Raw genomic sequence first — 55,689 nt, forward strand, 5'->3', positions numbered from 1 at the left:
CCTGATGACCCGGTTGAATTGACCGGGGAGGCCGGAGTTGATGACCTCCTTGAGGGCGGCAGTGGCAATGACACTTTGACGGGCAATAGGGATGACGCCGACGTGTTGATAGGCGGCAGTGGAAATGATCTGTTCAATCTCGAAGAAGGTAACACCGCCTCCGGAGGCGAGGGCGAAGACCTTTTTCGCGTTGATGCGGGTTATAGCTGGAGAGAAGGTGATGCACCAATTCAACTGACGGATTTCAATCCGAACGAGGACCAGCTTGTCTTGGAATTCGGCCAAGCAGATGTTGATTTTCAGCCGCTTGAAAGTGAAGCCGGGCTGGGGATTTATTCTGAAGATGGCCACCTGATGCTAGCGCTTCCTGGTGTAACGGAGCTGCCAGAAGGAGCAGTCACCTTTGCGACTGAACTACAGGCCGACTTCAGCGAAGACCGTGATATTGAATTTTCTGTTGCTCTGACCAGCGGCGCGAGTATTGCGGTTGGGGACCCGGTTGAGGGAGAGCCTTACAGTTTTGTTGTCGCAGACAGTGGCGACAACACTATTTCTGTGAACGCAGATGCCTCAATTGTTCAGGCAGGGGCCGGAGACGACTTCATCGAAGTGGTCGGCGATGGCGAAACGCTATTGCCCGAAGTGAGAACTTATGGATCCAGAGATCTCTACGAGTTTTTGGATTGGGGGGTGCCACCAGTTGAAACGCTGCACCACAGTCTATTTGGTGGAGAGGGGGAGGATACAATTAGTATTCAAGATGCTACTGCCTTTATCCGTACCTCGGACGATTCTGACGGGGATCTGGTGCAGCTCAGCGGAGAGGTTACAGCGCTGGTCGAGGCAGGAGCCAATGATACTGTGATTGGATCCGATGACGCGCGGGTGACACAGGTTCTGCTACATGGAGATGGCGCGCTGTTCGAAGGTGGCGAAGCCAGTGAGATAGCCGCAGCGCTTGGCGATAGCACGCTGAGCGGTGGTGGCGGCTTCGATGTATTGCTCGGCAGCAATGGCGCTCAGAACCTGTCTGGCGGTCAGGGAAATGATTATCTCAACCCCAATGACAACCGGGCGCATTCTCATCACTGCTCCTCGGTCTATGAAAACATGGATGACCAGTCAGATACGTTGGACGGCGGAGCCGGAGATGATATTCTGTTCCTGTCCAACGGTGATGTAGCCACGGGTGGCAGCGGCAGCGATTCTTTCAGGGCGTTTTTGGATGTTGAGCACGAGCTTGGCGGAGCCACACTGAGTGATTTCGACCCCGACAATGAAACCATCCGCATATACTTGAGCGGCGGAGATTTCTTGGATGAGCTCTCGATCTTTTCTGGTGAATCCTATGACTTGCGCGGGCGAGTCGAGAGTGTGGAAACTCCGGACGGAAATACCCGAATCCTGGTCGACGGATCCGAAATCATGGAACTGACGGGCCAGACGGATCTGAATATAGGCTTTGAGTATACCTCCGAAGATGAAGAGACAGTCTGGTATGATCTGGCGGGGAACGAGATCAGCTGGTCTGATCTGGATGTCCAGATCAGAGTACACGAGAATTACACTGGATGACGGCCGCTTAGGCATGAAACATGAGCAACCGCCTATCTGAGGATCACGTGGACCGTACAAACACCCGGCTGGGGTGCAGCTCACCTGCTTTGTAGGTCCCAACCGCAACCGCCTGACCATCCAACGAGGCCCAGGCCTCTTCGCCGTATTCGATGTCGGATGCCAGTACCATGCCCGGGTTGCCATTGCGCAGCTTGGCGGCGCCTTCGGGGGTGCATTTCAGTTCGGGCAGGTCGTCCAGACCAATTTCCAAAGGCTGGATGAAGTCATCCAATTCCGGTGTGCGGGCGAGTTCTTCGACACGGCCAAGGGTCAATCCGTTTTCAACTTCAAACGGCCCCGACCAGACACGGCGCAATTCGCGTACATGGCCGTGGCATCCCAATGATGCGCCCAGATCGCGGGCGATGGATCGCACATAGCCACCCTTGCCGCAGGTCATTTCCAGCGTCACGTGGTCGGCGTCGGGGCGGTCCACCAACAGCAGCTCCTCGACCCACAGGGGACGTGCGGCCAATTCAACATCTTCACCATCACGGGCCAGTTTATAGGCGCGTTGACCGTCGATCTTCACCGCTGAAAACTTAGGCGGCACCTGCATGATGTCGCCCAAAAACTGCGGCAGGGCGGCGATGATTTCATCATCGCTGGGGCGGACGTCGCTGGTGGCGATGACTTCGCCCTCGGTGTCATCGGTATTGGTGGCCTGACCCAACCGAACGGTGAACCGGTACGCCTTAAGCGCGTCGGTGATATAGGGAACGGTCTTGGTGGCTTCACCCAGGGCCACGGCCAGAACGCCGGTTGCCTCGGGATCAAGGGTGCCCGCATGGCCGGCTTTCTTGGCCTCAAGCGCCCAGCGGACCTTGTTCACGACCGAGGTCGAGGTGATGCCGGCGGGTTTGTCCACCACCAACCAACCAGAAATATCGCGGCCTTTGCGTTTGCGTGCCATGTCGTTCCCCGAATTACAGTGAGGCGCGCGGGGTAGCTGATGGGGGGAGGCCTGTCAATTCTAGTTCGGAACAACAGAGCCTAGCTCTGATCTGAGGTACAACTGTTCAGCCGATGTAGGGTGTGTGCTTGCACGCACCAAATGGCTCCAATTACAGGAGGAATCCAGCAATTATTAGGTGTAAGGCTAGTCCTCAATTTGAGGGAATACCTCAAGCGCCCGATAGTGCGCATCCTCCAGAATGTCCTGTCTCTTAAGAAAAGCAATCCACCGAGGGGCTATCCCGAGTAGGAAAAGAAATACGAAAGTACCCACCAATGACAAAAAAAGAACTAAGAAGAATACCCAAGCCCAACCTTCCTGGGCAACTGCCTCAAGAAATCCAAATGCAGCCAATAAGAATCCTGCGACAGTTAGGTTTGCGCACTGAAACCCAATTCGCATGTTTCGGCGATTCTGTTTTCTAGTCATCGGTTACCTCTACAACTCCCACCACTGGACCCATCATGAATCCATTATCGCTACGTCCTACCGTAGGCGCGTGCAAGCGGGAGATATTACCGTCGAAATACAGCGCGCTGGGCAGTTTTAGCCCGTCGCGAAATAGGCTTCCAAACTGATGGAACGTCACGGCATTGCGTGAGATGGCAAAGACCACACGTTTGCCATCGGATGAGGTGCCGACTCCGTTGCGGATGTAATACGAGGTCGAATCGACCAGAAACCGTGGGTGCAGCTCTCCATCAATCACCAGCATCGGGCCGGATTGGGTGGCATGGATGCAGTTTACACCCGAATCGCGAAATGTCAGGCTTTCATAGACATCAGCACGGCCCTTGCGCATGCAAAACACGCCATTGGGCAGCAAGCCAAAGTTTCCGGGGCCAGCGTTGGGGATCAGCCGCATCTGCTGTTGTTGGTTTTCGATGTACAGGCCAACGGGCGAGCGGTCAGCATGGTACATGCCGGCATTAGTGGCAAAGGCGAGTTGTTTTCCCTCATCCCCTAGTGCGCTTTCGATTGAGGAGAAATTGCCGTAAACCGTACCGCGCTCATCACGCAGGAAAAGGCGCAGCTGTTCTTTGGAGGCGTCCACCTCGCAGATTGTGTAACGGTTGCCGTCATAGGCAATGTCGCTGCACTCAACCGCCGTAACAGGGGCAGCACATAGCGCTGCCAGAACAACCAGCAGCGCCCTGATCAAGTGTCGATGTCGCGGCGAACCACGTCCTGGTTCAGCAGTCGCTCGGTTTCGTCCATCCGGTCAAAGGTTTCGTCCAGACGGAACCGGAACTCGGGTGAATGTTTCAGATCGGTCTTTTTGGACACCAAACGCCGAATCTCTCCGATGTTTTTGGCGAGCAGTTTCAGCACGTCTTCTTTGCCTTTGCCGCCCAGTGGCAGCACATAGCAGGTGGCGATGCGGAGATCGGGAGAGGTGCGAACCTCGCCGACGGTGATAGAGAGACGGTTCAGCTCGGCATCATGTAGATCACCACGCGCCAACACTTCCGACAGGGCACGTCGGATGAGTTCGCCAACACGCAGTTGTCGTTGAGAAGGAGCACCATCATTGAATTTGTTCTTAGCCATGCTCCCGATTTAAGCACAAAGTGAGACTTTGCCAAGCGGTGCCGGAGCGGTTAGGACAAAACCAGCTTGTGAGAAGAGGGTTAGGCAGATGGTGGATAAGCCAGGGATCGTGATTACCGGTGGATCAGGGCGGATGGGGCAGATGCTGATCCGTACCGTGCTAGAGAGCGACAAGGCACGACTGGTGGGCGTGGTTGAGCGCGCGGGTCATGCTTGGATTGGTCAGGACATTGGCGAGGCGATGGGCGGTGCTGCGGTAGGCGTCACAGTGACCGACGATGCGCTTGAGGCATTTTCCAAAGCCCAAGCCGTAATTGATTTCACCGCACCCGAGGCGACACTGGAGTTTGCGGCGCTGGCCGCCCAGGCACGGGCGGTGCATGTCATTGGGACCACGGGTATGAGTGATGAGCAGATTGCCAAGCTGGAGCCAGCAGCGCGCCACGCAGTGGTGGTTCGGGCTGGCAATATGAGCCTGGGTGTGAACCTTCTGGTGCAGCTGACCAAAAAGGTCGCCGCCGCGCTGGACGAAGATTTTGATATCGAAGTGATCGAGGCCCACCACCACAACAAAGTGGATGCGCCTTCGGGTACCGCGTTGATGCTGGGTGAGGCCGCGGCCGAGGGTCGTGGCGTGAAGCTGTCAGATGTGTCTGACAGTGGTCGTGACGGGATCACCGGCGCGCGTAAACGTGGTGACATTGGCTTCAGCGCCATTCGCGGCGGTGACATTGTGGGTGAACATGACGTGTTGTTTGCGGCTGCGGGCGAGCGCATTGTGCTGCGGCACATGGCGACGGATCGTGCGATCTTTGCTCGCGGTGCGCTCAAGGCGGCATTGTGGGGGCAGGATAAGTCACCCGGTCAGTATGATATGCTGGATGTTCTTGGCCTGTAGCCAGAATGTAAAGAGCGGCCCAAGGGCCGCTCGCAATGCTGAAATGACGATTTCGATTAAGCCGTTTGACAGCAACGTTTGGCGTTAGGCGTCTTGCGGTTCGATCATATCGACGCGGGTGGCGTGGCGGCCGCCTTCGAAGTCTGCGCTTAGGAAGGCATCGACGATGGCCAGCGCCAGACCTTTGCCAACCACACGTGCGCCAAGCGACAGCATGTTTGCATCGTTGTGCTGGCGGATCATTGCAGCCGAGAAGGTGTCGGCGCAGACGCCACAGCGGATGCCCGGAACTTTGTTTGCCGCCATCATGATGCCCTGTCCGGTGCCACAGACCAGAATGCCCAGCTGGCAATCACCCGAGGCAACCAGATCAGCGGCGGCTTTGCCATGAACCGGGTAGTCGGTGCTTTCTGGCGTTTTGGGGCCGATGTCGACCACTTCCCAGCCCTGCGACGCAACATGGTCGGCAATGGTTTGGCGAAGTGGAATATCGGCGTGATCGCTGGAGATCGCGATGCGTTTGCTGGCAGTCATGAGACGTAATCCCGTTTATCTAGGAGCGTTGGCGCGTGGCCGGGTTGGGTCACGCGACCTTTACTTCGTCGATCGCGGATTTTCAAATGATAGTATCGACGCCCGAGACCAAACGGGGCGCGTTGATCAACAACGCCCCGTTCTGTTTTACTGAGTGCTGCTTTCCAGCCCGACAGGTCGGCCAACCACGGTGAAGTGCAGCCCGTCGGGGTCCATGAACTTGGCCGCAAAGCTATTTACATCGTCGAGTGTAACCGCGTTCACCTTGTCATTGCGGGTGGCGATATAATCGATCGGCAGGCCCTGAATCTGCATGCCAACCATGATCGAGGCAATCGGGCCGTTGCCGTCGAACCGAAGCGGATAGGCGCCGGTCAGATAGGTCTTGGCGTCCTGCAGTTCTTTCTCGGTCACGCCTTCGGTGGCCATGCGGTGCCATTCATCCCGGATAACTTGCACGGCTTCGGCCATCTTGTCATTGGCCGAGGCAACCGAGCCCATGTAGGTCGCTGCCAGATCGCGGGGCACCAGATAGGAATAGACCCCGTAAGTCAGCCCACGTTTTTCACGGACTTCGGCCATCAGACGGCTGTCGAAGGAGCCTCCGCCGAGGATCTGGTTCATCACATAGGCTGCAAAAAACTCAGGGTCATCGCGGTCGATGCCGACTTGACCAAACAGCGCCACCGACTGGGGGGTGTCAAAGTCGACCACGGTGACACCACCGGGAATGGTGACTTCGGCAGGGCCGGGAATGGGCGCGCCAGTCTCGGGCAAGTCACCCAGCAAAGTATCCAACAGGGTGCCCAGTTGCTCGGCAGTTATGTCGCCTACCGCCCCAACATAGAGCCTATCGCGGGCAAAAGCCGCCCTGTGGGCGTCGATCATGTCTTGCCGGGTCAAGGCTGTGACGCTGTCGATAGTGCCCTTACCATCGGTGCCATAGGGGTGATCGCCATAGGTCATGGCGGCAAAGGCCTTGCCCGCAAGTTCATTGGGGTCTTTGGTGTCAGAGCGCAGTCCCGACAGAACTTGCCCCCGAACCCGGTCCACAGCAACCTGATCAAAGCGGGGCTGGTGGATGGTGTCACGCAGAAGCGCGATGGCGTCATCGCGGTTTTCACTTAGAAAACGGGCTGAGATCGAGGTGGTGTCTTTGCCGGTGTCATAGGAAAATGAAGCGGCTAGCGCTTCGAGCGCCTTGGCATAGTCTTGTGCCTCTAGATCAGCGGCGCCTTCTTCAAGCAGGCCAGCCATCAGGTAGATGGCTCCGCGTTTGCCCGGTGCATCCAGCGAAGTGCCGCCGCGAAAGCGCATTTCTAGCGCTGTAAACGGGATCGAGTGGTCCTCGACCAGCCAGGCAGTGATGCCACCGGGCGAGACAACTTCCTTGATTTTGACCTCGGCCCACGTGGGCAGAGCCATTACACAGGCAACCGCAGCCGCTGCTATCAGTTTGAAAGGTTTCATTGGGCGACCTCCTCGTCCCGCATCAGCCAGCCTGTCACTGACACCTCGGGGCGTAATACCTGTTTGGCTGCTGCCATGATTTGTTCTGCGGTGACGGCCTGCAGGATATCTGGCCAAGCCTGCACGTCTTCGATTGTCAGTCCGGATGTCAAAGCGCGGCCATAGCGGTTGGCGATGCCGTCGACGTTGTCACGAGCATAGATTTCCGAGGCACGCAGTTGCAGTTTGATCCGGTCAAGCTGATCCATATCCACGCCGTCTTCAAGAAACGCGGCATAGGTTTGATCCATCGCATCTTCGGCCTCTTGCAGGGTGACACCCTCGCTGGGTACGATCAGCAAAGAGAAGGTGGTGTCATCCAGCGACATGCCGGAGTAGAACGCGCCTGTATAAACGGCGGTTTGTTGCTCGAATTGCAGGGCATTGGCCATGTACGACGTGGTGCCGCCGCCCAAAAGTTCAGCAAGCAAAAACAGGGCTGCTGCGGTTTCCTGATCCCCACTGTCACGTTCTGGCGCAAGGTATGAACGCTGCACATAGGGCTGGGCAACGCGCGGGTCCTTGAAGGTCATGCGCCGTGCTGCGGTTTGCGGAGGCTCTTCGGTACGCAGGCGTTCAGGAAGATCGGGATTGGCAGGGATAACGCCATAGTATTGTTTGGCCAAGCGGTTGACCTCGGCCGGGTCAACGTCGCCCGAGACCACCAGAATAGCATTATTGGGCGCGTAGTATGTGCCATAGAAGGACAGTGCGTCCTCCATGTCGAGAGTTTCCATCTCGTGACGCCAGCCGATGATTGGAACCCCGTAGCGGTGGTTGTGATATTGCACGGCTTGGGATTGTTCGCGGAACAGGGCGCGCGGATTATTGTCGGTGCGCTGGTTGCGCTCTTCCAGAATGACTTCGCGCTCGGTGACGATGTTTTCTTCGGTCAGGCGGATGTTGACCATGCGGTCGCTTTCCATGCTCATCATCAGTTCCAGCCGATCCGAGGCCACACGCTGGAAATAGGCGGTGTAATCATGGCTGGTAAAGGCGTTATCGCGCCCGCCGTTGGCTGCAACCGTTGCCGAAAGCTCGCCTGCTTCCAGCTTATCGGTCGCCTTGAACAATAGGTGCTCTAGATAATGCGCGACCCCGGATTGCCCCTTGGGCTCATCTGCCGAGCCCGCACGATACCAGACCATATGCTGAACAACCGGCGCTCGGTGGTCCTCGACCACAACAACTTGCATGCCATTTTCAAGTGTAAAGCTGGTGACCAGTTCTTCATTCGCTGCGTCAGCTGTCGACCAACTTGCCGATAGTATCGCAGCGGCCCACGCGATCTGTCTGATCATGCGGTATCCTCCTTGTTAAAATTGGTCTGGCAAATGGTAACATAGCGCGCAAACTGCGCGATCTAGATCCAAGGCCGTTCTATTTGATATTTCAATGCCTTACTGGCTGCGGTCAAGTTGAGTTGCAACCACTTGTCGAAAACGTGAGGTATTATTGGCCCGGAGGGGCTGACGGGGTGCTGACACCCGCGTTTCGGAACAAGTTGATGATCTTGAACGGCTCGAGAGCTTGTTTTTTGTAGGCTTCTTCGTAGCGGTCTACGTTGAACAATTTAAGCCGAGCTGTCCGGTTTTCGCGCTTGCGAAACGCTGCGTCTTCAGCGGCAAGTGTGGCCCGCACGTTGGGTTCTACACCGTAACGGCTGGACGCAGTCACCAGGGCGCCGTCGCTATTCGGGATCTCGTTGCCTGGGGTAAGTGCTGCGCCGTTTCCACCCAAAGCGACCACAGCGTCGGCCAGCGGATTTTGGTCGGTCAGGTTGACGCCACCTGGTGTTGGCGTCGGTAGTGCTGCGTAATTCTCAGGCTCTGATAGAGGTTTGGCCGGCATTACCATGAATTCATCAGGTCCTGTGCTGGGTTGCTGCAACTCGCGCAGGCCTTTTGAACCGCAGCCTGCAAGGGCCACAGCTGTGGTCAGAACAAATATACCCAATGGGATCCGCATGGCCCCGTACTCCTGCCTGTTTGACGCGCTTTTATAGTATTTATACCAGAAGGTCACGTGGCCTTTTTATCATGACCTTCAAAGAAGATCAGACCCGCCGCCCCAGCAAAGATGAAGATGTCGGCGACATTAAACGAAAATGGATTATTGATGCCGCAGCAAGACATATTCAGGAAATCCAGAACATAGCCATACAGCAGCCGGTCAGCGACATTGCCCAGGGCGCCGCCGATCACCAGACCAGCCGAAAGCTGCATCCAGCGGCTGGGATGCCAGCCACGGATCCAGACCGCCACCGCGATACAGATCACCAGGGATATCCCGATAAGGACCCACCGCATGACGTCCGAGCCGTCTCCGAACAGGCCAAAGTTGATGCCCTGATTTTCTGCGTAGCGAAAGTTCAGCAGGGGTGGGAACACGTCGATGCTGCGAACCCGCCAAAGCTGCATCCAGTGGATCACCAGATATTTGCTTGCCTGGTCCAGCAAAAAGGACGCTAAAGCGGCCCATATCATCCAACGTGTGCCCATACCCTTGATCCTCTTAGTGACGGAAGTGGCGCATGCCAGTGAACACCATAGCGATGCCAGCGTCATTGGCCGCCTTGATCACTTCGTCGTCACGCATCGACCCACCCGGCTGGATGACGCAAGTTGCGCCTGCCGCAGCAGCTTCAAGCAGGCCATCGGCAAACGGGAAGAACGCATCAGACGCCACAGCCGAGCCTTTGGCCAAGCTTGCGTCCAGTCCCAGTTCATCGGCCATGCGCTGCGCTTTGGAGGCGGCAACGTTGGCGCTGTCCAAACGGCTCATCTGACCGGCACCAACACCCACGGTGGCGCTGCCTTTGACATAAACAATGGCGTTGGATTTCACATGCTTGGCGACCTTCCAGGCAAACAGCAGATCCTGCATCTGCTCATCGGTTGGTGCCTTTTCGGTCACAACCTTCAGGTCGTCCATGTCGACATAGCCAACATCCTTGTCCTGAACCAGCATGCCGCCGCCGACCTGCTTGTAAGCCACGATGGCGGCACGAGTGTCAGGCAGGCCATCGGTCAGCAACAGGCGCAGGTTTTTCTTGGCGGCAAAGATTTCCTTGGCTTCGTCCGACGCGCCAGGTGCAATCACCACTTCGGTAAAGATCTCAACGATCTTGGTAGCGGTTTCAGCGTCCAGCGGCTGGTTCAGCGCCACAATGCCACCAAAGGCCGAAGTGCGGTCACAATCGAACGCTTTCTGATAGGCTTCAACCAAGGTTGCGCCACGGGCAACGCCACAGGGGTTGGCGTGCTTGATAATAGCGACTGCTGCGGTTTCAGCCGGATCAAATTCAGCCACCAGCTCATAGGCTGAGTCGGTGTCGTTGATGTTGTTGTAGGACAGCTCTTTGCCTTGTAACTGCACTGCGGTGGCAACACCGGGACGGTTGGACCCATCAGTGTAGAACGCTGCCTGCTGGTGGCTGTTTTCGCCATAGCGCAGGGTCTGTTTTAGCTCACCGGCAAAGGCACGGCGGCGTGGGGCCTGCTCGTTGATCGCGCCTGCCATCCAGTTTGACACGGCAGTGTCATAGGCAGCGGTACGGGCATAGGCGATTTGGGACAGACGCTGACGGAAGGCGTAAGATGTCTGGCCATCGTTAGCGTCGAGCTCTCCCAGCAGTGCGTCGTAATCTTCGACATCTGTCACCACGTTCACAAACAGGTGGTTCTTGGATGCCGCGCGGATCATCGCCGGGCCGCCTATGTCGATATTCTCGATCATCTCGTCATAATCGGCACCACGTGCCAAAGCGGCCTCGAATGGATACAGGTTTACAACCAGCAGATCGATTGCGCCAATACCATGCTCATTCATGGCAGCAACGTGGGTGTCGTTGTCGCGCAGGGCCAGCAGACCGCCGTGAACGTTGGGGTGCAGGGTCTTCACCCGACCGTCCATCATTTCAGGGAAGCCAGTGACGTCGGACACATCTTTGACGTTCAGACCCGCGTCGCGGAGTGCTTTGGCAGAGCCGCCGGTGGACAGCAGTTCGACGCCGCGTTCCGCCAGCGATTTGCCCAGCTCAATCAGGCCGGTCTTGTCGGATACAGAAAGCAGCGCGCGGCGTACGGGGTGAAGGTCGGTCATGGCAAGGCAGTCCTTTGCAGGCTCAGTCAAAGATCTCGGGGTCGTCCCGATTCAGGTCACGCACAGCAATGGCAGTCTCTTGCGCCTTGCTGAGCGTCCACCGAATGCGCGTCGCATACTGCATTGCCCGCCCAGATAAAATGATTTGTTTTGTCGCGCGTGGTTTCAGGCGCGTGGTTTCCAGATAAACACTGGGTTCCAGCTTTAGCTCACAATTGCCGTCATGACGGAAAACCCATATTTCTCCGCTTCTTAGCGCCATAGAGACTGCCGAACCGCCCAAATCGAGAGCTGCGTCCACCTCTGGGTGTAAATGCAACCGGATATCAAAACCGACTCCGCCCAGTGATAATGCATCCATTGCTTTGTCGAATTTGTGCTTGGCCTTGTCTTCGATCGCTAACAGCATATCTTCGCCGGTTAGCGTGCGGCCATCAAACGACAGATCCAGTGTACGAGCGTGGGTCAGGCCAAAGTGGCGCTCATACCCGTTGTGCCCACCCTGAAACCGAAAACCATTGGCGATTTCGTCGACCTCGACGGGCACAGCATCCGGGGCTTCGACCAGTGCTTCGTGGCCAGTCCCTTTTTGTGGAGCGCTAAGGCGCGCACTTGAGTTACCTTCGATGCATAAGGTTGAGTGTGATGGGGTTGCTCGGCCAGCGCGACGCCATTCGACGCCAAAAACCTCGCCCGATCCACAGCTGACGATAAGCGGTCGACGCCCTGATGTCAGTTCAAACGCCAGTGTTGAGGCGTGCCCGTTGTTTGACGCCGCACCTGCGGGTGGCACACTTGCGTCAACGATTACAGAACTTCGCCCAGCCGAAAGACGCGCATATCCCATTGCTAGGCCGTCGGTGTGGCGGTCTACAACGTGACTGGCTGCCAATGCGTGATCCAGCCATCCTTCGAGCCCGCGTCCGCCGCCATGAAAACGCGCCAGCCCGCCATCGCAGTGTCGCAGGGTGCGCAGGGTGGGGGCAATCCGCTCGATTGCAGCGGTATGCGCCATTGGGACAGAACGCCCGGCTTCGTGCAGGGCCGCAGCTGCCCAAGTCAACAGGGTGAACACTTCGAGCAGTTCTTCTGGATTGCGAGTTGGCAATCCGCCCTGTTCGTCGATTTGCTGTTCGCATTCTAGCGCCAGGGCTTTCACGGCCGGGTCGGCCAGTTCTTCACGGCCTTGCAAGGCCAGGCCTGCGTAGATCAGCCCGGTTAAGGCTTCAAACCTAGGCAGTCCGGGTGACGCCCCTTTCCAACGGTGAGACAAAAACCAAGTTTGTTGGGACAGTGAACGGTAAAATGCTTCGCTGGCCTCTTTGTCCTGACCACGCAGCAAGAACAATGCGTGGTTGATCCAGCGAATGACCCGGCGACCGGTCAGATCGGGTGACCACCCTGGACCGCGCCCTTTGCCATGCGCATCAATCCAGCCCCATAACCACTTCTGCGCTTTTTCTCGCGCTGGCAGGTCCCCAACCGAGGCCAAATCATCCAGCCAGGTAAAGCCATTGCGTTCAGCGTCAAAAGCCGCGTCAGGAGCCTCGACTTCCCACAGTCCGGTGGTTGGGGATTCAACTAGATATCCCGCAAACAACAGGTTGCCGGCCACCAACTGGCGGCCACGGGCAAAGCTGCCAATGGTGCGGGGTTCGGGTTGCGATACAAAGCCTGTCGCAGCCGGTTGCCTGCGCGATAGCCGCGCATACAATCGGTTCATAAAGCGGGTGCTACGACTCGCCAATTTATCGTGTCTGGACATGCCCTTTGCCTCATACGCTCTGTTGGCGTTTCGGCGGAGCATAGCGCGGCCTTTGCGACAAGTCACCGATTGAATGCGAGTGGTACGGAACCCTAGGCAGCTTTGCGCAGGCAGGCCATGTAAAAGCCGTCCATGCCGCCGCGATCAGCCCAATAATCAGGCCGCAGGCGCAACCCGCCTTCTTCGGTGATCCAGGCGGGATCAACGCCGGGCAGGTCTAACGCGTCACGATCCACCGTCATGTCTGGGAACATGTCCAAAGCCTCTTCGACCTGACACTCGCCCTCGTCTGGCAACAGCGAGCAAGTGCAGAACAGCAGCCGCCCGCCAGGCTTCACCAGCGTCCAGGCATGAGCCAGCATCTGGGCTTGCAATTCGATCAGCGGTCCAAATTCGCTGCCGTCCTTGGCATGGGGCAGGTCGGGGTGGCGGCGGATGGTGCCGGTGGCCGAACAAGGTGCATCCAACAGCACGGCATCATATTGCCCTTGCTGTTCCAGCGCATCGCCCACGATCAGCGAAGCCACAAACCCGGTGCGGTTCAGGTTTTGCTGCACCCGTTCCATGCGACCTTTGGATATATCAACTGCTGTGACCTTGGCACCGGCAGCAGCCATTTGCATTGTTTTACCACCGGGAGCCGCGCAAAGATCCAGTGCGGTTTCGCCAGCTTTCATGTTCAACACTTGCGCTGGTAGAGCAGCAGCTGCGTCCTGCACCCACCATGTACCGTCATTGTACCCCGGCAGCGCTGTGACCTGCCCGGCTTCAGCTAGCCGAATCGAACCGGTGGGCAGGGCTTCGCCGCCTAATGCAGACTGATCGGTGCCGTGTTTACTGCTGATATCCAATGGCGCACCGGCAAAATGTGCTTTCTCAATCTCGAGCATTTCAGGATTTCCCCAAGCCTGTGCCAAGGGGCTGCGCAGCCATTTGGGCAGGCGGGGCACACGCATGGTGCCCCAGTTTTCTGGGCCCTCATCTGCGATCTTGCGTAAGACAGCGTTGACCAAGCCTTTGAGTTTCCCGTGACGTTTGTGTTTTGAGACGATCTCGACCATGGAATTTACCACGCCGTGTGCCGCTTCTCCCTGACACAGTTCGACGGTTCCCACTCGAAGGGCGTTGTGGACCATCAGCGGGGTTGCTTTTCGCAGGTGCTTTTTCAACAGCCGGTCGGCGCGTTCGAGCCCGCGCAGGGTTTCTATCGCCAAGCGCTGGGCGCGTGCACGATCTTCGGGAGGGAGTTTGTCCAGTGCACCTGCCGACAGAATCTCCGGCAGCAACCGGCCTTCACCGAGAACCTGGTCCAGCAGGTAGATAGCGCTGCGGCGTGCTTGAGTGGCCGATTGCTTGGTGGGTTTGGACATGGTCGGCTCCTAGAACGGGCAGGGTGCGGGTTGTTCCCGCGAGACAGGGGCGTATATCATGGGTTCAGCATAAAGGAACCCGCGATGAGCGATCAAACTCCAACTGTTAAGCCTGACCTGCCACCTGCCGCTATTCGGGCCTTGGCCGAGGCCGAAGAGCGCCGCAAGGCAGCTGAGGGTAAAGCGCCGCCGCCCAAAGAGTTGGGCGGGCGCGATGGATTGGACCCCGCCCGGTATGGCGATTGGGAGAAAAAGGGCATCGCCATCGATTTTTGAGTTGATAGGTGGAGTTGGGGGCTAGCCCCCAAACCCCCAGGATATTTATGGCCAGATGAAGGCCGGATCCCTTATTCTCCGTAAGGGACCCAGATGTTTTTCACCTCGGTTGCGGCTTGCAGGAAACGCTTGGTGTGATCCTGCGACCAGTCCAGTGCCTGAGAGTTGTTGACCCAGGTGCGTTTCAGGTTGCCTGCCGAGGCCGCCTCGATGGTCGAGGACAGGTCGCTGGACGAGAAGCTCCAGACCGCGTCAACGTTCAAGTGAGCAGCCAGCGGTTTGGCGACCTCGGTGTGGTTGCCGGTCAGGATGTTGACCACGCCAGCAGGCACGTCCGAGGTTTCCAGGATCTGGTAGAAATCCGTTGCGGCCAGCGGATAGGGGTGCGAGGCAGACAGGATGACCCGGTTGCCCATGGCGATGGCCGGGGCCATTACGGAAACCAGTCCCAGCAGTGGAGCGTCGTCGGCACAAAGCGCGCCGATGATACCTACGGGTTCCTTCATCGCCAGAGCGACACCGCGAATTGGAACGTTGTGCACCTGTCCATCGTATTTATCGGCCCAGGCCGCAGCAGTGAACAGGCGCTGGATTGAGGTCTCGACCTCGGCAGTACCAGTTTTCTTGCCGGTCATGGTGTTGATGCGCTGGGCGAACTCATCCGCGCGTGCCGACAGATTTTCGCCGAGATAGTACAGGATCTGGGCGCGCAGATGGCCAGTGGTCTTGCCCCAGCCCTTGGCTGCGGCTGCGGCCTCAACCGCGTTACGCACATCTTTGCGGTTGGCAATGCCCACATGGCCCAACAATGCGCCGGACTTGCCGTAGACTGCCTGTGAGTAGCCACTGTCAGGCCGCGCCTGTTTGCCGCCGATATACATCTTGGCGGTACGGTCCAGTGGGTCAGCAGGGGCTCCGTCACCGGTAAAGGGTTTGACCAATTCCAGTGGTTTAGTTGTGGCCGTTGGCTTGGTATAGGCGCTCAGTCCTTCCCAACCGCCTTCACGGCCAAAGCCGCTCTCGCGCACGCCGCCAAAGCCGGCAGCAGCGTCGAACATGTTGGTGCCGTTGATCCAGACCACGCCTGCCACCAGTTTGGGCGCGATATCCAGCGCCAGATTGACGTTCTCGCTCCATAGTGTGGCAGCCAGACCGTAGCGGGTGTTGTTGGCCATCTCGACCGCCTCACCCGGGGTGCGGAAAGTGGTGGAGACAAGAACCGGGCCAAAGATCTCTTCCTGCATCAGGGTATCTGATGTGGTCAAACCTTCGATCAGGGTGGGTGGGTAGAAACAACCACCTGCAGGCATGTCGATCTTGGCTTGGTACATGTCACCCGCTGTGTTGGCGGCGACCAATTCGGTGATGGTGTTTAGCTGAACCGGGTCAACCACCGCGCCAACGTCGATGCACTTGTCCAGCGGGTTGCCGATACGCAGCTTGTCCATGCGGGCGCGCAGCTTGGTGTGGAAAGCTTCGGAAATACCTTCTTGTACCAGCAGACGTGACCCGGCACAGCAAACCTGGCCCTGATTGAACCAGATGGCATCGACCAGACCTTCGATGGCGGAATCGATGTCAGCATCGTCAAACACGATATAGGGGCTCTTGCCGCCCAGCTCGAGTGTCAGAGATTTACCGGAACCAGCGGTGGCTTCGCGAATGCGACGGCCCACCGAGGTGGAGCCGGTAAAGGCAATTTTGTCGACTTCGGCTGTGGTGATCATTTCACCCACGGCACCGTCGCCGGTAACGATATTGACCACGCCTGCAGGTAGACCGGCCTGTTTGCAGATGTCGGCAAACAGCATCGCGGTTAGCGAGGTGTATTCTGCGGGTTTCAGCACCACGGTATTGCCCATGGCAATGGCCGGGGCGATTTTCCAGGCCAGCATCAGCAGCGGGAAGTTCCAGGGGATGATTTGACCGCAAACACCCAGAGCCTGTACGTCGGGCAGTTCGCTGTCCATCAGCTGCGCCATGCCCGCGTGGTAATAGAAATGCCGCTGGGCCAGTGGGATGTCGATATCCCGCGACTCACGAATGGGTTTGCCGTTGTCGAGTGTTTCCAACACCGCAGCCAGACGGGAATGTTTTTGCAGCAAACGCGCAATGGCATAGAGGTACTTGGCACGGCCCGGACCTCCCAGTGCTTCCCACTTGGGCTGTGCTTTGCGCGCGGCGGCAACAGCGGCGTCCACATCATCTTGTGTCGCCTGTGTCAGGGTTGCCAGAACCTCACCCGTGGCCGGGTTGCGGCTCTCAAAACCATCTGCAGGCGTGGTGAAAGAGCCATCAATGTAATGACCAAAGCGGTCGCCCTGATCTACCAGCCAAGCCAGAGCTTCAACTGCGCTTTCGGGGGCTGGGCCATAGTCCATGGTCTCAAAAATCTCTTTGATTGACATAATTCAGATCCCTTATCCCATCGCGTGGCGGTAGCCCGCCGAATATGCGCCAGTGATGTGGTGTTCCAGCTGACGTTCGATATCACCCAGCAGAGACGAAGCACCAAAACGGAACAGGTCTGGTTGCAGCCAGCGATCGCCCAGCTCTTCTTTGATCAGCGCCAGATAGGTGATCGCGTCCTTGGCCTTGGAAATTCCACCAGCCGGTTTGTAGCCAACGCGGTATCCGGTGGCGTCGTAATAGTCGCGGATGGCGCGGATCATCACCAGCGATACGGGCAAGGTTGCGTTGACGCTTTCCTTGCCAGTCGAGGTTTTGATGAAATCAGCCCCGGCCATCATGCAGATCAATGAGGCCCGCGCGACGTTGCGCAGGGTGCCCAGTTCGCCAGTGGCAAGGATCGCCTTGACGTGGGCTTCGCCACAGGCAACGCGAAACGCCTTCATTTCTTCATACAGGGCTTGCCAGTTCTGGGTCAGCACGTGGCGGCGCGAGATTACGATATCGATCTCTTTGGCACCTGCTTTGACGCTTTCCTCGATCTCGGCAATGCGTAGGTGAAACGGCGACAGGCCCGCCGGGAAACCGGTTGAAACGGCTGCAACGGGAATGTTTGTTCCCTCCAGAGCCTTTACTGCCGGGGCAATCATGTCGTGGTAAACACAAACCGCGCCAGTGGTAATACCTTCCATATCCAAGGACTGTAGCAACGCAGGGCTGACAGGTTGCCGGGCCTTGGCACACAAGCGGCGGACCCGACCAACGGTGTCATCACCCGACAGGGTGGTCAGGTCGATCAGCGAGATTGCCTTGAGCAACCATGCGGCTTGATAGTCTTTCTTGACACTACGGCGACCGGGCAGGCTGGCGGCGCGGCGCTCAATAGCCGAAGTATTGGCCTGCACCGAGGCGACCCAGTCCAGGTCCAGAGCCATACCGGGGTTGCGCGGCTCTACCAGTTGACCGTTTTGTTCTATTGTTTGGCTGTCCATCATGACGTCCTCGAATGTTCGTCGTAACGGTGACACGGGTGAGGCCGCTCCGCAAGCGAACGGAGCGCAATCCGCACAAAAAATTTGACTAGTTGGACAAATTTTTGATTCTTTTTGCGAATAAGTCGCAATTGCGTTGACTTAGTTGAGAATGGTTCTCATATTCAATCCAAATAGAACGCTTAAAAGGACTCCGTTCATGTGGATTCGCCAGTTTGCCCTGTTAGGGATGATGATTGTGATGTCGCTGCCAATGGTGGCTGGCCGGGCGCTGGCCGAGGCTCCACTGAAAGTGGTCGCAACCACCGGCATGATCGCGGATGCCGCGCGTCAGATTGGTGGCGATCTGGTCGAAGTCCGCGGCTTGATGGGGCCGGGTGTTGACCCGCATGCCTATCGCCAGACCCGGTCCGATATCGTGGCGATGACACGTGCTGACCTAGTGCTGTGGCATGGCCTGTACCTAGAGGCCCAGATGGGTGAGTTTTTCCATGACCTAGCGCGCAAACGTCAGGTGGTTGCAGTGGCCGAAGGTCTGCCCAAGGACATCCTTCGTAGCCATGATACCTATGAAGACAAGTATGACCCGCATGTCTGGATGACACCCGTGCTGTGGAAGCTGGTGGTGGTCGAAGTACAAAAAGCCCTGACCAGCGCACGACCGGAAGCGGCAGGCATCTTTGCGGCCAACGCGGAAAGCCATCTGGCAGAGCTGGATCAGTTGATTGCCTATGGTGACAAGGTTCTAGCCACTGTGCCGGATCGCAACAAGGTGCTTGTTACGGCCCACGACGCCTTTGGCTATTTTGGCCAATCTTACGGGTTCGAAGTTCTGGGCATTCAGGGTATCTCAACCCAGTCCGAGGCGGGCCTGAACCGGATCGGCGAGCTGGTAAACATGTTGGTTGAACGTCAGATCGATGCGGTGTTTGTCGAAAGCTCGGTTTCGGATCGTTCTATGCGGGCGCTGATCGAGGGCGCCTCTGCACAAGGCCACGAAGTCCGTGTTGGCGGCGAGCTGTTCTCGGACGCAATGGGTGCCGATGGCACTTATGAGGGCACCTATATCGGCATGCTGGACCACAATATCTCGACCATTGGCGGCGCGCTGGGCGCCGAAGTGCCGGATCGTGGTATGGCTGGCAAACTGTCGGCGGGGTCCTGAACATGTTGGATCTGGCAAGCAGTAATGGACAAGTCACGCAAGAGCAGGGGTTAGAGAATAGCCCACTGGCAATCCGCGGACTGACAGTCTCTTACGGTCAGAAACCCGCTGTGTTCTCGGTCGATATGACGGTTGAACCGGGCAAGATGACAGCAATCATCGGTCCCAATGGTGCTGGCAAATCCACCATGCTCAAGGCTGCACTGGGGATTGTGCCACCAGTGTCAGGTCAGGTGCAGGTTTTTGGTCAGCCGCTGGATGATCAGCGCGCCCGTATTGCCTATGTACCGCAACGCGCCAGCGTAGACTGGGATTTCCCAACCCGTGTGATTGACGTGGTCTTGATGGGCCTCTACCGCGAACTGGGCCTGCTGGGCCGTCTGCGTGGAGATCACAAGGCCAAGGCGATGGATTGTCTGGATCGTGTGGGTATGGGTGACTTTGCCACCCGACAGATTGGCCAGCTTTCGGGTGGTCAACAACAGCGTGTGTTTCTGGCGCGGGCTTTGGCGCAGGGCGCGGATCTGTATCTGCTGGACGAACCCTTTGCCGGGGTGGATGCCGCAACCGAAAAAGCGATCATCAGCGTACTGAAATCCCTGCGTGAAGCGGGTAAAACCGTGGTGGTAGTCCACCATGATTTGGCGACCGTGTCCGACTATTTCGACAATGTCTTCCTGATCAACACCCGCAAAGTGGCCGAGGGATCGGTGGCTGAGGCCTTTACCGCTGACACGTTGCAAGCGGCCTATGGTGGCCGTCTGGCAACGGCGCAGGTGGATCAGCTCGCAATGGCGCTGGGGTAACTGACATGTTGATCGATGCTCTGCTGTTGCAGCTTGGCTATAACGCCACGCTGGTGGCCATTGGTGCGACCTTGTTGGGAGTTTCAGCAGGCGTCACTGGTACTTTTCTGTTCCTGCGCAAACGGGCTTTGGTAAGTGATGCAATCTCGCATGCGACTTTGCCCGGTGTCTGCCTAGCCTTTATCCTGATGGCCAGTTTTGGTGGTGACGGGCGCAACCTGATTGGGTTGCTGCTGGGGTCTGCGGTATCTGCAAGTGCGGGCCTGTGGTGCCTGAACTGGCTGACCCGCAACACCCGCCTGGCCGAGGATGCGGCTATTGGTGCAGTGTTGTCGGTGTTCTTTGGCTTTGGCGTTGTTCTTCTGACCGTGATCCAGACACTAGGCGTTGGACGTCAGGCAGGCCTCGAAGGGTTCTTGTTGGGATCAACCGCCGGAATGCTCTGGGCTGATGCGCTGGTGATTGCGGCAGGTGGCGCGGTGACATTGTTGCTGATCCTGTTGATCCGCCGCCCGATGACACTGGTGGCCTTTGATCCCGAATATGCCGCCGCTCGTGGTCTCCCGGTCAGTAAAATCGACATGGCAATGATGGGGCTGGTGATGGCGGTGACCGTTGTGGGGCTCAAGATCGTGGGCTTGATCCTGATCGTGGCCTTGTTGATCATCCCACCTGTTGCCGCGCGGTTCTGGACTGAACGATCCGACTATGTGGTTCTGCTGGCAGGGCTTTTGGGCGGCGTGTCGGCCTATGTTGGAGCTGCGCTGTCGGCTTCGGCCCCGAACCTGCCAACCGGCCCGATCATTGTGCTGATGAGCTTTGTCCTGTTCCTGATCTCGCTGCTGTTTGCCCCAAACCGGGGTGTTTTGGCAGCGGTGATGCGCCATTTCAGGTTCCAGCGCCGTGTGCATATGCGCCAGGGTTTGCTGGCATTGGCCCAAGGGCAACCGATTTATGAAAACCTGACCCTGCGGCTGTTGCGTCGGCGCGGCTTTGTGCGGGCCGATGGTGTGGCCACCGACAAAGGCAAGGCCCGCGCAGCCAAGGCACTGCGGGACGAACGCCGCTGGGCGGTGGTGCGCAGCGATCAGGCACACGAGGCGGCTGCGGCCCTGTATGACGGGTTGCGCCAAATTGAGACTGTGTTGACCCAAGACCAGATTGCCGAGGTTGATCGACAAATTGGCGGCCCCAAGGAGGTTCTGGCATGAGCGGTGAAGAGTTTGTCCCCCTGTCGCTGACCCCGCTGCTGATTGGCATATTCGCTGCGGTCGCATGTGCGCTGCCGGGGAATTTCCTGTTGCTGCGCAAGCAAGCGCTGATTGGTGACGCCATCAGCCATGTGGTGCTGCCCGGTATCGTTGTGGCGTTCTTGCTGACTGGAGCGATTTCTGCCGCGCCGATGATGTTGGGCGCCGCTGGGGCGGCAGTGGTGGCCGTTGTGATGATCGAAGCGATCCGCCGTCTGGGTCGGATTGAACCGGGCGCAGCGATGGGTGTGGTGTTCACCACCATGTTCGCCGGTGGTGTGTTGCTGCTAGAGCAAACCGATACATCCTCGGTGCATCTGGATGTGGAGCATGCGCTTTATGGCAACTTGGAAAGCCTAATCTGGCTTGATGCTACAGGCTGGTCCTCGCTGCTGGATCCGCAAGCCCTGGCCCATCTTCCCGTCGAACTGCCCCGCATGGGTTTGACCCTGCTAGCGGTATCTCTGTTTATCGTTTTGTTCTGGCGTGTGCTGAAGATCTCAACCTTTGATGAAGGCTTTGCCCAGACGATGGGCATCCGCACTAACCTGTTGGGCATGGCGCTGGTGATCACAGCTGCGGTGGCGGCAGTGGCGGCGTTTGACGCCGTAGGATCGATCATCGTGATCGCTATGTTTATCTGTCCACCTGCGGCGGCGCGGATGATGTCGAACCGGCTGGAAGGACAAGTAGGGTGGAGCGTTGGCTTTGCAGTGCTGTCGGCTACGCTGGGTTATGTTCTCGCCGGTTACGGACCACTGTGGCTGGGCGCGCAGGATGCTGTCAGCGCAGCGGGAATGATCGCCACGGTTTCCGGCATCATACTTGCCATTGCTGCCCGATTTGGCCCTTGCCGCACCCGCAGCGGCGCGCCCGTTGGGGTATAAAGCGGCCCTCTATTGGGCTGGTAGAATCTCTCACCTCTGCTAAATTTAGCGATATGAATACGCCAGACCCCCAAATCAGCGACACCGACCGCCCTGTCATCCGCCAGCTGGACGATGCTGCCATCAACCGGATTGCGGCGGGTGAGGTGGTGGAACGACCAGCCTCGGCCGTGAAAGAGCTGGTGGAAAACGCGATTGATGCGGGTGCGCGTCGGATCGGGATAGAAATTGCCGATGGTGGTAAAACCCTGATCCGCATAACCGATGATGGCTGTGGCATGTCGCCCGAGGACCTGCCGCTGGCGCTGTCACGCCATGCGACATCAAAGATCGACGGGTCAGACCTTTTGAACATCCACACTTTTGGCTTTCGGGGTGAGGCATTGCCCAGTCTGGGCGCGGTGGGACGGCTAAGCATCACCAGCCGGGCCGAAGGTCATGATGCGGCCCAGATTAAAGTGGCGGGCGGCACAATGGAGCCGGTGCGCCCGGCGGCGCTGCGATCAGGCACCGTGGTGGAGCTGTCAGATCTTTTCTACGCCACACCGGCGCGGTTGAAGTTCATGCGCACGGATCGGGCCGAGTCGCAGGCGATCTCAGATGTCATCAAACGGCTGGCGATGGCGGAGCCCTCGATTGGGTTTACCCTGCGTGATGTGTCGGGCGGCGGGCAAGGACGGGTCACGTTCCGCGCTGATCCGCTGAGTGGCGATCTGTTTGATGCGCTACATGGGCGGTTGGCCTCGGTTCTGGGGCGCGAGTTTGCCGAGAATGCGCTGAAGATTGATGCCAACCGTGATGGTATTCGCTTGTACGGCTATGCAGCCTTGCCAACCTATTCACGCGGTGCTGCGGTGGCGCAGTTCCTATTCGTCAATACGCGGCCGGTGAAAGACAAAATGCTGCAGGGCGCCCTGCGGGGGGCTTATTTCGATTTTCTGAGTCGGGACCGCCATCCAGCGGCAGCGCTGTTTATTGATTGCGACCCTGAAATGGTCGATGTGAACGTGCACCCGGCCAAATCCGAAGTGCGGTTCCGAGACCCCGGCATTGCCCGCGGGTTGATCGTGTCCTCGCTGCGCCACGCTCTGGCTGAGGCCGGACATCGAGCCTCAACCACTGTAGGCAGTGCCACATTGGGTGCGATGACGCCGGAACCTGTTGCCACGCCGGGTATGCCGCCACGCGTCTATCAGATGGATCGCCCATCCATGGCGGCGCGTGGCGTATCTTATGCCGCCCAACGCCCGGCAGATCTGCCTCCTAGTATGGGTTTTTCCGAGTTGGCGGAGAGTTATAGCGGCCAACTGGTCGAAGCCCCGGGGCCCACGTCGGATGCGGGAGAGGTCACCGCGCCCGGGGCCGAGCAGCTGCCGCTTGGTGCGGCGCGCGGGCAGGTGCATGAAAACTATATCATCGCCCAGACCGCTGACGGAATGGTGATTGTGGATCAGCACGCCGCACATGAGCGGTTGGTCTATGAGAAGCTGAAGAACCAGATGGCCGAAAACGGTGTTGCGGCGCAGGCCCTGCTAATCCCCGAGATTGTTGAACTGAGCGATAACGACAGCGCCAAGTTGCTGGAAGTGGCCGATGAACTGGCCAAGTTTGGGCTGGGGATTGAACCCTTTGGCGGTGGCGCCGTGGCGGTGCGCGAAACCCCGGCCATTCTGGGGGAGGTCAACGCCGAGGCGATGATCAAGGATGTTCTGGACGAGTTGGACGATCAGGGCAGCAGCCAGCTGGTGCAGGCCAAGGTTGAAGCGATCCTGAGCCGGGTAGCTTGTCACGGCTCAATCCGATCAGGCCGTCGTATGCGCGGTGAAGAGATGAACGCCCTGTTGCGCGAGATGGAGGCGACGCCCCATTCGGGCCAGTGCAACCATGGGCGCCCCACCTATGTCGAATTGAAACTGACCGATATTGAACGGTTATTTGGGCGCAGCTAGATTTGGAGGGTTGGTTGCGATCCAAAGAAACTGCTCTGACGGACACAATTTTAAATGTGAGCGATAGAAAAAATGGCGATACCAAGCGATATTCTTTTCAGATTGGACTTAGAGATGGAAGGTCTACCGCTAAACCTTCTGGAAGAAGGTTTAGTCGGCAACGGAACCGAAAAGACGATCGAATTTGTTACAAACACAATCATTTTTGTTCGGCAGATTGAGACAAAGAAGATCATTATTCAGGATGACTTGATGGAATTTGAAGACTGTGCATGCCCAGAAGCTGACTTTTATGCCTTTATGGAGCAAAGATATTCTGGTGGTGCTTATCTTCAGTAGGTTTTGGTGAGCAGAGCTCTCACATTAGGTGTCCAAGAAAAAAAGACTGGGAGTTTTCCTGTGCAGATAGATCCAACCTTGTGGCCAGTCGTTGCCATTGCACTGGCGGCGTCTGCCGTTTTGTTTGCGGTTCTATGGCTGCTGACGCGCAAGCAAATCGCGATTGTCGACGACCTGAGGCACGAAAATATTGAGCTGCGCCAGACCTGTGCTGCAATGCAGACCGAGGTTGCGCGACTGCCCGAGCTAACTGGGGAACTGGCCGCACTGCGACAGCTGCGTGACGGGGAACTAGCAGCACGGCATCAGGCCGAGGCCGAGGTGCGGGCGCTGAAAAGCGAGCATGAGGTGCGGCTGGAAGAGCTGGGCAAGATGAATAAGCAGTTGGAGCATAAGTTTGCGGCGATGGCTTCCGGGGCGCTGAAGCAGAATTCCGAAAACTTTTTGTCACTGGTCAGCGAGCGGTTCAAATCGCATTCACAAACAGCTGATGCGGACTTGGCGAAACGTCATGCGGCGATTGAGGGCTTGGTCAAACCGCTGGATGAAAAGCTGGGCCAGTTTGGCGAGCGGATCAAAGAGATCGAACAGGCCCGGACCGAGGCTTATGGCGCCATTCGCGAACAGGTGAAGACCCTGACCGAAGGACAGGCGGCTTTGGGTGGAGAAACCCGTAAGCTGGTGCAGGCATTGCGCGCGCCCAAGACCCGTGGCCGTTGGGGCGAGATGCAGTTACGACAAGTGTTTGATATGGCTGGCATGGCCGAGCATGTGGATTATGATCTGGAGAAGAGCCTGGGCACCGACGACGGGCTACGCCGTCCGGATGCAATTGTGCGCATTCCCGGTGGCAAGAGCATCGTTGTGGATGCCAAGACCCCGCTTGAGGCTTATCTGGATGCACTGGAGGCGGAAACGCCTGACCAGCAACAAGAGCATCTGATGCGGCATGCAGGACATGTGCGGACCCATGTGAAACAGCTGTCGTCCAAAGCCTACCAAAACGCATTGGGCGAGACACCGGATTTTGTGGTGATGTTTATCCCCGGAGAAACCTTTGTCTCAGCCGCGGTCGAGGCGGATACAGGTCTGATTGAATATGCGTTTGAAAACAAGGTTCTGATTGCCACGCCAACCACTTTGATGGCGCTTGTGAAGTCCATTGCCTATGGCTGGCAGCAGGAAAAGATGGCCGAAAATGCGGTGGAAGTGCAGCAGACTGCCAAGGAGCTGTACGACCGGTTGGCTGTGTTCTCGCGCAATCTGGCCAGTGTTGGCAAATCCCTGTCCTCATCCGTCAGCAACTACAACAAGGCGGTGGGCTCACTAGAAGCACGTGTGCTGCCCTCGGCTCGGAAGTTCGAGGCAATGGGTGTTGTTGCCTCAGACGCCGAACTGGCATCGCCAGCACAGGTGGAAAGTGATGCGCGGCAGTTGACTGATTTGTCGGGCGAAGAATAATTTGGCAGCGCGATGCAAAGAGTGGGTAGAACTTTGGAAATTTGTTCCTAAATGCTGAAAGCCCGCCATGTTATTGAGGCCAGAAGGTAAATGAGCGTACTCGCACCGGACAATGCCCTGCTGAAGAAGGCAGAGGTGGAAGCTGAACAGGTGGTTTCCCTGCTGCGGATTGCTGTCGCCCTTGGTCTGTTGGCGATGTTCTTTCTAGCAGTAAAGGGCAGTAACAGTTCGCCTGAAAACTACCTGCGCCGACAGTGGTTTTTCGCTGTAGCGACCATGAGTTCCTATCTGTTGATCGGCGTAATCTCACTTTGGATGGCGCGATCAGGGCGCATTCGCGACTGGATGGTCTGGCCGTTGGTCACGGTGGATTGCCTGTTCATGCTGGCTAACGCATGGGCTGGTTTGGCAAACACCGGCTTGCCGGGAGAGTTGACGTTTATTCTGCCGCCAACTTGGTTGGTGCCGGTGATTCTGGCCTTTACAGTGCTGCGGTTTAATCCGTTTTTGCAGGCTTATTGTGTTGCCCTGATTGCTGCTGGTTTGGCGGGGCTATCGCTGTGGCAACCAGAGGCGGTGACACCGTTTGTAGTAGAACGTGCGCAGATTCTTTTATCCGGCCCGCCCAATATCATCCGTGTTACAATGATTGTCCTTGGCGGGTTGGTGCTGGTTGTTGCGGCTTGGCGGACCCGTCGATTGGTTTATCGATCTATTACTGAGGCCCAGCAAAAAGCCAATCTGACACGTTACCTGCCAGCGCAATTGACTAATCGCCTAGCCGTCGCCAGCCTAGATGAGTTGCGCCGGGGCGAGCGGCAAAACATGGGTGTTCTGTTTATCGATATCCGGGGATTTACCCGCTGGTCGCAGGACCGCGACCCAAATGAGGTTGGCCAGTTTATCACTGATTTCCGCAGCCGGGTGCAGATTTGCGCCGATGCCAGCGATGGTATGGTTGATAAGTTCATTGGGGATGCAGCCATGGTCCTGTTCGAGGGCGACGATGCGGCATCTCGGTCCGTCAGCTGCGCAATGGCGCTGGAACAGGGGATGATGGAATGGTCCGATGAGCGCAGAACAGCGGGAGAGGGGGATGTTGCGGTTGGCATTGGCCTGCACTGGGGCGAGGTGTTCTCGGGCGTGGTGGGGGATCCGCAGCGGCTTGAATACACGGTGTTTGGCGACACGGTGAACACCGCATCACGGTTGGAGCAACTGACCAAGCAAGAGAGCCAGACCACCATTGCTTCGGCTGCGGTGTTGCAGGCCGCATCGGTGGCGCCCGCGTCGAATGGGTGGAGCCCGCTGCCAGCCGCCGAGCTACGCGGGCGCAGCGGCGGCATCGAAATCTTCGGACGCCGCTAAACCCGTCGTCGCGCCTGAGTTGTTCCAGATCAAAGATTAACCCGGAAGCTGGTTTATCTGTTATGCTGAAACCATGCAGATAGAAGGAGCCGGGCCATGCTGGGAATTTCAGTACGCAAAATAGCGCAAGTGGCGATGATGGCACGCGAGTTGCATCGGGCCGAAGGTGAGTTGCGTGCCTTTATTGATCGCCTAAATGAAGATGAACAGGCCGCGTTGGTCGCAGTGATGTGGATCGGCCGCGAGAGCTTCTTTGCCGAAGATCTGGCGGAGGCAATATTAACTGCCAGACGAGATGCCTCGACCCCTTGTGCGGATTACTTGTTGGGATCGCCCCATTTGGCGGATCATCTGGAAAATGGTCTGGATGCGTTGGGGTTCTCGGCGCAGGAGGCAGAAGACAGCTTAATGTAGTCCTTGCGGTCTTGGAAAATCTCCGGGGGAGCCTTTCAGGCAAGGACGGGCGGAGCCCATACGCAGGCAAGGGAGTCTGTGCAATTGAGGGGGCAGCCCCTCAAACTTCCCGGGATATTTTTGGCCAGATGAACAAACGGTAGGATGGGGCCCGCAATGGGCAGGCCCCAGATCAATTTATGCCTGATGGTCGATCAGCTGTAGGTGTTGTGCTAATTCGCCAATCTGTTGCATCCAGCCCGCAACCAATTTTGGATCGCTAGGTGCAGCATGTACTCCGGCGGACATCTGCCCGTTCATCGCAGCTTCGATTGCAAAGGAAACCGGGATCGAAACCAGTCGTGCCATTGCGGTGCTGTCGGCATCGCCCCAGGCATCCATCACATAGGTTTTGTGCCAGACCTCTGCCCCGTCTTTTTCAGCCTTGAGTGCCACGCAGAGCACCACGCGGTCAGGGTCGTTTTCACCGTAGGCGTTGTCGTTCCAGAACTGGTCGGACATTTCTTTGAGCCGGGCATCACCTGACGGGCCTTCCAGAGTTTCGACCTCTTTGAAGACACCGTCCCAGGCCTCAGCCCAGCCATTCAGGCGCAGGGTGCCGCGGACGAATTCCTTGACCGACCAATTCTCGCCGAACTCATACTGCTGCATGAACGGGATAGAGTCGCGGTTTGGATAAACCTCAAAGCTTTCGGGTGAGGGCAGCGGTGCTGTGTAGCTCGAGATGGCATCCCATGGGCGGGCTACATCCAGCTCTTTGAAGTCGCGGACCGATTTTGAGGGCGAACGCAGGGCCTTGAGCACACCCAGCGGTGACCAGCTGAATTTGTAGCGGAAGTCATTGGCGATCTTGGGGATACCGCCGCAATAAGAGATGAAGCTGATCTCGTTGCCTGCGTCATAGGCAGCGGACGCCTTGTAGTCATCAACCAGCGCGTGGGCCATCAGGTGATCAATGCCCGGATCCAGTCCAACCTCGTTGATCACGGCAACACCCGCGGCGCGGGCTTTGTCGTTCAGCGCGCGCATTTCAGGTGCGATGTAAGAGGACGAGACAAAATGCGCTTCTTTGGAGATAGCCAGTTCTGCCAGTTGCACATGCCAGTCACCGGGCAGCATTGAAACGATGACATCACCTTTGGTGACGCGGGCGGTCAGGGTGTCGATGTCGAACGCTTGAATATTCTGGGTCAGATCGCCAACAGCTTCTTCTGCCTTGGCTGTTGTGCGGTTCCACACCGCAACGTCGTGCCCCGCCTGCAATAGGCGACGCAGACCAGGAATGGCCGATAGGCCAGTGCCACACCAGTGGATGGTCATGAGTGTTTCCCCTCAGATGGATTTCATGGTCGCTGTAGCGACCAAAGTTGGCTTTGACTAGTCTTAGGTGTGTTCTGCAAAGGTGGCGGCAGCACGACCCCAGACGCCGGCCTCTAGATTGGCCAGTGTTAGAAGCGATGGCAGCAGCTGTTCGGCGTAGTCTTGCGAGCTTTCAACCGGCAGCATTGACGGCAAGTTGTCGATCGCCATCACGTCTAAAACCGGATCATTTGCCACCCGCAAGGCCGGGGCCTCCCATGTGGTGGCGCGGTCATAAACCGGCACTGGATTGTAGTCACTATCCGGGTCACAGGCGACGTCCCCAATGGCGGTCAACTTGCGCGGTGCGTTCAAGGCATCCTGAGGCACAAACACTGGCGTGCCGGGGCGGGCAAAGATGCAGTTCAGGAACATGTCGTGATTCAGGATCTCGGGGAAAGGGCCGCCTTTGGCAGTTTCAGCCATATCCCATTTGGTGACCGAGACGTCCATTGCTTCGCACAAGTCAGCGGCACCGGTGCCCACGCGACCCAAAGCACCGATGACAATGACGGAGGGACGGTTTGCACAAATGGCGTTTAGCTCCGCGCCAAGCTCACTCAGCAAGGCATCTTTGCTGGGGTAGATGCCAACCGGACCACAGGTTTCACCGCGCTGTTGGGCGACCCAGGTTTTCAGTGTGACCGCAGCACCGGCGTAACCAGCCCAGTATCCAAAAGCGGCAACACGGCGGCCGCTTTCATTCACCAGATACTCTAGATCAAACAGCGTGCCACCACCGACCTTGAACCGGTCCAGCAGCGCCTTGCCTGAATGCTGCCCCTTAAAGGCATGGCCAAACATGATGTGGCGGTGTGGCAACGGAGTGCCGTCCTCGGGCAATTCCTTGAGCCCAAAGATGATCGCGTCAGCCGGGGCCTGTGGCCAGCTGTTTTCCGGCGCAATGTCACAGCCCGCATCGACATAGCCTTGCAATGGGATTGCCCGTACCGAGCTTTCCTCAACGGTGACCTTGATCCCAGCCTCCATCAGCGCCTTGGCACCTGTTGGGGTCAGGCCAACCCGATCTTCGTTGAGCCGTTGTTCAGCCCGAACCCAGAGATGTGTCATTGTCATGTCCTTTACAGCATACCGGCCGCGTAAACGGCGCGGACTGAGTCGCGTTGTTCCATTGCTGCAATGAATGCTTTGATTTTTGGGAAGTCGTCAAGCGTTACCCCGTCACCTTCCAGCCAGGTGCAGACCACGTAGAGGTAGCAGTCGGCTAGGCTCACCTCGTCACCCAGAACAAAAGGCCCGCGCAGGCCCTTCGAACTGATGTAGGCACAGCAATCAGCCATGGTTTGTGGCACCTTGGCGGTCATGTCCTTGTGTGAGGCTGGCTTGTCCGCCCAGCGATGTCCACGCATTTTGTGGGCATGGGCGACATGCATGGTTGAGGCAAGGTAGAACATCACCTCGCGCATACGCGCGGCCATGACCGGATCACTGGGAAGCAGATTCGCCTGTGGTGCCTGATCTGCAATGAACTCCAGCAAGGCACCGGTTTCAGTCAGGATGCCGCCGTCGATAACCAAGGCAGGAACGCGCCCCTTGGGATTGATCTGTGCGTATGTGGGTGAGGCCTGCTCGTTCTTGGCAAAGTCGATTTTGATTGCCTCATGCTCAATCCCGGCCTCTTGCAAAGCAATGGCCACGGCGATCGAGATGGTGCGCGGAGCGTAATAAAGCTGCATGTCAAATCCTAACGAAACGAGGGTGATACTGGGTTACAGGTGGGTCTGGGCATAGTGACGGTCGGGGTCTTCGAGATGCGGAACCGCGTTGAACAAGGCAGGGCAAAGATGCCCGCCGATGGGGTGCAACCGGTGCATTGACGTGTTCATAATTGCCAGCGCCATACGGGCAGTTGCCAGAGTGTCCAGTTTCAGTGCCAGCCGCATTGCGATTGAGATTAACCCGCCTGATGTCACAACCAGCGCTGGTCCTTCACCTTTGGAAATATCACTCAGGGCACCGCGCACCCGGTTCTCAAAATCACGCCAGCTTTCGGGTGGGTTTTCAATCTCGTCGGCCTGCCAGGCGGCAAACACCTTGGGGAGGTGCTCAACAAAGCCTTCGCGTTCAGTTGGAATTTCCAGCCCGTGCTGTTGTTCCATCAACTGGGCGAGGCTGAAATACTCCATCTCATTCAGCCGCGGATCATGGCTGATGTTTTCGGCAACCCCCATGCCTTGGGCGGTCTCAATGTGGCGGGTCAATGTTCCACAAAACACCCGAGGATGATGCTGGCCGCTGTCTTTCAAATGGGCGCCTAGCCAGGCAGCCTGCTGATGCCCCAAAGTGCTCAGCTTATCATAACTGTCCTCATCCCGGGCCTCGGTGTTGGCCTGTCCGTGACGAATGAGCGTGATGTGAGACATGCGGCGGTTCCCTGTGCTGACTGGCAAGTCTTAGGCGAGCTTGGAGGCAGAGAAAAGAGAGCTTGGACAGCAGAACGGTAAATTTAATGAACAAAGAAATTAGTTGGGATTGTCTGATTCTGTGTGGGGCCATAGATGAAGGGGGAGCGCATTTAAAAGGGGATCGCGATGAAGCTGAATGAACAGAAGTTTTTGGCAGATCTTCACAAGCTGCGTAGCTTTGGTGCCAGTGGCGTGGGAAAGGGCGTTGTGCGCCGTGCCTTCACTGAGGCGGATATCGCCTCGCGCCATTGGCTGGCACAACAGATGAAAAATGCTGGATTAGAACCTCATTTTGACCCCGTTGGAAATTTGTTTGGCTTGGCTAAGGGCAAATCGTTGTTGATCGGATCACACAGCGACAGTCAGCCCGAGGGCGGTTGGCTAGATGGCGCGCTGGGCGTGATTGCGGGGCTGGAAATTGCACGGGCCAGCAAAGAGGCCGGAGGCCCACCGATCTCGGTTGTTAGTTTTCAGGACGAAGAGGGACGGTTTGGTGTGACCACTGGGTCTGACATCTGGTCGGGCAAAGTGGCGTTGGAAACAGCTGATGCCTTTACCGACAACGACGGAATCACTTTGGCTCAGGCTCGTGAGCTGATGTCGGACATGGCGCAGGATTTTCTGCCACTTGATCGGTTCACCGGGTTTCTGGAAATGCACATCGAGCAAGGCCCCGCACTGGACCAAAGCGGCGACAAGATCGGCGTGGTGACAGACATCGTTGGTATTCGCGATATGCGTATTACCTTTGACGGTCGCCAGAATCACGCAGGCACCACGCCCATGCATCTGCGACAGGACGCCTTTCAGGCCTTGTCAGATTTCAACACGCAGCTGAATGACCGGCTGCGCAATGTGGTCACACCATCGACGGTCTGGACCATCGGTCACGTCTCGCTGCATCCCAATGCCTCATCGGTTGTGCCTGGAAGCGTTACCTTTTCAATGCAATGGCGCGACGGCGATACGGCTCGGCTCAAGGCTATGGAGCATGTCATTCATGACCTCGCACAAGAAATCGCGGATAGTCGGAATATGAAAGCCACGCTCAGCCCAGTCATGGGGATCGAACCTGCCGCGATGGACGCCAGACTGCGTGCTGCCCTTGCCAAGGCAGCCGAAGACGAAGCCCCTGATCAATGGCGCCAGATGCCATCGGGTGCGCTGCATGACGCGGCTAACTTGTCGTCGGTAATGCCGGTGGCGATGCTGTTTGTGCCCTCAATTGGTGGCATCAGCCATGCATTTGATGAGGACACAGACGAGGTCGACCTAACACGCGGGTTGCGGGTATTGGCACAGGCAGCTCAGGCACTGGCATAACTGCAGGTTCTACTTATAACCAGTAAAGTCCTGTCCGGGCTTGATGTTCGGATAGGCAACCATGCTTTGGGTAAGGTCGGTCAGGATTTTGGTCACAGGCGTCATCACCCAAGCGTGGGCAAACCCTTCGTTGCCCCATAACTCAAACTGCTCGGCAGGATCTTCTTTGATGTTATAGACCTGTGGAAACGTGTGTTTCTTGATCTCGGAAAAAGTTGCCTCGGCGGTAAAGAAATGAACCTTCAGATCGCGCCACTTCACAGCAAACACGTCGTCCCCGACAAATGTCACCACATGCTCGCGGTTAGACTTTTCCTGTTCGCCAAGCAAAAACGCACTTTGGTCGATGCCATCAATGGGGCGGTCGGTAGGGATGCGGTTAGACTCACCCACCAGCGTGGCCAGCGTTGGATAGATATCCAGAACCGAGATGATTTCATTGGTCACGACACCGGGTCGGATTTCACCGGGCCAGCGGATCATTCCGGGGGTTCGCATACCCCCCTCAAAACCGGTGCTAAGCGATCCCCGCCAGGGCCCTGTTGAACCGCCAACTTCGCCGGTGGCATACCCCCGCCCCTGCGGCAGGGTGCCGGGACCATTGTCACCAGTGAGCACAACGATGGTGTTTTCAGCGGCATTGACCGCTTCAAGGGTTTCAATAATGCGCCCGATGTTATGGTCTACTTCGTATTTGATATCCGAATAGTATCCAGCGCCTGACATGCCTTCGAAATCAGGGTGAACAACCCAGGGCGGGTGGAACTGGGTGAAGCCAACATAGAGATAAAATGGATCTTTGCCGCCAGCATTGCGGTGAATGTAATCAACAGCTCGGTTGGTTATTTGCCTGTCAAAGGTCGTCTTGCCAGAAATGTCATAAAGCTCGGTTTCATACGAGGGTGCGCCCTTAGTACCTTCCCAGAAATGGGGTGTGGCAGCGACATCAGAGTCGAATTCCGGGGTGGAGGTGTAGGCTGCGGCGTTTGAGCCTTCGTTGATGCCCCACCATTCATCGTAACCCTGATCACTTGGGTGACGGCCTACCTGTGACCCAATGTGCCATTTGCCAAATAGGGCAGTTTTGTACCCCGCGTCAGAGAGCAATTCAGCGATTGTGTATTCCCATGGCGCCAACCCATCGGGTTCGCCGGGTGCGGCAACCTTTTGTGTCCCAGAACGGATCGGCAAACGACCCGTGTGAATGGCTGATCGGGTTGGCGTGCATTGGTTTTCTATGTTGAAGTTCAAAAACCGCATGCCCTGAGCGGCAAGCGCGTCGATTTCGGGTGTTGGTACAGTACTGCCCTGTAGCCCAATGTCGCCCCAACCCCAATTATCCACCAGTAAATAGATGATATTTGGCTTGTCAGATTGCGCGAAAGAAGGGCTGGCAGCAAAGAGAGGAACTGCGGAAACGGCGGCTGCTAATAGCTGGCGGCTTAATCGGTTCATGGAATTTCCCTCGTGTTGAAGTCTCTTTCGTTAATTCAAATCCGTACTTGGCTTCAGCTCAGGCTCTGGCGTAACCACGTTTCAGCGCTCGGTTTCGGTACTGGTCAGCGGCCTTCGAGGCATCGCGCAGATTGCTGAAGATGTTGATTGTGCTTTGGCCATTGCACCCGGAAATTCCCCATTCCCGCAGCACCGAGACTTCGGAGAACAGGTTCATCGCAAGTTCGACGCGATAAAAGCGTGGGGCCCGTGTAGGGGCTTGGCGGTAAAGTAGACAGGTGGCCATAGATGATTCGTACCGCGAGTGATTCGTGACGGCAATAGCTGAGAGGCCTTAAACAGGGCGGAATTCATTATCCAAGCACTCAACAATTTCCGCTCGTGCCGGAGATCGCAGGAGTTTTGCGTATTTATATTTGAACGCGCCGCTTGAAAGCTCAACAATCTGCTGCACTACCCAGTCAGGGTCCAACATGGTTGCGGTGTCTTCGTCGGTGCCCTCCCAGAACGGCGTGCGGATGCCCGAAGGCGCGGCCACCAGAACTTTGCCGATCTCGGGATCACGTGCCAGCGCAGCCCCTAACATTCCCAGACCGGATTTCGTCGCACAATAAGCCGCTTCCAGCGGGCGCGGTGTATATTGGGAACTGGAGGTGATCAGCATGATCTTTAGCGGTGTGGGGGTGCGTTGTTTGAGCCGTTGAACCAGCAGCATCGGGGCCAACAGGCCGACATTCACCATTGTTTGCAGTTCGCGGTCGCTTTGCTGATCAATGTAACCCCGCTGAAGAAAACCAGCGGCATAGATCAGTGTGTGGACCTGCTCGAAACCGTCCAAAACGCGGTCGATATCACATGCCAAGAGGGCATTGGCTTCCGTTATTGGCAGTGACTTGAAAGTTGCGCCCTTTAGAGCTGGATCCTTGCGTCCAGTGATGCAGACATTGTGGTCTTCAGCCAAATAATGTTCGGCCAATTCCTTGCCAACACCCGAGGTGCCGCCAACAATCAATATGTTCTTTTTCATAATGCGCTCCCCTTAAAAATATACTCGACGATCAAGCCGCCGCACCCGCGCGTTTAATTCCAGCTGACGTCGCCGAGGAAAATATACCCGGCGCCATAGATGGTTTTGATCAGGCGGGGGTTCTTTGGGTCTTCGCGCAGCTTGGTACGTAGACGAGAAATCCGCACGTCCATCGCCCGGTCAAAGCTATCACCCGCAGCCCCACCCAAAAGTTCCTGCATTTGCGCCCGTGAAATCAATCGCTTGGGGCTATCGAGGAACAGCCGCAAAACCTCTCCCTCTGCATGGGAAAACGGGGTTTCTTCGCCCTGCTCATCCTCCAGCATGTAGCGATCAAAATGGGCAGTCCATCCTGAAAAGAGCGCAGTGTTCCCAGACTGAGCAGCCGGGCGCGGTCCACTGCGCAGCCGCACACGCACACGCGCCACAACTTCGGCTGGATCAAAGGGTTTGGTGATGTAATCATCGGCCCCCAGTTCCAACCCGGTCACCCGGTCCTGCACCTGTGCGCGACCAGAAATGATGATCACGGCTGCCCCTTGTTCCAGGGCCAACCGGTGCACCAGGGCCAGTCCATCGGTATCCGGCAATGACAGGTCTACCAGACAGACATCTGGTGTCACACGCTTGAGCGAGGCTTCGAACTCGCGGGCACGGGAAAAGCTTTGGGTGCGAAACCCGGCCTCGTCCAGAGCATCCGACAGGATCTGGCGAATTTCCGGTTCGTCATCCAGAATAGTAATCAATGGCGCGGTCATGCCGTGGTCTCCGGTGTAAGCAGCGCGGCGAGTTGAGCCGTTGTAAACGGTTTTTGCAAGACCGGTCCCTGTCGCAGGGCGGAACGATGTAGTGGATCAGATGGTGGAAGTGATGTCATCAAGATGCAAGGCAGCCCCGATCCGCGCAGGCGCGCCTCAAGATCCAGGCCAGTTGCCTCACCTTGCAAGCGGATGTCGGATAGAATTAGGGCAATATCCGGTAAGTCCGCTGCCAGGGCACAGGCCTCATCAACCGAGGTCGCTTCGATCACAGAAAGGCCAAGTTCGATGAGCATGTCGCGAAAAGTGGCCCGCAGTGCATCGCTATCTTCGACCAAAAGGGCTAAACCACTGCGCGGGCAGGGGGCCTTGCGGTAAGGTAGTCGCAGGGTGACGCGGGCACCTGAAATGGTGTTGCCGATGCTGAAATCTCCGCCCGCCAGTTTTACCGCATCATACACCATCGGCAGCCCTAATCCCGAGCCTTCGCCGCCTTTGGTGGTAAAGAAGGGATGCAGCGCCTTGTCTAATGCCTCTTTGGAAAAACCCGGCCCTGTGTCGCTTACCGTGATTTCCAGCCAGGTCTCGCCTACGATATGGGCGGCAACCGTGATCTGCCCGTTGGTGCCACAGGCGTCCCTTGCGTTCAGGATCAGGTTCAACAATGCGTCCTGCAAGACACCCGGATCCAGCAGCAGTGGCGCATCCGGGGTATTGTTCAGCAGGCTCAGCCCCATGGCTTGCGGCAGCGACGGCGAGGCCAGTATTTTTAACTCGTTCAGCAGAGTGTTCATATTGGTGGCTTTGGGCCGCAGAGTGCGGTGCCCGGTCATGTCGGCAATGCGGTTCAGCAGTCGGCCACCGCGCCGTGCTGCCGAAAGTGTACCCTGTATCAATTGGCCTGCTTCGGACGGCAGTGACATGTTTTCAAGCTTGCTTTGCATACCCAGGATAATGGTCAGCAGGTTGGAAAAATCATGCGCCAAGCCGCTGGTCATTTGCGCAGCCATCTCGCGCCGCCGCGATTGTTGCAGCGCCACTCGCGCCTGTGTTTCCTCGGTCACGTCCATCGACAAGACATAGATCCCGCCAGCCGGATCCGGGGTCAGCGCCACCCTGATCCGTTGGCTGCTGTGGTCCTCGGTAAACTCAAACACCGCGTTCTTACCGGTATAGGCCGTTTCCAGATGTGGCTTGATCCGCGCAAAAGAGGTCTCGCCCAAGGCCTCGGCAATATGCATCCCGCGAATTTTCGAGGGTCGACCGGGAAAGACTGAGCTGAGGCGGCTGTTGGTATAGGTGTAATATCCGTCTTCATCGACGTGGGCGATATGGGCTGGCATCATTTCAGTGGTCAGCCGGGTGCGTTCTTCGATGTCGGTCAACTGTCGCTTGGTTTCTTCAAGCGACATGTTGGTAGCTGCCAGCTCGCGGTTCGCGGCTGACAGTTTTTCTGTGTGCTCCAGCACCTGCTCCGATAGTTCTTCAGAGCGGGCGCGCAACAATTCTTCTACCTGCTTGGTGCGGGTAATGTCTGTATAGACGGTAACCCAGCCGCCATTGGGCAGTGGCGCGCCCTCGATAGAGATGACCTGACCATTGCCGCGTTCGCGTTCCAGGTAATGCGGAACAAAATCCTTGGCCTGATCCACCCGCTGCTGCACCAAGTCCTCGATGTCTTCAACTGGGCCGTATTCCCCACTCTCGGCAATAAATCGGATGGTGTCGTCAAACCGTGCACCGGGTGTGACAAGGTGATCTGGCAGGCCAAACATCTCTTGGAACCGCCGGTTGCAAACCGCCAAATTCAAATCGTCGTCATAGATCGACAGCGCCTGAGCAATCAGGTTCAGCCCCGCCATGGTCATCGCTGTGGTTTGCTTGTTGGTCTTATCCATCCCTATCTCCCGCCATAGGGCTAGCACTGCTGACTGCGCGGGCAAAGGGGGCTGGGGGCGTTTTGCCAGTAACTTGCGACCGTTACAATTCGTAACAATTGGGAAAACATCAGGAAAAAGTTGACGGACAAACTCTGTCAGGTCCCTAATCGGGATCAGAATCGCCATCAAGCGATCAGTCTGGCTGAAACGGCCGGAGTGGGAGGAGATTAAAATTGGCTCAGACGCAGTCGGGTGCCGAGGGACTATTGTCCCTGCCGGCGCTGCTTCAACGCAATGCGACACAGTTCGCGAATTCACCCGCCTATCGGGAGAAGGAATTTGGCATTTGGCAATGCTGGAGCTGGGCCGAAGCTGAAAAAGAGATCGAGGCGCTGGCGCTGGGGCTGATCAACCTTGGTGTCAACAAGGGTGACTTTATCGCCGTCATTGGCCGCAACCGCCCTTATATGTATTGGTCTATGGTTGCCGCACAGTCGGTTGGGGCCATTCCGGTGCCCTTGTACCAAGACGCCAATGCCGAAGAGATGGCCTATGTACTAAGCCATTGTGGCGCGCGGTTTGTGGTCGTCACCGATCAGGAGCAGGTCGACAAGGTGATCGATGTGCAAGATCAACTGCACCAATTCGAGCATTTGATCTACTTTGATCCTCGCGGATTGCGAAAATACGACCACTCGCAACTGCATCAGTACAGTCATGTGCAGGATCAAGGCCGTGCGGCCCATGACGAATATATGCCCGAGCTGATCCGGCGCCGTAGCGAGCTGACCTACGACAGCACCTGCGTGATGCTTTATACTTCGGGAACCACCGGTAAGCCCAAGGGCGTGGTTCTGTCCAACCGCAATGTGATCGAAAGCGCCAAGAACGCGTCCGAGTTTGACAAGCTGGGTGTCGAAGACGAAATCCTTGCCTATCTGCCGATGGCCTGGGTTGGAGATTTCATCTTCTCAATTGGTCAGGCTTACTGGACCGGGTTCTGTGTGAACTGCCCAGAAAGCGCCGAGACCATGATGACCGACCTGCGCGAGATCGGTCCCAGCTATTACTTTGCGCCGCCGCGCGTGTTCGAAACCCAGCTGACCAACGTCATGATCCGCATGGAAGACGCCGGTAAGCTGAAGCAGAAAATGTTCCATCACTTCATGGCCCACGCCAAAAAGGTAGGACCAGCCATTTTGGATGGCAAACCGGTTGGGTTCATGGACCGAATCAAATACGCGCTGGGCGACTTTATGGTCTATGGCCCGCTGAAAGATACGCTTGGTTTTGGCAAGGTTCGGGTTGGTTACACGGCGGGCGAGGCCATCGGCCCCGAGATTTTTGAATTCTACCGCTCGCTGGGTATCAACCTAAAGCAGCTGTATGGGCAGACCGAGGCAACTGTGTTCATCACCGTCCAGCCAGATGGCGAAGTGCGTGCGGATACAGTGGGTATTCCGGCACCGGATGTTGAGATCAAGATCGCCGATAATGGTGAGATCTTTTATCGTTCACCCGGCACCTTTGTCGAGTATTACAAAAACCCTGAAAGCACGGCAGACACCAAAGACGCCGAAGGTTGGGTTGCCACCGGTGATGCAGGCTTCTTTGAAGATGGCTCGGGTCACCTGCGCATCATCGACCGGGCCAAGGACGTTGGCAAAATGGCCGATGGCAGCATGTTTGCCCCTAAGTATGTCGAAAACAAACTGAAGTTCTATCCTGATATCCTAGAGGCAGTGCTGTTTGGCAATGGCAAGGATCGCTGTGTTGCATTCATCAACATCGACCTGACGGCGGTGGGCAACTGGGCGGAACGCAACAACATCGCCTATGCCTCGTATCAGGAACTGGCCGGCCATCCCAAGGTGCTGCAAAGCATTGCTGAGCATGTGTCGACGGTCAACAAATCGGTGGCCGAAGACCCAATGCTGTCGGGCTGTCAGGTGCATCGCTTTGTGGTGCTGCACAAGGAACTGGATGCAGATGATGGCGAAATGACCCGCACCCGCAAAGTGCGCCGCCGCATTGTTGAGGACAAGTTCTCCGACATCATTGCCGCGCTTTACGACGGATCCGAGACGATCTCGACCACCACCGAGGTGACCTATGAGGACGGCCGCAAAGGCGCGATCAGCGCAACGCTTGAAATCGCGGATGCCGAGGTCGTGTCTTCGATGGGCCACAAGGTAGCGGCAGAATGAGTATTTCCGGCAAGAAAAAGGGCGCGGAGTCGTGAAGGATATGCAGGACGGATATATCACCGAGGACGGCCGCAAGATTGGCAGCGTTGTGATGGAGATGAAAAACATCACCCTGCGGTTTGGCGGTGTGGTGGCGATCAAGGACATCAGTTTCGACATCCGCGAGGGCGAGATCCGCGCGATTATTGGTCCAAACGGGGCTGGTAAATCATCGATGCTCAACGTGATTTCAGGTTTCTATGTGCCGCAAGAGGGCGAAGTTTGGTTCCACGGTGCGCCGCGGCCAAAGATGCGCCCCTATGAGGTGGCCAAGCAGGGTATCGCACGGACATTCCAAAACATCGCGCTGTTCGAAGGCATGAGCGTCTTGGACAACGTGATGACCGGGCGGCTGGGCCATATGAAGTCGGGCATGTTTGCCCAGGCGTTGTGGCGTGGCAAGGCCGAGGCCGAAGAGGTGGCCAACCGCGAAGTGGCCGAGAAGATTATCGACTTTCTGGAAATCCAGCACATCCGCAAAACCCCGGTGGCGCGTCTACCCTATGGTTTGAAAAAGCGGGTGGAGCTGGCGCGCGCGCTGGCGGCGGAACCGAAGCTACTGCTGCTGGACGAGCCTATGGCCGGTATGAACGTCGAGGAAAAAGAGGACATGAGCCGCTTTATCCTGGATGTGAACGACGAATTTGGCACCACCATCGCGTTGATCGAACACGACATGGGCGTGGTGATGGATCTGTCCGATCGCGTGGTGGTGATGGATTACGGCAAGAAAATCGGCGACGGCACCCCGGACGAGGTGCGTAACAACCAAGACGTCATCGACGCCTATCTGGGGGTGTCGCATGACTGACAATCTGACAGACGGAATAGGGGGCTATGATGCCTGATCAGTTTCTTTATGCCACCGAGGTTTTCATCAATGGTCTGATGGCGGGCGTGCTCTATGCGCTGGTGGCGTTGGGCTTTGTGTTGATCTACAAGGCCTCCGGTATCTTCAATTATGCCCAGGGGGTCATGGCGCTGTTTGCGGCGATGACGCTGGTGGGGATTATGAACGGCCAGGTGCCGTTCAGCCATATCATCAACGCTGTGTTTGGTACTGAAATCCACCATTTTGGCTGGCATGTCCCAGCTTTTGTCGCGATCTTGTTGACGGTGGCGGTGATGGTGGGTTTTGCCTGGTTGGTGCAGCGATTGGTAATGCGCCATCTGGTGGGACAAGAGCCGATCATCCTGTTCATGGCCACCATTGGTCTGGCCTATTTCCTCGAAGGCGTATCTGATCTGATGTGGGGGTCTGAGATCAAGAAACTGGACGTTGGCCTGCCGCAGGGTGGCTCGTTCTGGATCGAAGACATGACCGCGGGTCTGGGCAGCGACAATTTCTACGGCTTCTTTATTGATAATCTGGATATGGTGGCGACTATCGTAGCGGCCTTGCTGGTGGTCGGGCTGGTGCTGTTTTCGCAATACACCAAACAGGGCCGCGCGATGCGGGCTGTGGCTGATGACCACCAAGCGGCGTTGTCAGTTGGCATCTCGCTAAACTTCATCTGGGTGCTGGTCTGGTCGGTTGCAGGCTTTGTCGCGCTGGTTGCCGGTATCATGTGGGGCACCAAATCGGGCGTGCAGTTCTCGCTCTCGCTGATCGCGCTCAAGGCGCTGCCGGTGCTGATGCTTGGCGGCTTTACTTCGATCCCCGGTGCCATTGTTGGCGGGTTGATCATTGGTGTCGGCGAGAAGCTGTTCGAATTCTGGGTTGGCCCATTGGTCGGAGGCGCAACCGAGAACTGGTTCGCCTATGTGCTGGCCCTACTGTTCCTGGTGTTTCGTCCGCAAGGCCTGTTTGGGGAGAAGATCATTGAACGGGTTTGAACAGTCAATGATCCAGTTGCGCCCTGATCAGCTCTCTAGTCGACGGAAGGCAGCGACTACAATGGCTGCAGAGATGCAGGTGACCAGGGTAAAGGCAATGGTGACGCTGCCAGTCAGTTGCGCTGTCAAAAATGTCATCAGCCCAGCACAAATGAGGCCGATCAGGGCCGTCCCCCAGAGGCTGGGGGTCGCAGGGGCCTTCTCTCGCGGCCCGGGTTCGGATTCAACCGGAGGCAACACAGTTGCTTCCTCGACAGTCGACAGTAATCGGGTCTTAGCGACCGAATACTCAAATTCCGAAACTTCACCTTTTTCCCGTGCGGCTTCCAGCCGCCGGACTTCCTCAAAAATCGTGTTCATAGCTCTCACTCACTTTTCCCGCGAACAAAGTGACACAAAGGAGTGGGGAAAGTGTGACCAAAACCGCTTTTTTGACAAAGTGGTTAATGCAGGGAGTGTCGGATGTTCAAACTAGTCGCAATCACATGCCCCATCGCTTGGTTTGGCTTTTGGGCCTTTGGCTACCTTGCGATCACCGCCGATGGATTTAGCGCAGGCCAACTGGTGACCTCGACACTGCTGGCAGCGGTGGGGCTCATGACGGGGCTCATCGCTTACTTGCATCTGGCGCGGTCTGCCGAGGCCAGTGGCTATGCAAAAAAGACAAAACAACTGGATGCAGCGGTGCGCAACCGTGCTCAGCAACAGGGGAGCATCTAAGATATGTTCTATCGTGAAGCGGGAGATTTCAAAACCTCCTATCAATTGGACAGCCAGACCTTCCCGATCAAGTTTGACCGGTATCGATACTATGCCGTTCTGGCGATTGCCTTTCTGGTGGTGCCCTTCGTCATCAACGACTACTGGGCCAACGCGATCCTGCTGCCGTTTCTGATCTACGCGATTGCGGCGATTGGTCTAAATATTTTGGTTGGCTACGCTGGTCAGGTCAGCCTGGGAACCGGTGGTTTCATGGCGGTGGGCGCCTATGCTTGCTACAAATTCATGACCATGATGCCCGAAGTCTCGATGTTCGTTCACGTGTTGCTGTCGGGTGGCATGACGGCAATTGTCTGTGTGGTGTTTGGCCTGCCCAGCCTGCGGATCAAAGGCTTCTATCTGGCGGTGGCCACATTGGCGGCTCAGTTCTTTCTGGTCTGGTTGTTCAACCGTGTGCCATGGTTCTACAACTACTCGGCTTCCGGACAAATCAATGCGCCAGAGCGTGACGTTTTTGGGATCCTGATCACCGGCCCCAGCGCGCCGGCATGGGCCACTTATTTGTTTAGCCTGATCTTCCTGACACTCTGTGCGTTGATCGCTCGCAACCTGACACGCGGCACCATTGGTCGCAGCTGGATGGCGATCCGCGACATGGACATCGCCGCTGAGATTATCGGGGTGAACCCGCTGAAGGCCAAGCTGACAGCCTTTGCGGTGTCCGGTTTCTTCATTGGCATCTCGGGCGCTCTATTCTTCTCGGTTTATCTGGGTGCGGTTGAAGTGGGCGAGGCCTTTGGCATCACCAAATCATTCCTGGTGCTGTTCATGGTGATCATCGGTGGTCTGGGCTCGATCTTCGGTTCTTTTGCGGGTGCGGCGTTCCTGGTGCTGTTGCCAGTGGTGCTCAAGGTTGTTGGCGTCGATGTCTTTGGCTGGCCTACCGACATTGTCGCGCATTTCCAGTTGGTGATCGTGGGCGCCCTGATCATCGTATTCCTGATTGCTGAACCCCACGGGCTGGCGCAGCTATGGCGTGTTGCCAAGGAAAAACTAAGACTTTGGCCTTTCCCACATTAACGGGGCAGGCATCTAAGCTGCGAGGGCAATAACAAGATCAAACCCTCGTTCATCCACATCGGATAATACCATGGGAGGATAATACCGATGAAAATGAAGTTGACGACAATGGCGCTGACCGCGCTGATGGCCGCTGGACCCGCACTGGCGGATCTTGTGATCCCATCACTCAGCTATCGTACCGGGCCCTATGCTGCCGGTGGAATTCCCTTTGCAGATGGCTATGAGGATTACTTCAAGCTGCTGAACGAACGCGATGGTGGCATCGGTGGTGTTCCGGTCAAGGTGATCGAATGCGAAACCGGCTATAACACCGAAAAAGGTGTGGAATGCTACGAATCCACCAAGGGCGAAGGTGCGTTGATCTATCAACCGCTGTCGACTGGCATTACTTATCAGATCATCCCAAAAGCAACTGTTGATGATATCCCTATCCACACCATGGGGTATGGTCGGACATCGGCTGCAAACGGTGACGTCTTTAGCCATGTCTTCAACTATCCTGCAAACTACTGGGATGGCGCCTCGGGCTTGGTGAACTACCTGCTGGAAATCAATGGCGGTGATATCAACGGCAAGAAACTTGCATTGGTGTACCACAACTCGTCGTTCGGTAAGGAACCAATCCGGACTCTTGAAGAACTATCGAAAAAGCACGGTTTTGAACTTACGGCTCTGCCGGTTGATCATCCCGGCCAGGAACAGAAGTCGCAGTGGCTGCAGATTCGCCGTGAAAAGCCCGACTATGTTGCGATCTGGGGTTGGGGCGTGATGAACCAGGTTGCGGTTCAGGAAGCTGCCAACATCCGCTTCCCAATGGAAAACTTCATTGGCGTCTGGTGGTCCGGTGCCGAGCATGATGTCTTGCCAGCCGGTGATGCGGCAAATGGCTATAAGGCCATCACATTCCACGCTGTGGGCAGTGATTTCCCGGTGTTTGACGACATTCGGGCGCATGTTGTTGACAAAGGCAACGCGTCGGGTGCGGGCGACAACGTTGGAACCGTTCTCTACAACCGCGGTCTCTATGCGGCAATGTTGGCGGCCGAAGCCATCAAGGACGCCCAAGCGGCCAATGGTACTGGCGATGTAACTGCGGGCATGGTGCGGGATGCAATGGAAAGCCTGAACATCACTGAAGATCGCATGACAGGCCTTGGCATGCCTAACTTTGGTCCCAGCTTCCAGGTGTCCTGTGAGAACCACGGTGGATCTGGTCTGGTTGGCGTAGCCCAGTGGGATGCGGCCAGCAAAACCTGGTCTTTGGTTTCTGATTTCAAGGAAACCGATGCCGAAGTCATCAACGCCTTGGTGGTGGAAGATTCTGATGCCTATGCCAAGGAAAACAACATTGCGTCGAACTGCAAGTAAGCGCTGTTGATGAAACACCGGAGCGGCGGTTAATCCGCCGCTCCACCCCAAGAAGCCCGGCCCTTTTCGGGACTGCGTGAGGACAACAACTGATGCTGGATGCAGCTAAAACCGACGACGTGCAGGCCGATACCCTGCTTGAGGTCAACAACATCGAAGTGATCTACAATCACGTGATCCTTGTGCTCAAGGGCGTCAGCCTGAGCGTGCCCAAAGGCGGCATTACCGCCCTGTTGGGTGGCAATGGCGCTGGCAAGACAACAACACTGAAAGCAATTTCAAACCTGCTGCGCTCTGAGCGTGGCGAGGTGACCAAGGGCTCGGTGAAATACCGTGGCGACGACGTCCACGAAGCCGATCCGGCTGATCTGGTGCGCCGTGGCGTGATCCAGGTGATGGAAGGCCGTCACTGTTTCGAACACCTCACGGTCGAGGAAAACCTGCTGACCGGAGCCTATACCCGCACCGATGGTGGCGCCAATATCGCGCAGGATCTTGAGATGGTGTACACCTATTTTCCCCGCCTGAAAGACCGCCGCAAATCGCAGGCGGGTTATACCTCGGGTGGCGAACAACAGATGGTTGCCATGGGCCGCGCCTTGATGAGCCGCCCTGAAACCGTACTGCTGGATGAGCCATCAATGGGGCTGGCGCCGCAGTTGGTAGAACAGATTTTCGAGATCGTGAAATCAATCAATGAACAGGAAGGCGTGACTTTCTTGTTGGCTGAGCAGAACACCAACATGGCGCTGAAATATGCCCATTACGGCTACATTCTGGAATCCGGCCGCATCGTGATGGACGGCCCCGCAGCCGAGCTGCGCGAGAACCCCGATGTGAAAGAGTTTTATCTGGGCATGTCCGAGGAAGGCCGCAAGAGCTTCCGCGATGTGCGATCCTACCGCCGCCGTAAACGGTGGTTGAGCTAATGATCACCAACCTCAGAGATCATCGAAAACGCCCCAACCGGTGGAAGACTGTGAACGCAGTTGTTGAAAGCACTTGGCATGACAACAATTGCGAAGATGCAGATCGAGCTGAGGACGACGGAGAAAACGATGTGCTTTGCGAAGAGCGCAGGAACATCGCTGTCGGCGAGGCCGTCACTTGGGGAATGTCGATGAAAGCAGAAGTGACCCTGTACCTTTATGACCAAGGACAGGGAATTTAATGGGCGGAAACGAGATGCAACTCTCTTATTATGACACATTGGAAACCCGCTCAGCCGATGAACGCGCTGCGGCCCAACTGGTTGGTTTGCGTGATCAAATCACCCGTGCTCGCGCGGCCAAAAACGCCTGTAATCTGGATGGGCCTGACATTCAGGACTTCTCGGATCTGGCGCAATATCCGGTGCTGCGCAAATCCGACCTGAGCGCCTGGCAGAAAGAGAACCCACCGTTCGGCGGCATTGCTGTCTCTAACGTGGCGCATGTCTTCCAATCTCCGGGGCCAATCTATGAACCCGGTGGCATCACCCATGACTGGTGGCGCATGGGCCGCTTCCTGCACGCCTGCGGCATTGGTCAGGGCGACGTGGTGCAAAACTGCTTTGGTTATCACCTAACACCGGCTGGCATGATCTTTGAAAGCGGCGCCCGTGCGGTTGGGGCAACCGTCCTGCCCGCAGGCACCGGCCAGACCGAGCTTCAGGTAACCGCCGCCCGCGATGTGGGCGCTACCGCCTATGCCGGTACACCTGACTATCTCAAGGTGATCTTGGACAAGGCCGAAACCATGGGGGTCGAGCTAAAGTTCTCCAAGGCAGCTGTGGGTGGTGGCGCGCTGTTCCCCAGCCTGCGCCAGGAATATGCAGACCGTGGGATCTCGTGCCTGCAGTCCTATGCCACCGCTGATCTGGGCAATATCGCCTACGAAAGCGCGGCGATGGAGGGAATGATTGTCGATGAAATGGCCATTGTCGAAATCGTCACCCCCGGCACCGGTACTCCGGTTGCTCCGGGTGAGGTGGGCGAGGTCGTGGTGACTACTTTGAACCCCGACTATCCGCTGATCCGTTTCGCCACCGGTGATCTCAGCGCCATAATGCCTGGTCAGTCCCCCTGTGGCCGCACCAACATGCGGATAAAGGGCTGGATGGGCCGGGCTGACCAAACCACCAAGATCAAGGGTATGTTTGTACGTCCTGAACAGGTGGCGGCACTGGTCGACAAACATGATGAAGTGACCAAGGCCCGTGTCATCGTCTCTCGCGACGGCGAAATGGACGCGATGAAGGTGCAAGTTGAAACCTCCGGTGGCGACGAAATCTCTTATGGCCGCTCGGTGATCGAAGTGCTGAAACTAAAGGCAAAGGTCGAAATGGTTCCACCCGGCGCCTTGCCCAAAGATGGATTAGTGATCGAAGACCAACGCAAATACGACTGATCCTCCCTGTCCTCCTGTCAGAGGCGGTGAAAACTCTGGATGCCCCTCGGCGTCTGGGGTTTTTGCTTATCTGGCCCTTTCGATCTGGAATTTCCTAGTGAAATAGTCGCATAAGGGGAGAGTCGAAAACGAAGCCGGATCCTGACAGCCGTGAGCGAGACCCAAGCCTATGCCCCCAAGGGCAGCCGTCGTGGCAACAAAAAGGGCAGCCGCCTGTTTTCAACTTTGGCATGGACTGTTGCGTTGGCCTGCTTGCTGCCGATGTTGGCGGTGCTAGCCGCCGCGTTGACTGGTGGCACCGACACCATCACGCACCTGATGCAGACGGTCCTGTTGCGCTATAGCGGCACAACTGTTGTGTTGGTTGCTTTGGTGGCGATTGGAACGTTTTCCATCGGGGTTGGCGCGGCCTGGCTGGTCACGATGACCCGGTTTCCTGGGGTGCGTTTCTTTGAAATGGCGCTGATCCTGCCACTGGCCTTTCCGGCCTACGTGCTGGCCTATGCCTATACCTTTATTCTGGATCATCCCGGTATCGTGCAAACCACACTGCGCGACGTTACTGGCTGGGGCCCACGAGATTACTGGTTCCCCGAGATCCGGTCAGTAGGCGGAGCAGCCCTCATGCTGGTTCTGGTGCTCTACCCCTATGTTTACTTGCTGGCGCGGGCGGCTTTCTTGCAGCAAAGTTCAGGCGCGTTTCTGGCCGCGCGGGCGCTTGGGAACAATTCATGGCAGGCCTTTTGGCGGGTCAGCCTGCCCATGGCACGCCCGGCCATCGCATCTGGCGTGTTGCTGGCGATCATGGAAACCATCGCCGATTTTGGCACTGTGTCTTATTTCGGGGTGCAGACCTTTGCCACAGGCATTTATACCAGCTGGTTTGCCATGGCCGACCGCGCGGGTGCGGCGCAACTGGCTCTGGTGCTTCTGGGATTTGCCCTAACATTGGCCGTGGTCGAACGCTCGACCCGAGGCAAGGCACGGTATCATCAGGCCGGAAAACGCGACATCAAGATGCCGCCCGCAGATCTGAAGGGCGGGCGGGTGCTGTTTGCCTGGACACTTTGCGCAATTCCCGTTGTGCTGGGGTTCCTGCTGCCTGTGGTTATACTCGTCAACATGGGGCTGGAGTCCGAGCAGAACCTGTTCAGCCGCCGTTATGTCGCTTTTATCCAGAACTCACTGACGCTGGCCAGTACGGCGGCCCTGCTAACAGTCTGTGCTGCGGTCTGCATAGGTTTTTACCTGCGGTTGCACCCAGGGCGGCTAGCTTCGGCTGCGGCCTATTCAGCGCGTTTGGGCTATGCCGTTCCGGGCGGCGTGATCGCCGTTGGCCTGATGGTGCCCTTTGCTGCCTTTGACAATGCGCTGGACGCCTGGATGCGTAGCACCTTTGACATTCGCACTGGGCTGCTGGTCACCGGGTCCATCTGGCTTTTGGTGATGGCTTATATGGTCCGTTTCTTGGCCGCTGCGTTGGGGGCCTATGAGGGTGGACAAAGCACAGTGCACGCCAACATGGATGCCGCCGCCCGATCACTGGGGCAGGGGCCATTTGGTATGTTGCGCCGGGTGCACCTGCCAATCCTGACGCCCAGTCTGTTGACAGCGCTGCTGATTGTGTTTGTCGATGTGATGAAAGAGCTACCGGCCACATTGATCATGCGACCGTTCAACTTTGATACCCTGGCGGTGCAGGCCTATCGCTTGGCCTCGGATGAACGGCTCGAAGGTGCGGCGGTGCCCTCACTGGTGATCATGGCCGTGGGATTGTTGCCGGTTATCCTAATTTGCCGTCAAGTGGGACGGCGCAGCTAGATCCGGGATTTTCGAAAATTCCGGATCACCTTGCGGACACAGGCCTAGCCACAGCAACTGGCACCCTGTTGGATGGGAGGGCAGGGCACTGTGCCGTAAGAGCAATAGACACAGCAATCCCCGGGCAGCGGCTTTAGCACCGCCTGACAATTTGCACAGTCATAAAACCACTGGCACGCATCCGTGGGCATCTGTTCAACCTGCTTGTGGCCGCAGTGCGGGCAGGTGAGGGTGGAGCTGAGTTCGATTTTCATGGGTAACCCTTACATCCAGGAAATCAGTAGGTTGTTTAGTGTGGCCTCATTCGCCCAAATCCCCCAAGCGAGCAAGATCATGGCGGTCAAAGTCAATAGAGCTGGCAACAAGCGACGCAGTTGCTGACGTCGCCATGCCAGTCCCCACGAGAGAGCTGTCATGGAGGCAGCAAAGGCAATGAACATGGGAGCCCAAATCGTAGCACGCGCAAAAAAGGCCATCGAGCTTCCACTGAAGCCTAGAAGCATAAGAGTCATCGGCAAGACGCAACAACTCGCCACCCCTAAAGCGGTAAGACTGGAGATTAAGGCGGATTTGATCACGGTATCTTGTTCCAGTTTGGCTACGAGCTTGAGCTATCTTGCAACCTGTAGTCACTACAGGAGCAAGAGGAGATACTCGTGGTTACTATTGGTGAAGCAGCACGCCTCAGTGGGGTAGGGATTGAGGCAATCCGATATTATGAACGTACAGGGGTGGTGGCTGGTCCAGGACGCAGCCAAGCTGGCCGTCGGCTGTACAGCGCAGACGAGATCAATGTTCTGCGGTTCATACGTCGCTGCCGTGATTTGGGCTTCTCCTTGTCTGACGCCAAGGCTCTGTTAGGCACCGCTGGAGCAACTGACCTTGTCTGTGACGATGCCCTAGTAGCGGGGCAGCGCCAATTGAGGATTATCCAGCAAAAAATATGTGACTTGCAACAAATGCAAGCGGCTCTAGAAACACTGATGGCCTCTTGCCAGGCCGGGCAACAAGAGTGCTCAATGCTGAACTCGTTGTTGGAGGCCCCCAAACGCGACTGGTAGTGCCAAACGCAAACAAGGCGCGGAATTATCCGCGCCTTGTAACTGCTCGATATCGCCGGGGATTACTTCCAGTTTACTTCGTTCAGGATCTGCTGAGCAGCCGGAACGTTCTTGGCAACTTTGGACAGATCTACGCTGTCCGCCTTGAACTCACCAAACGAGGCAACGCTTGGCGACAGTTCTACACCGGCAACTGTTGGGAACTCGTCGTTACCAGCCGAGAAGTACTGCTGAGCCTGATCGCTTGCCAGATACTCCAGGAACTTGATGGCGTTGTCTTTGTTCGGAGCATGTGCCGCAACACCGCCACCGGACAGGTTCATGTGCGCGCCTTCGGCGTCCTGTGCAGGGAACACAACAGTGATCTTTTCGATGTCAGCGCTCAGGCCTTTAACGTCTTTGCGCAGACCGCGCGCAAAGTAGTATGAGTTGGCAACCGAGATGTCGCACTCGCCCGAGATGATGCCGCGCAGCTGGTCTGTGTCGCCGCCCTGTGGGTCACGGGCAAAGTTGGCAACCATGCCAGCAGCCCAGTCTTTGGCCGCTTCGGCACCGTGGTTTTCGATGATCGAAGCCAGCAGGGTCTGGGTGTAGACGTTGCTTGATGAGCGGTGGCAAACCTGACCTTTGTACTCTGGCTTGGCCAGATCCATGTAAGAGGCAGGTGGGTTTGCAACGTCAGCTGCGTCAACAAAGATGATGCGTGCACGCTGCGAGAAACCAAACCATTGGTTTTCAGCATCCTGCAGGTTGGCAGGAATACGCTCTTCCAAAGAAGCGCTTTCGATCGACTGCAGTACGCCTTCGTTCTTGGCACGCTCCAGACGGGATGTATCAACGGTCAGCAATACGTCAGCAGGCGAGTTTGCACCTTCGGCCTTCATGCGGGCGATCAGCTCATCGGCTTTGCCTTCGATGCGGTTGATGGTGATGCCGGTGGCTTCTTCGAAGTCAGAGTACAGGCGCTCATCAGTGTCATAGTGACGCGAGGAGTACAGGTTCAGCTCACCTTCTGCAGCGGCAGAAGTTGCAACAACAGCGGTCAGGGCGGAGGCGAGGATCGTAGAAGATTTCAGCATAACGTGTCCCAAATAAATATCATGGTCTCGGGTATAAGTTCCCGACTGATTTGGTCAATTATATGATTTTGTACGGGATGCAAATAGAAACTGACAAAATCGCTCAGAAAATAAATGATACCTTTGAAACACAAAAAAACCGCATCCGAGGATGCGGTTTTCGAAACTGTCTAGCGACGCTAGAACTTAGCCTTGGCGTGCTTTGAAGCGAGGCTGAGTTTTGTTGATCACGTAGACGCGACCCTTACGACGCACAATGCGGCAATCCCGGTGCCGGTTCTTGAGCGAGCGGAGCGAGTTCTTGACTTTCATAGCCATTCTCCTGTTCTGCGGCGCGAACCAGCGCCTGGGTTACGGGTGTCTTGATCTTGTGATCAAAACAATGAATTCATGGTGGGCACTACTAGGTTCGAACTAGTGACCCCTTCGATGTCAACGAAGTGCTCTACCACTGAGCTAAGCGCCCATGAACACCTGCGTTTATATCCTGCCCCAAATTAATGGGGCGCGGAGGTCCGCGCCGGTGAAGGGGTCTATAAAAGGAGTCGTGCAGGGGCGCAAGAGCTTTTGACCACAGAAATTTCCGCTCTATGCTGTTTCTTGAACCAGATGCACCGGAGATAGGATGTCCAAAACCGCTTTTCACGTGTTTTCGCCCAAAAATTTGCGGGCGGGTGTGGTTTTTGCGTCTCCTCATAGCGGAGCCGACTATCCGCAGTCCTTTGTTTCCAAGTCGATTCTAACTTCGTTGCAGCTGCGCAGCTCCGAAGATGCATTTGTTGATCAGCTGTTTGCAACGGCCCCTGACTTTGGCGCACCATTGCTGACTGCGACAATGCCAAGGGCTTACCTAGATCTGAATCGCGCGGCAGATGAGCTGGATCCGGCGGTTATTGAAGATATACAGCGCAAAGGTCAGAATCCCCGGATCGCTTCGGGCCTGGGAGTGATTCCCCGGGTTGTTGCACATGGGCAAGCTATATACCTGGGCAAACTGCCCTTGATCGAAGCGCACAGGCGGATCGAGAGCTACTGGGTTCCATATCATTCGGCACTACAGGGGTTGCTGCGACAGGCCCATAACCAGTTTGGCCAGGCCGTTTTGGTTGATTGCCATTCCATGCCACACGAAGCGGTTGAGACCATGGGGCGCCGCGGAGAGGGGATGCCAGACATTGTACTTGGCGATCGGTTCGGTGCAGCAGCCAGCAGCAGCGTCATGGATCACATTGAAGCAGCGTTTACGGATGCTGGGCTAAAGGTTTCGCGCAATACACCTTTTGCGGGGGCTTACATCACCCAAGCCTATGGGCGCCCCTCACGTGGACAACACGCGATTCAGGTCGAGATCGACCGGGCGCTGTATATGGATGAAGCGACGGTCACGCCCAATGAAAACTTCGACACCCTGAAGCAGGTGCTTGGCAAGGTGATGTCCAATATTTGCCAGATCAGTTTCGAACAGCTTCCCTTGGCAGCTGAATAAAGGGGGCGCTGCCCCCTTCACAGGTAGAATCTGCTCATCCCCCGGGATATTTTCGGCCAGATGGAGCCTAGATCCATTTTTCATCTGGCTTGCAAATATCCTAGGGTTTGGGGCAAAGCCCCAATCGTCTGAATTGCTTCAACGAAGCGCGCGGCCTTTTCGAATCGCATCCGTACCAAACCGATCACGGATCGCATCGGTGGCGCGTTCTGCTTTGGCGCGCTGGGTTGCCTGTGGGTCTAAAAGGTCTCCGGTAATATCGGCCTGTGTTTCGGGCACTAAATCCGAAATACCGCATCCCAACAAGCGGTAGGGGCCTTGGTTACCAACCTGATCCAGCAACGCGCGCGCTGAGCGATAGACCACGTCGGCCATCTGTGTTGCATCACGAAGCGAAACCCGACGGGTCAGTGCCGAATGATCTGCACGTTTCAGCTTTAGCGTGACCACGCGACCGGCGAGTTCCTTGGCCTTGGCGCGATCGGATACTTTTTCTGCCAGCCTCCACAGATGGCCGTCCAAAACCTCAAGGTTGGCTGTGTCTTCAAAAAACGTTGTCTCGTTCGAGATCGACTTCATCGGCGCGTTCTTGGAAACCCGCCGCCGGTCTTCGCCGCGCGCCAAGTGCCAAAGTCGATCGCCCATGGATCCAAAGCGGTGGTGCAGATCCCGCCGGTCCCAGCGCAGCAGATCGGCGAAGGTCCGGATTCCCGCCTTGTCGAGGCTCTCCTGCGCAGCGGGGCCAATGCCCCAGATCAGGCGCACCGGTTTATCGTGCAGAAACTCACTGGTTTCTGCCTTGCCAATCACCGAATAGCCCCGTGGTTTGTCCAGATCTGAGGCAACCTTGGCCAGGAACTTGTTATGTGACAGGCCGATTGAGCCGGTTATCCCAATTTCATCCTTCATGCGCTTTACAAGCCGGGCCAGCATCACCGCAGGTGGTGCACCGTGCAGACGTTGAGTGCCGCTTAGATCCATAAACGCCTCGTCCAGTGACAGTGGCTCAATATCGGGCGTCAACTCATCCATCAGTGCGCGAACCTGTCGAGACGCTTCGACATAGGCCTGCATGCGGGGTTTGATCACCACTGCATCCGGGCAAAGTTTCATCACCTGAAACATGGGCATCGCTGATCGCACGCCGCGAATCCGCGCCACATAGCAGGCGGTTGACACCACGCCACGCTTGCCACCACCGATCACCACAGGTTTATCTGCCAATTCAGGATTGTCGCGTTTTTCGACGCTGGCGTAAAAGGCGTCGCAGTCCATATGTGCAATGGTCAGTGAAAACAGCTCGTCATGGGCCTTTACCCGCGGGCTGCCACAATAGGGGCAGCGCCGGGCTGGCGCAATTTCACAAAGGCAGTCACGACAGAGAGCTTGCATCGACGAACAGGGCTGCGTTTAGTGGCGGAAAAACTGCTACCATCTTAGCGATGGATCAGAAAATTGTCTCTACGTGATTACCAAGAGAAAAGGAACGGCCATGTCATTCGAAGGTGCCAAGCTGGCCGTTTTTCTGGGCCCTAAATTGTTGGTTATTCTGCGAGATGACAAACCGGATATCCCATTCCCGGCCCATTGGGACCTTCCGGGCGGAGGGCGTGAGGGGGACGAAACTCCGCAACAATGCGCGCTGCGTGAAACCCATGAAGAAGTTGGTCTGGAATTAGAAGAGATCGATATCGTCTGGTCGCGCCGCTATAACAACGGATCTCAGAACAATTGGTTTTTTGTCGCGCTTTTGCCGCCTGATGAGGTTGATAGCATCCGGTTTGGTGAAGAAGGGCAGGGTTGGAAATTGATGGATCCCGAGGAATATTGCAACCACCCCAAGGCGGTGCCGAACTTCACAATGCGGCTCAGGGATTATCTGAGCGAACAAAGTGTCGATATCTGGGACTAGGCGCAGAAGGGGGCCTATTGTGCGTGCAGAGGTGAGAAAGAAAATCCCCCGCTGCTGAGGCGGGGGCAGGTGACGAACCTCAGGAAGAGAACCCGTCAAGGGGAGTGTCTTAATGTGAGACTCCGCTATTTCGGCGCAAACGCAAAGTAAGGAATACCAGACGGGGTATTGGCGCATAGAAAATGTGCCTTTGGCGGCACAGAGACAATTTGGCGCGCTTTACGCACTTTTTTGAAAGTAATTGTTTTGAATGAACAGGTTGACGCAGGGGCATCCTGCGCAAATCTGTCAAAACCCACGACACTACCTAAAATCGCTCGTGCTTTTTAATTTGCCTATTAATTGAGCAATTGCACCATTTTGGCGACTGGGTGACCTAAGGTTAGCCTTTTACTTGTGGTTTGGCGCGCTGGCTTGTGGGCTTTTCATCTCGTCCAGAATGGCCTGCGCTGCGGCCAGCGGGTCTTGGGCCTGCCAGATCGGACGGCCAACGACGATATGGTCCACACCGTCGACGATGGCATTTGCCGGGGTGGCAACGCGCTTTTGATCCCCAAGGTCCGCGCCAGCAGGACGAACACCTGGGGTAACGATCAGGCGGCCTTCGGCTTCGGGCAGCGCGCGGATCAGGGCGGCCTCTTGTGGTGAGGCGATGACGCCATCCGCGCCAGCTGCAAAAGCATTGCCCGCACGCTCTTGCACCAGATCGCGGATTTCACCATCTTTGATCAGCGCACCATCCAGATCCTTGCGATCCAGCGACGTCAGAATGGTGACTGCCAGGATCTTCAGGTCCTTACCTGAGGCCCCCTCCTTAGCGGCCTTCACCACATAGGGGTCGC

At 56.8% G+C, this 55,689-nt stretch carries 54 protein-coding genes and 1 tRNA gene (2 of these 55 only partly in view); 26 read left to right on the forward strand and 29 right to left on the reverse strand.

Annotated elements, in window-relative coordinates; all coding sequences use genetic code 11:
• Positions 1 to 1,575, forward strand: partial view of a calcium-binding protein gene (locus tag AC2T28_RS05430; RefSeq protein ID WP_486747921.1) — the 3' portion only. Its footprint begins 105 nt before the window's first position; 1,575 of the gene's 1,680 nt are visible here — the last part of the coding sequence; its start codon lies off the left edge, out of view; its stop codon occupies positions 1,573 to 1,575.
• A gap of 43 nt (positions 1,576 to 1,618) precedes the next feature.
• On the opposite strand, the gene truB is transcribed toward AC2T28_RS05430, so the two are convergent.
• The 3 genes from truB to rbfA all read right to left on the reverse strand — a co-directional run bounded on the left by truB (position 1,619) and on the right by rbfA (position 4,123).
• On the reverse strand, positions 1,619 to 2,530 hold the full coding sequence (gene truB / locus AC2T28_RS05435) for a tRNA pseudouridine(55) synthase TruB (RefSeq protein ID WP_486747922.1): 912 nt from the start codon (positions 2,528 to 2,530) through the stop codon (positions 1,619 to 1,621).
• Positions 2,531 to 2,993: 463 nt separating this feature from the next.
• On the reverse strand, positions 2,994 to 3,734 hold the full coding sequence (locus AC2T28_RS05440) for a phosphodiester glycosidase family protein (RefSeq protein WP_486747923.1): 741 nt from the start codon (positions 3,732 to 3,734) through the stop codon (positions 2,994 to 2,996).
• On the reverse strand, positions 3,731 to 4,123 hold the full coding sequence (rbfA, locus tag AC2T28_RS05445; RefSeq protein ID WP_486747924.1) for a 30S ribosome-binding factor RbfA: 393 nt from the start codon (positions 4,121 to 4,123) through the stop codon (positions 3,731 to 3,733). Before rbfA ends, AC2T28_RS05440 begins: the two co-directional genes overlap by 4 nt.
• Before the next feature lie 88 nt (positions 4,124 to 4,211).
• Here rbfA and dapB point away from each other — a divergent pair, with 88 nt between their 5' ends.
• Entirely contained in the window at positions 4,212 to 5,021 is an 810-nt protein-coding gene (gene dapB / locus AC2T28_RS05450; protein ID WP_486747925.1) for a 4-hydroxy-tetrahydrodipicolinate reductase, read from the forward strand.
• An 84-nt stretch (positions 5,022 to 5,105) separates the two neighbouring features.
• Here the strand turns inward: dapB and rpiB are convergent, their stop codons facing one another.
• The 8 genes from rpiB to AC2T28_RS05490 form a co-directional block, all read right to left on the reverse strand.
• On the reverse strand, positions 5,106 to 5,555 hold the full coding sequence (gene rpiB / locus AC2T28_RS05455; protein WP_486747926.1) for a ribose 5-phosphate isomerase B: 450 nt from the start codon (positions 5,553 to 5,555) through the stop codon (positions 5,106 to 5,108).
• Between the two features lie 147 nt (positions 5,556 to 5,702).
• Positions 5,703 to 7,025: a M16 family metallopeptidase gene (locus AC2T28_RS05460; RefSeq protein WP_486747927.1), complete on the reverse strand. Its 1,323-nt coding sequence runs from the start codon at positions 7,023 to 7,025 to the stop codon at positions 5,703 to 5,705.
• Entirely contained in the window at positions 7,022 to 8,365 is a 1,344-nt protein-coding gene (locus tag AC2T28_RS05465; protein WP_486747928.1) for a M16 family metallopeptidase, read from the reverse strand. The genes AC2T28_RS05460 and AC2T28_RS05465 overlap by 4 nt, the downstream gene beginning before the upstream one ends.
• Before the next feature lie 151 nt (positions 8,366 to 8,516).
• On the reverse strand, positions 8,517 to 9,032 hold the full coding sequence (locus AC2T28_RS05470; RefSeq protein WP_486747929.1) for a DUF3035 domain-containing protein: 516 nt from the start codon (positions 9,030 to 9,032) through the stop codon (positions 8,517 to 8,519).
• A 53-nt stretch (positions 9,033 to 9,085) separates the two neighbouring features.
• On the reverse strand, positions 9,086 to 9,565 hold the full coding sequence (lspA, locus tag AC2T28_RS05475; RefSeq protein WP_486747930.1) for a signal peptidase II: 480 nt from the start codon (positions 9,563 to 9,565) through the stop codon (positions 9,086 to 9,088).
• 13 nt (positions 9,566 to 9,578) lie between these two features.
• Positions 9,579 to 11,168 (reverse strand): bifunctional phosphoribosylaminoimidazolecarboxamide formyltransferase/IMP cyclohydrolase, encoded by a 1,590-nt coding sequence (gene purH / locus AC2T28_RS05480; RefSeq protein ID WP_486747931.1) that lies wholly within the window; start codon positions 11,166 to 11,168, stop codon positions 9,579 to 9,581.
• 22 nt (positions 11,169 to 11,190) lie between these two features.
• Positions 11,191 to 12,933: a heparinase II/III family protein gene (locus AC2T28_RS05485; protein ID WP_486747932.1), complete on the reverse strand. Its 1,743-nt coding sequence runs from the start codon at positions 12,931 to 12,933 to the stop codon at positions 11,191 to 11,193.
• A 92-nt stretch (positions 12,934 to 13,025) separates the two neighbouring features.
• Positions 13,026 to 14,303 (reverse strand): RsmB/NOP family class I SAM-dependent RNA methyltransferase, encoded by a 1,278-nt coding sequence (locus AC2T28_RS05490; RefSeq protein ID WP_486747933.1) that lies wholly within the window; start codon positions 14,301 to 14,303, stop codon positions 13,026 to 13,028.
• Positions 14,304 to 14,387: 84 nt separating this feature from the next.
• Between AC2T28_RS05490 and AC2T28_RS05495 the strand changes: the two genes are divergently transcribed.
• A complete protein-coding gene (locus AC2T28_RS05495) occupies positions 14,388 to 14,579 on the forward strand; it encodes a DUF1674 domain-containing protein (RefSeq protein ID WP_486747934.1) in 192 nt (63 codons plus the stop codon).
• A gap of 71 nt (positions 14,580 to 14,650) precedes the next feature.
• On the opposite strand, the gene AC2T28_RS05500 is transcribed toward AC2T28_RS05495, so the two are convergent.
• Both AC2T28_RS05500 and deoC read right to left on the reverse strand, forming a co-directional pair.
• Complete coding sequence (locus AC2T28_RS05500; RefSeq protein ID WP_486747935.1) at positions 14,651 to 16,987, reverse strand: aldehyde dehydrogenase family protein; 2,337 nt, start codon at positions 16,985 to 16,987, stop codon at positions 14,651 to 14,653.
• A gap of 12 nt (positions 16,988 to 16,999) precedes the next feature.
• A complete protein-coding gene (deoC, locus tag AC2T28_RS05505; RefSeq protein WP_486747936.1) occupies positions 17,000 to 17,980 on the reverse strand; it encodes a deoxyribose-phosphate aldolase in 981 nt (326 codons plus the stop codon).
• Between the two features lie 199 nt (positions 17,981 to 18,179).
• On the opposite strand from deoC, the gene AC2T28_RS05510 reads away from it, so the two are divergent.
• The 9 genes from AC2T28_RS05510 to AC2T28_RS05550 all read left to right on the forward strand — a co-directional run bounded on the left by AC2T28_RS05510 (position 18,180) and on the right by AC2T28_RS05550 (position 27,619).
• Complete coding sequence (locus AC2T28_RS05510; protein ID WP_486747937.1) at positions 18,180 to 19,145, forward strand: metal ABC transporter solute-binding protein, Zn/Mn family; 966 nt, start codon at positions 18,180 to 18,182, stop codon at positions 19,143 to 19,145.
• 2 nt (positions 19,146 to 19,147) lie between these two features.
• Positions 19,148 to 19,951, forward strand: coding sequence for a metal ABC transporter ATP-binding protein (locus tag AC2T28_RS05515; RefSeq protein ID WP_486747938.1), 804 nt, complete (start codon positions 19,148 to 19,150; stop codon positions 19,949 to 19,951).
• Between the two features lie 5 nt (positions 19,952 to 19,956).
• Positions 19,957 to 21,162: a metal ABC transporter permease gene (locus AC2T28_RS05520; protein WP_486747939.1), complete on the forward strand. Its 1,206-nt coding sequence runs from the start codon at positions 19,957 to 19,959 to the stop codon at positions 21,160 to 21,162.
• Positions 21,159 to 22,088 carry a metal ABC transporter permease gene (locus AC2T28_RS05525; protein ID WP_486747940.1) on the forward strand — a complete coding sequence of 310 codons (930 nt, stop codon included), beginning with the start codon at positions 21,159 to 21,161 and terminating at the stop codon, positions 22,086 to 22,088. Before AC2T28_RS05520 ends, AC2T28_RS05525 begins: the two co-directional genes overlap by 4 nt.
• A gap of 53 nt (positions 22,089 to 22,141) precedes the next feature.
• Positions 22,142 to 24,037, forward strand: a complete 1,896-nt coding sequence (gene mutL, locus AC2T28_RS05530) for a DNA mismatch repair endonuclease MutL (protein WP_486747941.1) — start codon at positions 22,142 to 22,144, stop codon at positions 24,035 to 24,037.
• Positions 24,038 to 24,109: 72 nt separating this feature from the next.
• Complete coding sequence (locus tag AC2T28_RS05535) at positions 24,110 to 24,376, forward strand: hypothetical protein (protein ID WP_486747942.1); 267 nt, start codon at positions 24,110 to 24,112, stop codon at positions 24,374 to 24,376.
• 60 nt (positions 24,377 to 24,436) lie between these two features.
• Positions 24,437 to 25,837: a DNA recombination protein RmuC gene (locus tag AC2T28_RS05540; RefSeq protein ID WP_486747943.1), complete on the forward strand. Its 1,401-nt coding sequence runs from the start codon at positions 24,437 to 24,439 to the stop codon at positions 25,835 to 25,837.
• Between the two features lie 90 nt (positions 25,838 to 25,927).
• Positions 25,928 to 27,205: an adenylate/guanylate cyclase domain-containing protein gene (locus tag AC2T28_RS05545; protein ID WP_486747944.1), complete on the forward strand. Its 1,278-nt coding sequence runs from the start codon at positions 25,928 to 25,930 to the stop codon at positions 27,203 to 27,205.
• Positions 27,206 to 27,301: 96 nt separating this feature from the next.
• Positions 27,302 to 27,619 carry a DUF3775 domain-containing protein gene (locus AC2T28_RS05550; RefSeq protein WP_486747945.1) on the forward strand — a complete coding sequence of 106 codons (318 nt, stop codon included), beginning with the start codon at positions 27,302 to 27,304 and terminating at the stop codon, positions 27,617 to 27,619.
• A 177-nt stretch (positions 27,620 to 27,796) separates the two neighbouring features.
• Here the strand turns inward: AC2T28_RS05550 and AC2T28_RS05555 are convergent, their stop codons facing one another.
• From AC2T28_RS05555 to AC2T28_RS05570, 4 genes are all read right to left on the reverse strand, one after another.
• A complete protein-coding gene (locus tag AC2T28_RS05555) occupies positions 27,797 to 28,939 on the reverse strand; it encodes a saccharopine dehydrogenase family protein (protein WP_486747946.1) in 1,143 nt (380 codons plus the stop codon).
• Positions 28,940 to 29,002: 63 nt separating this feature from the next.
• Positions 29,003 to 30,049, reverse strand: a complete 1,047-nt coding sequence (locus tag AC2T28_RS05560) for a saccharopine dehydrogenase (RefSeq protein ID WP_486747947.1) — start codon at positions 30,047 to 30,049, stop codon at positions 29,003 to 29,005.
• Positions 30,050 to 30,060: 11 nt separating this feature from the next.
• Positions 30,061 to 30,675, reverse strand: a complete 615-nt coding sequence (locus AC2T28_RS05565; protein WP_486747948.1) for a glutathione S-transferase family protein — start codon at positions 30,673 to 30,675, stop codon at positions 30,061 to 30,063.
• A gap of 33 nt (positions 30,676 to 30,708) precedes the next feature.
• On the reverse strand, positions 30,709 to 31,362 hold the full coding sequence (locus AC2T28_RS05570) for a histidine phosphatase family protein (RefSeq protein WP_486747949.1): 654 nt from the start codon (positions 31,360 to 31,362) through the stop codon (positions 30,709 to 30,711).
• Positions 31,363 to 31,530: 168 nt separating this feature from the next.
• Here AC2T28_RS05570 and AC2T28_RS05575 point away from each other — a divergent pair, with 168 nt between their 5' ends.
• Positions 31,531 to 32,727 (forward strand): hydantoinase/carbamoylase family amidase, encoded by a 1,197-nt coding sequence (locus AC2T28_RS05575; RefSeq protein WP_486747950.1) that lies wholly within the window; start codon positions 31,531 to 31,533, stop codon positions 32,725 to 32,727.
• 9 nt (positions 32,728 to 32,736) lie between these two features.
• Here the strand turns inward: AC2T28_RS05575 and AC2T28_RS05580 are convergent, their stop codons facing one another.
• From AC2T28_RS05580 to AC2T28_RS05600, 5 genes are read right to left on the reverse strand one after another with little or no spacing between them, the layout of a single operon-like run.
• Positions 32,737 to 34,182 carry a sulfatase-like hydrolase/transferase gene (locus tag AC2T28_RS05580; RefSeq protein WP_486747951.1) on the reverse strand — a complete coding sequence of 482 codons (1,446 nt, stop codon included), beginning with the start codon at positions 34,180 to 34,182 and terminating at the stop codon, positions 32,737 to 32,739.
• A 58-nt stretch (positions 34,183 to 34,240) separates the two neighbouring features.
• Positions 34,241 to 34,468, reverse strand: a complete 228-nt coding sequence (locus AC2T28_RS05585; RefSeq protein WP_486747952.1) for a WGR domain-containing protein — start codon at positions 34,466 to 34,468, stop codon at positions 34,241 to 34,243.
• 48 nt (positions 34,469 to 34,516) lie between these two features.
• A complete protein-coding gene (locus AC2T28_RS05590) occupies positions 34,517 to 35,209 on the reverse strand; it encodes an SDR family NAD(P)-dependent oxidoreductase (RefSeq protein WP_486747953.1) in 693 nt (230 codons plus the stop codon).
• A gap of 53 nt (positions 35,210 to 35,262) precedes the next feature.
• On the reverse strand, positions 35,263 to 35,967 hold the full coding sequence (locus tag AC2T28_RS05595; protein ID WP_486747954.1) for a response regulator transcription factor: 705 nt from the start codon (positions 35,965 to 35,967) through the stop codon (positions 35,263 to 35,265).
• Complete coding sequence (locus AC2T28_RS05600) at positions 35,964 to 37,865, reverse strand: hybrid sensor histidine kinase/response regulator (protein WP_486747955.1); 1,902 nt, start codon at positions 37,863 to 37,865, stop codon at positions 35,964 to 35,966. The genes AC2T28_RS05595 and AC2T28_RS05600 overlap by 4 nt, the downstream gene beginning before the upstream one ends.
• 215 nt (positions 37,866 to 38,080) lie before the next feature.
• On the opposite strand from AC2T28_RS05600, the gene AC2T28_RS05605 reads away from it, so the two are divergent.
• From AC2T28_RS05605 to AC2T28_RS05615, 3 genes are read left to right on the forward strand one after another with little or no spacing between them, the layout of a single operon-like run.
• Positions 38,081 to 40,054 (forward strand): AMP-binding protein, encoded by a 1,974-nt coding sequence (locus AC2T28_RS05605; protein WP_486747956.1) that lies wholly within the window; start codon positions 38,081 to 38,083, stop codon positions 40,052 to 40,054.
• A gap of 40 nt (positions 40,055 to 40,094) precedes the next feature.
• Positions 40,095 to 40,904: an ABC transporter ATP-binding protein gene (locus AC2T28_RS05610; RefSeq protein WP_486748026.1), complete on the forward strand. Its 810-nt coding sequence runs from the start codon at positions 40,095 to 40,097 to the stop codon at positions 40,902 to 40,904.
• Positions 40,905 to 40,933: 29 nt separating this feature from the next.
• Positions 40,934 to 41,929, forward strand: a complete 996-nt coding sequence (locus tag AC2T28_RS05615; protein ID WP_486747957.1) for a branched-chain amino acid ABC transporter permease — start codon at positions 40,934 to 40,936, stop codon at positions 41,927 to 41,929.
• Between the two features lie 27 nt (positions 41,930 to 41,956).
• On the opposite strand, the gene AC2T28_RS05620 is transcribed toward AC2T28_RS05615, so the two are convergent.
• Positions 41,957 to 42,289 carry an SHOCT domain-containing protein gene (locus AC2T28_RS05620; RefSeq protein ID WP_486747958.1) on the reverse strand — a complete coding sequence of 111 codons (333 nt, stop codon included), beginning with the start codon at positions 42,287 to 42,289 and terminating at the stop codon, positions 41,957 to 41,959.
• Between the two features lie 102 nt (positions 42,290 to 42,391).
• Here AC2T28_RS05620 and AC2T28_RS05625 point away from each other — a divergent pair, with 102 nt between their 5' ends.
• The 7 genes from AC2T28_RS05625 (at position 42,392) to AC2T28_RS05655 (ending at position 49,309) form a co-directional block, all read left to right on the forward strand.
• On the forward strand, positions 42,392 to 42,649 hold the full coding sequence (locus AC2T28_RS05625) for a hypothetical protein (protein ID WP_486747959.1): 258 nt from the start codon (positions 42,392 to 42,394) through the stop codon (positions 42,647 to 42,649).
• Between the two features lie 3 nt (positions 42,650 to 42,652).
• On the forward strand, positions 42,653 to 43,729 hold the full coding sequence (locus AC2T28_RS05630) for a branched-chain amino acid ABC transporter permease (protein ID WP_486747960.1): 1,077 nt from the start codon (positions 42,653 to 42,655) through the stop codon (positions 43,727 to 43,729).
• Positions 43,730 to 43,816: 87 nt separating this feature from the next.
• Positions 43,817 to 45,100: an ABC transporter substrate-binding protein gene (locus tag AC2T28_RS05635; protein ID WP_486747961.1), complete on the forward strand. Its 1,284-nt coding sequence runs from the start codon at positions 43,817 to 43,819 to the stop codon at positions 45,098 to 45,100.
• A gap of 92 nt (positions 45,101 to 45,192) precedes the next feature.
• A complete protein-coding gene (locus AC2T28_RS05640; RefSeq protein ID WP_486747962.1) occupies positions 45,193 to 46,029 on the forward strand; it encodes an ABC transporter ATP-binding protein in 837 nt (278 codons plus the stop codon).
• On the forward strand, positions 46,029 to 46,271 hold the full coding sequence (locus tag AC2T28_RS05645; RefSeq protein ID WP_486747963.1) for a hypothetical protein: 243 nt from the start codon (positions 46,029 to 46,031) through the stop codon (positions 46,269 to 46,271). Before AC2T28_RS05640 ends, AC2T28_RS05645 begins: the two co-directional genes overlap by 1 nt.
• 14 nt (positions 46,272 to 46,285) lie before the next feature.
• Positions 46,286 to 47,488 (forward strand): phenylacetate--CoA ligase family protein, encoded by a 1,203-nt coding sequence (locus AC2T28_RS05650; RefSeq protein ID WP_486747964.1) that lies wholly within the window; start codon positions 46,286 to 46,288, stop codon positions 47,486 to 47,488.
• 141 nt (positions 47,489 to 47,629) lie between these two features.
• Positions 47,630 to 49,309, forward strand: coding sequence for an ABC transporter permease (locus AC2T28_RS05655; protein ID WP_486748027.1), 1,680 nt, complete (start codon positions 47,630 to 47,632; stop codon positions 49,307 to 49,309).
• A gap of 44 nt (positions 49,310 to 49,353) precedes the next feature.
• On the opposite strand, the gene AC2T28_RS05660 is transcribed toward AC2T28_RS05655, so the two are convergent.
• The gene (locus AC2T28_RS05660; RefSeq protein WP_486747965.1) at positions 49,354 to 49,563 is read right to left on the reverse strand and encodes a GDCCVxC domain-containing (seleno)protein; all 210 of its coding nucleotides are present in this window, start codon (positions 49,561 to 49,563) and stop codon (positions 49,354 to 49,356) included.
• A gap of 402 nt (positions 49,564 to 49,965) precedes the next feature.
• Here AC2T28_RS05660 and AC2T28_RS05665 point away from each other — a divergent pair, with 402 nt between their 5' ends.
• A complete protein-coding gene (locus AC2T28_RS05665) occupies positions 49,966 to 50,370 on the forward strand; it encodes a MerR family transcriptional regulator (protein WP_486747966.1) in 405 nt (134 codons plus the stop codon).
• A 62-nt stretch (positions 50,371 to 50,432) separates the two neighbouring features.
• Here the strand turns inward: AC2T28_RS05665 and AC2T28_RS05670 are convergent, their stop codons facing one another.
• The 3 genes from AC2T28_RS05670 to AC2T28_RS05680 all read right to left on the reverse strand — a co-directional run bounded on the left by AC2T28_RS05670 (position 50,433) and on the right by AC2T28_RS05680 (position 51,915).
• Positions 50,433 to 51,449: an extracellular solute-binding protein gene (locus AC2T28_RS05670; protein WP_486747967.1), complete on the reverse strand. Its 1,017-nt coding sequence runs from the start codon at positions 51,447 to 51,449 to the stop codon at positions 50,433 to 50,435.
• 186 nt (positions 51,450 to 51,635) lie between these two features.
• Positions 51,636 to 51,761: a type B 50S ribosomal protein L36 gene (ykgO, locus tag AC2T28_RS05675; protein ID WP_008205324.1), complete on the reverse strand. Its 126-nt coding sequence runs from the start codon at positions 51,759 to 51,761 to the stop codon at positions 51,636 to 51,638.
• Between the two features lie 79 nt (positions 51,762 to 51,840).
• Positions 51,841 to 51,915, reverse strand: a tRNA-Val gene (locus AC2T28_RS05680).
• A gap of 159 nt (positions 51,916 to 52,074) precedes the next feature.
• Between AC2T28_RS05680 and AC2T28_RS05685 the strand changes: the two genes are divergently transcribed.
• Complete coding sequence (locus AC2T28_RS05685; protein ID WP_486747968.1) at positions 52,075 to 52,935, forward strand: N-formylglutamate amidohydrolase; 861 nt, start codon at positions 52,075 to 52,077, stop codon at positions 52,933 to 52,935.
• A gap of 138 nt (positions 52,936 to 53,073) precedes the next feature.
• On the opposite strand, the gene AC2T28_RS05690 is transcribed toward AC2T28_RS05685, so the two are convergent.
• Complete coding sequence (locus AC2T28_RS05690) at positions 53,074 to 54,327, reverse strand: DNA polymerase IV (protein WP_486747969.1); 1,254 nt, start codon at positions 54,325 to 54,327, stop codon at positions 53,074 to 53,076.
• Positions 54,328 to 54,427: 100 nt separating this feature from the next.
• Between AC2T28_RS05690 and AC2T28_RS05695 the strand changes: the two genes are divergently transcribed.
• Complete coding sequence (locus tag AC2T28_RS05695; protein WP_486747970.1) at positions 54,428 to 54,847, forward strand: NUDIX hydrolase; 420 nt, start codon at positions 54,428 to 54,430, stop codon at positions 54,845 to 54,847.
• Positions 54,848 to 55,237: 390 nt separating this feature from the next.
• Here AC2T28_RS05695 and pyrF read toward each other — a convergent pair whose 3' ends face one another.
• Positions 55,238 to 55,689, reverse strand: the 3' portion of a protein-coding gene (gene pyrF / locus AC2T28_RS05700; RefSeq protein ID WP_486747971.1) for an orotidine-5'-phosphate decarboxylase. 268 nt of this gene lie beyond the right edge of the window; the window shows 452 of its 720 coding nt (coding positions 269-720); its start codon lies beyond the right edge, outside the window; the stop codon is at positions 55,238 to 55,240.

Source organism: Parasedimentitalea nitratireducens (assembly GCF_057444295.1).

What these genes read in the sequence shown, in the direction of transcription:
- AC2T28_RS05635 (WP_486747961.1), top strand. Translation starts at nt 43,817, where the DNA reads ATGAAAATGAAGTTGACGACAATGGCGCTGACCGCGCTGATGGCCGCT.
- AC2T28_RS05695 (WP_486747970.1), top strand. Translation starts at nt 54,428, where the DNA reads ATGTCATTCGAAGGTGCCAAGCTGGCCGTTTTTCTGGGCCCTAAATTG.
- AC2T28_RS05570 (WP_486747949.1), bottom strand. Translation starts at nt 31,362, where the DNA reads ATGTCTCACATCACGCTCATTCGTCACGGACAGGCCAACACCGAGGCC.
- AC2T28_RS05585 (WP_486747952.1), bottom strand. Translation starts at nt 34,468, where the DNA reads ATGGCCACCTGTCTACTTTACCGCCAAGCCCCTACACGGGCCCCACGC.
- AC2T28_RS05575 (WP_486747950.1), top strand. Translation starts at nt 31,531, where the DNA reads ATGAAGCTGAATGAACAGAAGTTTTTGGCAGATCTTCACAAGCTGCGT.
- dapB (WP_486747925.1), top strand. Translation starts at nt 4,212, where the DNA reads ATGGTGGATAAGCCAGGGATCGTGATTACCGGTGGATCAGGGCGGATG.
- AC2T28_RS05535 (WP_486747942.1), top strand. Translation starts at nt 24,110, where the DNA reads ATGGCGATACCAAGCGATATTCTTTTCAGATTGGACTTAGAGATGGAA.
- AC2T28_RS05520 (WP_486747939.1), top strand. Translation starts at nt 19,957, where the DNA reads ATGTTGATCGATGCTCTGCTGTTGCAGCTTGGCTATAACGCCACGCTG.
- AC2T28_RS05650 (WP_486747964.1), top strand. Translation starts at nt 46,286, where the DNA reads ATGCAACTCTCTTATTATGACACATTGGAAACCCGCTCAGCCGATGAA.
- AC2T28_RS05510 (WP_486747937.1), top strand. Translation starts at nt 18,180, where the DNA reads ATGTGGATTCGCCAGTTTGCCCTGTTAGGGATGATGATTGTGATGTCG.
- AC2T28_RS05465 (WP_486747928.1), bottom strand. Translation starts at nt 8,365, where the DNA reads ATGATCAGACAGATCGCGTGGGCCGCTGCGATACTATCGGCAAGTTGG.
- AC2T28_RS05670 (WP_486747967.1), bottom strand. Translation starts at nt 51,449, where the DNA reads ATGCTGAAATCTTCTACGATCCTCGCCTCCGCCCTGACCGCTGTTGTT.
- purH (WP_486747931.1), bottom strand. Translation starts at nt 11,168, where the DNA reads ATGACCGACCTTCACCCCGTACGCCGCGCGCTGCTTTCTGTATCCGAC.
- ykgO (WP_008205324.1), bottom strand. Translation starts at nt 51,761, where the DNA reads ATGAAAGTCAAGAACTCGCTCCGCTCGCTCAAGAACCGGCACCGGGAT.
- AC2T28_RS05560 (WP_486747947.1), bottom strand. Translation starts at nt 30,049, where the DNA reads ATGACACATCTCTGGGTTCGGGCTGAACAACGGCTCAACGAAGATCGG.
- rbfA (WP_486747924.1), bottom strand. Translation starts at nt 4,123, where the DNA reads ATGGCTAAGAACAAATTCAATGATGGTGCTCCTTCTCAACGACAACTG.
- AC2T28_RS05590 (WP_486747953.1), bottom strand. Translation starts at nt 35,209, where the DNA reads ATGAAAAAGAACATATTGATTGTTGGCGGCACCTCGGGTGTTGGCAAG.
- AC2T28_RS05515 (WP_486747938.1), top strand. Translation starts at nt 19,148, where the DNA reads ATGTTGGATCTGGCAAGCAGTAATGGACAAGTCACGCAAGAGCAGGGG.
- AC2T28_RS05565 (WP_486747948.1), bottom strand. Translation starts at nt 30,675, where the DNA reads ATGCAGCTTTATTACGCTCCGCGCACCATCTCGATCGCCGTGGCCATT.
- AC2T28_RS05610 (WP_486748026.1), top strand. Translation starts at nt 40,095, where the DNA reads ATGCAGGACGGATATATCACCGAGGACGGCCGCAAGATTGGCAGCGTT.
- AC2T28_RS05690 (WP_486747969.1), bottom strand. Translation starts at nt 54,327, where the DNA reads ATGCAAGCTCTCTGTCGTGACTGCCTTTGTGAAATTGCGCCAGCCCGG.
- AC2T28_RS05580 (WP_486747951.1), bottom strand. Translation starts at nt 34,182, where the DNA reads ATGAACCGATTAAGCCGCCAGCTATTAGCAGCCGCCGTTTCCGCAGTT.
- AC2T28_RS05595 (WP_486747954.1), bottom strand. Translation starts at nt 35,967, where the DNA reads ATGACCGCGCCATTGATTACTATTCTGGATGACGAACCGGAAATTCGC.
- AC2T28_RS05685 (WP_486747968.1), top strand. Translation starts at nt 52,075, where the DNA reads ATGTCCAAAACCGCTTTTCACGTGTTTTCGCCCAAAAATTTGCGGGCG.
- AC2T28_RS05470 (WP_486747929.1), bottom strand. Translation starts at nt 9,032, where the DNA reads ATGCGGATCCCATTGGGTATATTTGTTCTGACCACAGCTGTGGCCCTT.
- AC2T28_RS05460 (WP_486747927.1), bottom strand. Translation starts at nt 7,025, where the DNA reads ATGAAACCTTTCAAACTGATAGCAGCGGCTGCGGTTGCCTGTGTAATG.
- AC2T28_RS05645 (WP_486747963.1), top strand. Translation starts at nt 46,029, where the DNA reads ATGATCACCAACCTCAGAGATCATCGAAAACGCCCCAACCGGTGGAAG.
- AC2T28_RS05600 (WP_486747955.1), bottom strand. Translation starts at nt 37,865, where the DNA reads ATGGATAAGACCAACAAGCAAACCACAGCGATGACCATGGCGGGGCTG.
- AC2T28_RS05490 (WP_486747933.1), bottom strand. Translation starts at nt 14,303, where the DNA reads ATGTCCAAACCCACCAAGCAATCGGCCACTCAAGCACGCCGCAGCGCT.
- AC2T28_RS05495 (WP_486747934.1), top strand. Translation starts at nt 14,388, where the DNA reads ATGAGCGATCAAACTCCAACTGTTAAGCCTGACCTGCCACCTGCCGCT.
- AC2T28_RS05615 (WP_486747957.1), top strand. Translation starts at nt 40,934, where the DNA reads ATGCCTGATCAGTTTCTTTATGCCACCGAGGTTTTCATCAATGGTCTG.
- AC2T28_RS05620 (WP_486747958.1), bottom strand. Translation starts at nt 42,289, where the DNA reads ATGAACACGATTTTTGAGGAAGTCCGGCGGCTGGAAGCCGCACGGGAA.
- AC2T28_RS05630 (WP_486747960.1), top strand. Translation starts at nt 42,653, where the DNA reads ATGTTCTATCGTGAAGCGGGAGATTTCAAAACCTCCTATCAATTGGAC.
- AC2T28_RS05545 (WP_486747944.1), top strand. Translation starts at nt 25,928, where the DNA reads ATGAGCGTACTCGCACCGGACAATGCCCTGCTGAAGAAGGCAGAGGTG.
- deoC (WP_486747936.1), bottom strand. Translation starts at nt 17,980, where the DNA reads ATGGACAGCCAAACAATAGAACAAAACGGTCAACTGGTAGAGCCGCGC.
- AC2T28_RS05550 (WP_486747945.1), top strand. Translation starts at nt 27,302, where the DNA reads ATGCTGGGAATTTCAGTACGCAAAATAGCGCAAGTGGCGATGATGGCA.
- lspA (WP_486747930.1), bottom strand. Translation starts at nt 9,565, where the DNA reads ATGGGCACACGTTGGATGATATGGGCCGCTTTAGCGTCCTTTTTGCTG.
- AC2T28_RS05640 (WP_486747962.1), top strand. Translation starts at nt 45,193, where the DNA reads ATGCTGGATGCAGCTAAAACCGACGACGTGCAGGCCGATACCCTGCTT.
- AC2T28_RS05500 (WP_486747935.1), bottom strand. Translation starts at nt 16,987, where the DNA reads ATGTCAATCAAAGAGATTTTTGAGACCATGGACTATGGCCCAGCCCCC.
- rpiB (WP_486747926.1), bottom strand. Translation starts at nt 5,555, where the DNA reads ATGACTGCCAGCAAACGCATCGCGATCTCCAGCGATCACGCCGATATT.
- AC2T28_RS05525 (WP_486747940.1), top strand. Translation starts at nt 21,159, where the DNA reads ATGAGCGGTGAAGAGTTTGTCCCCCTGTCGCTGACCCCGCTGCTGATT.
- AC2T28_RS05485 (WP_486747932.1), bottom strand. Translation starts at nt 12,933, where the DNA reads ATGTCCAGACACGATAAATTGGCGAGTCGTAGCACCCGCTTTATGAAC.
- AC2T28_RS05625 (WP_486747959.1), top strand. Translation starts at nt 42,392, where the DNA reads ATGTTCAAACTAGTCGCAATCACATGCCCCATCGCTTGGTTTGGCTTT.
- AC2T28_RS05660 (WP_486747965.1), bottom strand. Translation starts at nt 49,563, where the DNA reads ATGAAAATCGAACTCAGCTCCACCCTCACCTGCCCGCACTGCGGCCAC.
- mutL (WP_486747941.1), top strand. Translation starts at nt 22,142, where the DNA reads ATGAATACGCCAGACCCCCAAATCAGCGACACCGACCGCCCTGTCATC.
- truB (WP_486747922.1), bottom strand. Translation starts at nt 2,530, where the DNA reads ATGGCACGCAAACGCAAAGGCCGCGATATTTCTGGTTGGTTGGTGGTG.
- AC2T28_RS05555 (WP_486747946.1), bottom strand. Translation starts at nt 28,939, where the DNA reads ATGACCATCCACTGGTGTGGCACTGGCCTATCGGCCATTCCTGGTCTG.